48 protein-coding genes (1 of these 48 running past the window's edge) are annotated in these 57671 nt (G+C 71.7%); 31 read left to right on the top strand and 17 right to left on the bottom strand.

Going from position 1 to position 57671, the window contains the following annotated elements:
• Both IG90_RS0130850 and IG90_RS0130845 read left to right on the top strand, forming a co-directional pair.
• A protein-coding gene (locus IG90_RS0130850; protein WP_030591828.1) for a cytochrome P450 crosses the window boundary here: on the top strand, positions 1–1485 show its 3' portion. 81 nt of this gene lie to the left of the window's left edge; the window shows 1485 of its 1566 coding nt (coding positions 82–1566); its start codon lies off the left edge, out of view; it ends in the stop codon at positions 1483–1485.
• A gap of 200 nt (positions 1486–1685) precedes the next feature.
• Positions 1686–3032: a 6-phospho-beta-glucosidase gene (locus tag IG90_RS0130845; protein ID WP_030591825.1), complete on the top strand. Its 1347-nt coding sequence runs from the start codon at positions 1686–1688 to the stop codon at positions 3030–3032.
• 12 nt (positions 3033–3044) lie between these two features.
• Here IG90_RS0130845 and IG90_RS0130840 read toward each other — a convergent pair whose 3' ends face one another.
• Complete coding sequence (locus tag IG90_RS0130840) at positions 3045–3482, bottom strand: hypothetical protein (protein ID WP_030591823.1); 438 nt, start codon at positions 3480–3482, stop codon at positions 3045–3047.
• Positions 3476–3952 carry an ATP-binding protein gene (locus IG90_RS0130835; RefSeq protein WP_030591820.1) on the bottom strand — a complete coding sequence of 159 codons (477 nt, stop codon included), beginning with the start codon at positions 3950–3952 and terminating at the stop codon, positions 3476–3478. The genes IG90_RS0130840 and IG90_RS0130835 overlap by 7 nt, the downstream gene beginning before the upstream one ends.
• 207 nt (positions 3953–4159) lie before the next feature.
• On the opposite strand from IG90_RS0130835, the gene IG90_RS0130830 reads away from it, so the two are divergent.
• The 3 genes from IG90_RS0130830 (at position 4160) to IG90_RS0130820 (ending at position 6205) form a co-directional block, all read left to right on the top strand.
• Positions 4160–5020, top strand: coding sequence for a helix-turn-helix domain-containing protein (locus IG90_RS0130830; RefSeq protein WP_030591817.1), 861 nt, complete (start codon positions 4160–4162; stop codon positions 5018–5020).
• Positions 5020–5256 (top strand): DUF397 domain-containing protein, encoded by a 237-nt coding sequence (locus IG90_RS0130825; protein WP_030573999.1) that lies wholly within the window; start codon positions 5020–5022, stop codon positions 5254–5256. Before IG90_RS0130830 ends, IG90_RS0130825 begins: the two co-directional genes overlap by 1 nt.
• Before the next feature lie 139 nt (positions 5257–5395).
• A complete protein-coding gene (locus tag IG90_RS0130820) occupies positions 5396–6205 on the top strand; it encodes an SAM-dependent methyltransferase (RefSeq protein WP_030591814.1) in 810 nt (269 codons plus the stop codon).
• Between the two features lie 66 nt (positions 6206–6271).
• On the opposite strand, the gene IG90_RS0130815 is transcribed toward IG90_RS0130820, so the two are convergent.
• A complete protein-coding gene (locus tag IG90_RS0130815; protein WP_030591811.1) occupies positions 6272–6697 on the bottom strand; it encodes a cupin domain-containing protein in 426 nt (141 codons plus the stop codon).
• Between the two features lie 53 nt (positions 6698–6750).
• Between IG90_RS0130815 and IG90_RS0130810 the strand changes: the two genes are divergently transcribed.
• A complete protein-coding gene (locus IG90_RS0130810) occupies positions 6751–7716 on the top strand; it encodes a GlxA family transcriptional regulator (protein ID WP_030591808.1) in 966 nt (321 codons plus the stop codon).
• A 28-nt stretch (positions 7717–7744) separates the two neighbouring features.
• A complete protein-coding gene (locus IG90_RS0130805) occupies positions 7745–8179 on the top strand; it encodes a YchJ family protein (RefSeq protein WP_030591804.1) in 435 nt (144 codons plus the stop codon).
• Between the two features lie 207 nt (positions 8180–8386).
• On the opposite strand, the gene IG90_RS0130800 is transcribed toward IG90_RS0130805, so the two are convergent.
• The 5 genes from IG90_RS0130800 to IG90_RS0130780 all read right to left on the bottom strand — a co-directional run bounded on the left by IG90_RS0130800 (position 8387) and on the right by IG90_RS0130780 (position 13828).
• On the bottom strand, positions 8387–10480 hold the full coding sequence (locus IG90_RS0130800) for an MDR family MFS transporter (protein WP_030591801.1): 2094 nt from the start codon (positions 10478–10480) through the stop codon (positions 8387–8389).
• Positions 10477–11382, bottom strand: a complete 906-nt coding sequence (locus IG90_RS0130795; RefSeq protein WP_051860321.1) for an ATP-grasp domain-containing protein — start codon at positions 11380–11382, stop codon at positions 10477–10479. The genes IG90_RS0130800 and IG90_RS0130795 overlap by 4 nt, the downstream gene beginning before the upstream one ends.
• A gap of 131 nt (positions 11383–11513) precedes the next feature.
• A complete protein-coding gene (locus tag IG90_RS44450) occupies positions 11514–11690 on the bottom strand; it encodes a hypothetical protein (protein ID WP_157846367.1) in 177 nt (58 codons plus the stop codon).
• Positions 11691–12149: 459 nt separating this feature from the next.
• Positions 12150–12413: a hypothetical protein gene (locus IG90_RS0130785; RefSeq protein WP_030591792.1), complete on the bottom strand. Its 264-nt coding sequence runs from the start codon at positions 12411–12413 to the stop codon at positions 12150–12152.
• A gap of 200 nt (positions 12414–12613) precedes the next feature.
• Entirely contained in the window at positions 12614–13828 is a 1215-nt protein-coding gene (locus IG90_RS0130780; protein ID WP_030591789.1) for a PucR-like N-terminal domain-containing protein, read from the bottom strand.
• An 812-nt stretch (positions 13829–14640) separates the two neighbouring features.
• Here IG90_RS0130780 and IG90_RS0130775 point away from each other — a divergent pair.
• From IG90_RS0130775 to IG90_RS0130695, 17 genes are all read left to right on the top strand, one after another.
• Complete coding sequence (locus tag IG90_RS0130775) at positions 14641–15576, top strand: hypothetical protein (protein WP_030591786.1); 936 nt, start codon at positions 14641–14643, stop codon at positions 15574–15576.
• A 163-nt stretch (positions 15577–15739) separates the two neighbouring features.
• Positions 15740–16396 carry a hypothetical protein gene (locus IG90_RS0130770; protein WP_030591783.1) on the top strand — a complete coding sequence of 219 codons (657 nt, stop codon included), beginning with the start codon at positions 15740–15742 and terminating at the stop codon, positions 16394–16396.
• Between the two features lie 373 nt (positions 16397–16769).
• Positions 16770–18260: a DUF6801 domain-containing protein gene (locus IG90_RS0130765; RefSeq protein ID WP_030591780.1), complete on the top strand. Its 1491-nt coding sequence runs from the start codon at positions 16770–16772 to the stop codon at positions 18258–18260.
• A gap of 541 nt (positions 18261–18801) precedes the next feature.
• Entirely contained in the window at positions 18802–19788 is a 987-nt protein-coding gene (locus IG90_RS0130760) for an ABC transporter ATP-binding protein (protein ID WP_030591777.1), read from the top strand.
• Complete coding sequence (locus IG90_RS0130755) at positions 19785–20651, top strand: MlaE family ABC transporter permease (RefSeq protein ID WP_030591774.1); 867 nt, start codon at positions 19785–19787, stop codon at positions 20649–20651. Before IG90_RS0130760 ends, IG90_RS0130755 begins: the two co-directional genes overlap by 4 nt.
• 3 nt (positions 20652–20654) lie before the next feature.
• Positions 20655–21458 (top strand): MlaE family ABC transporter permease, encoded by an 804-nt coding sequence (locus IG90_RS0130750; RefSeq protein ID WP_106973001.1) that lies wholly within the window; start codon positions 20655–20657, stop codon positions 21456–21458.
• Positions 21458–22756, top strand: a complete 1299-nt coding sequence (locus IG90_RS0130745) for an MCE family protein (protein WP_030591768.1) — start codon at positions 21458–21460, stop codon at positions 22754–22756. The genes IG90_RS0130750 and IG90_RS0130745 overlap by 1 nt, the downstream gene beginning before the upstream one ends.
• Positions 22753–23784 carry an MCE family protein gene (locus tag IG90_RS0130740; RefSeq protein ID WP_030591765.1) on the top strand — a complete coding sequence of 344 codons (1032 nt, stop codon included), beginning with the start codon at positions 22753–22755 and terminating at the stop codon, positions 23782–23784. Before IG90_RS0130745 ends, IG90_RS0130740 begins: the two co-directional genes overlap by 4 nt.
• Positions 23781–24800 (top strand): MCE family protein, encoded by a 1020-nt coding sequence (locus tag IG90_RS0130735; protein WP_030591763.1) that lies wholly within the window; start codon positions 23781–23783, stop codon positions 24798–24800. Before IG90_RS0130740 ends, IG90_RS0130735 begins: the two co-directional genes overlap by 4 nt.
• A 1-nt stretch (position 24801) precedes the next feature.
• The gene (locus tag IG90_RS0130730) at positions 24802–25932 is read left to right on the top strand and encodes an MCE family protein (protein WP_030591760.1); all 1131 of its coding nucleotides are present in this window, start codon (positions 24802–24804) and stop codon (positions 25930–25932) included.
• The gene (locus tag IG90_RS0130725) at positions 25929–27182 is read left to right on the top strand and encodes an MCE family protein (protein WP_030591757.1); all 1254 of its coding nucleotides are present in this window, start codon (positions 25929–25931) and stop codon (positions 27180–27182) included. Before IG90_RS0130730 ends, IG90_RS0130725 begins: the two co-directional genes overlap by 4 nt.
• Positions 27179–28414: an MCE family protein gene (locus IG90_RS0130720; protein WP_030591754.1), complete on the top strand. Its 1236-nt coding sequence runs from the start codon at positions 27179–27181 to the stop codon at positions 28412–28414. The genes IG90_RS0130725 and IG90_RS0130720 overlap by 4 nt, the downstream gene beginning before the upstream one ends.
• Positions 28411–28932 (top strand): hypothetical protein, encoded by a 522-nt coding sequence (locus IG90_RS0130715; protein WP_030591751.1) that lies wholly within the window; start codon positions 28411–28413, stop codon positions 28930–28932. Before IG90_RS0130720 ends, IG90_RS0130715 begins: the two co-directional genes overlap by 4 nt.
• A complete protein-coding gene (locus tag IG90_RS0130710; protein WP_106973000.1) occupies positions 28929–29555 on the top strand; it encodes a hypothetical protein in 627 nt (208 codons plus the stop codon). The genes IG90_RS0130715 and IG90_RS0130710 overlap by 4 nt, the downstream gene beginning before the upstream one ends.
• Positions 29556–29719: 164 nt before the next feature.
• The gene (locus tag IG90_RS0130705) at positions 29720–30217 is read left to right on the top strand and encodes a nuclear transport factor 2 family protein (RefSeq protein WP_030591745.1); all 498 of its coding nucleotides are present in this window, start codon (positions 29720–29722) and stop codon (positions 30215–30217) included.
• Positions 30218–30278: 61 nt separating this feature from the next.
• Positions 30279–31025 (top strand): hypothetical protein, encoded by a 747-nt coding sequence (locus IG90_RS0130700; protein ID WP_030591743.1) that lies wholly within the window; start codon positions 30279–30281, stop codon positions 31023–31025.
• Between the two features lie 22 nt (positions 31026–31047).
• Positions 31048–32337, top strand: coding sequence for a lytic transglycosylase domain-containing protein (locus IG90_RS0130695; protein ID WP_030591740.1), 1290 nt, complete (start codon positions 31048–31050; stop codon positions 32335–32337).
• A 257-nt stretch (positions 32338–32594) separates the two neighbouring features.
• Here IG90_RS0130695 and ppk2 read toward each other — a convergent pair whose 3' ends face one another.
• The gene (ppk2, locus tag IG90_RS0130690; RefSeq protein ID WP_030591737.1) at positions 32595–33560 is read right to left on the bottom strand and encodes a polyphosphate kinase 2; all 966 of its coding nucleotides are present in this window, start codon (positions 33558–33560) and stop codon (positions 32595–32597) included.
• 129 nt (positions 33561–33689) lie between these two features.
• Positions 33690–34751, bottom strand: a complete 1062-nt coding sequence (locus IG90_RS0130685; protein WP_030591735.1) for an ATP-dependent DNA ligase — start codon at positions 34749–34751, stop codon at positions 33690–33692.
• Between the two features lie 76 nt (positions 34752–34827).
• Between IG90_RS0130685 and ligD the strand changes: the two genes are divergently transcribed.
• Both ligD and IG90_RS0130675 read left to right on the top strand, forming a co-directional pair.
• Positions 34828–35853, top strand: coding sequence for a non-homologous end-joining DNA ligase (ligD, locus tag IG90_RS0130680; RefSeq protein WP_233436128.1), 1026 nt, complete (start codon positions 34828–34830; stop codon positions 35851–35853).
• Positions 35850–36917 carry an ABC-2 transporter permease gene (locus tag IG90_RS0130675; protein ID WP_030591729.1) on the top strand — a complete coding sequence of 356 codons (1068 nt, stop codon included), beginning with the start codon at positions 35850–35852 and terminating at the stop codon, positions 36915–36917. The genes ligD and IG90_RS0130675 overlap by 4 nt, the downstream gene beginning before the upstream one ends.
• A 24-nt stretch (positions 36918–36941) precedes the next feature.
• On the opposite strand, the gene IG90_RS0130670 is transcribed toward IG90_RS0130675, so the two are convergent.
• Positions 36942–39179: an OmpL47-type beta-barrel domain-containing protein gene (locus IG90_RS0130670; RefSeq protein WP_030591726.1), complete on the bottom strand. Its 2238-nt coding sequence runs from the start codon at positions 39177–39179 to the stop codon at positions 36942–36944.
• Positions 39176–41680: a ThuA domain-containing protein gene (locus IG90_RS0130665; RefSeq protein WP_233436127.1), complete on the bottom strand. Its 2505-nt coding sequence runs from the start codon at positions 41678–41680 to the stop codon at positions 39176–39178. Before IG90_RS0130665 ends, IG90_RS0130670 begins: the two co-directional genes overlap by 4 nt.
• Positions 41681–41963: 283 nt before the next feature.
• On the opposite strand from IG90_RS0130665, the gene IG90_RS0130660 reads away from it, so the two are divergent.
• Positions 41964–42989, top strand: a complete 1026-nt coding sequence (locus tag IG90_RS0130660; RefSeq protein ID WP_030591720.1) for a multicopper oxidase domain-containing protein — start codon at positions 41964–41966, stop codon at positions 42987–42989.
• 38 nt (positions 42990–43027) lie between these two features.
• Here IG90_RS0130660 and IG90_RS0130655 read toward each other — a convergent pair whose 3' ends face one another.
• Positions 43028–45247, bottom strand: a complete 2220-nt coding sequence (locus tag IG90_RS0130655; protein ID WP_030591717.1) for a DEAD/DEAH box helicase — start codon at positions 45245–45247, stop codon at positions 43028–43030.
• A gap of 391 nt (positions 45248–45638) precedes the next feature.
• Between IG90_RS0130655 and IG90_RS0130650 the strand changes: the two genes are divergently transcribed.
• The 3 genes from IG90_RS0130650 to IG90_RS0130640 all read left to right on the top strand — a co-directional run bounded on the left by IG90_RS0130650 (position 45639) and on the right by IG90_RS0130640 (position 50209).
• Positions 45639–46433 (top strand): VOC family protein, encoded by a 795-nt coding sequence (locus tag IG90_RS0130650; RefSeq protein ID WP_030591714.1) that lies wholly within the window; start codon positions 45639–45641, stop codon positions 46431–46433.
• A gap of 68 nt (positions 46434–46501) precedes the next feature.
• Positions 46502–46756 carry a WhiB family transcriptional regulator gene (locus tag IG90_RS0130645; protein ID WP_030591711.1) on the top strand — a complete coding sequence of 85 codons (255 nt, stop codon included), beginning with the start codon at positions 46502–46504 and terminating at the stop codon, positions 46754–46756.
• A gap of 69 nt (positions 46757–46825) precedes the next feature.
• On the top strand, positions 46826–50209 hold the full coding sequence (locus tag IG90_RS0130640) for a hypothetical protein (protein WP_030591708.1): 3384 nt from the start codon (positions 46826–46828) through the stop codon (positions 50207–50209).
• A 40-nt stretch (positions 50210–50249) separates the two neighbouring features.
• Here the strand turns inward: IG90_RS0130640 and IG90_RS0130635 are convergent, their stop codons facing one another.
• From IG90_RS0130635 to ssgD, 4 genes are all read right to left on the bottom strand, one after another.
• Positions 50250–51224 carry an acyl-ACP desaturase gene (locus IG90_RS0130635; protein ID WP_030591705.1) on the bottom strand — a complete coding sequence of 325 codons (975 nt, stop codon included), beginning with the start codon at positions 51222–51224 and terminating at the stop codon, positions 50250–50252.
• A 179-nt stretch (positions 51225–51403) separates the two neighbouring features.
• Positions 51404–53728, bottom strand: coding sequence for an ATP-binding cassette domain-containing protein (locus IG90_RS0130630; RefSeq protein WP_030591702.1), 2325 nt, complete (start codon positions 53726–53728; stop codon positions 51404–51406).
• 212 nt (positions 53729–53940) lie between these two features.
• The gene (locus IG90_RS0130625) at positions 53941–55596 is read right to left on the bottom strand and encodes an ABC-F family ATP-binding cassette domain-containing protein (RefSeq protein WP_030591699.1); all 1656 of its coding nucleotides are present in this window, start codon (positions 55594–55596) and stop codon (positions 53941–53943) included.
• A 210-nt stretch (positions 55597–55806) separates the two neighbouring features.
• Positions 55807–56223, bottom strand: coding sequence for a spore wall synthesis regulator SsgD (gene ssgD, locus IG90_RS0130620; protein ID WP_030591696.1), 417 nt, complete (start codon positions 56221–56223; stop codon positions 55807–55809).
• A gap of 207 nt (positions 56224–56430) precedes the next feature.
• On the opposite strand from ssgD, the gene IG90_RS0130615 reads away from it, so the two are divergent.
• A complete protein-coding gene (locus tag IG90_RS0130615) occupies positions 56431–57576 on the top strand; it encodes a WD40/YVTN/BNR-like repeat-containing protein (protein WP_051860320.1) in 1146 nt (381 codons plus the stop codon).
• Positions 57577–57671: the final 95 nt, after the last annotated feature.

The following is a 57671-nucleotide window of genomic DNA, read 5'->3' as shown; positions in this document are numbered from 1 at the left end:
GGACTGCGCCGGCTCTACGGCCCCGAGGCGGAGAACAACCCCGCAGGCCTCTACGACAAGCTCCGCGCCGAACACGGCACGGTCGCCCCGGTCCTGCTCCACGGCGACGTGCCCGCCTGGCTGGTGCTCGGCCACAGCGAGAACCTCCACGTCACCCGTACGCCGTCCCAGTTCTCCCGGGACTCACGGCGCTGGCGCGCCCTCCAGGACGGCAGCGTCGCCCCGGACCACCCGCTCGCCCCGATCTTCACCTGGCAGCCCGTCTGCGTGTTCGCCGACGGCGCCAAGCACGAACGCCAGCGCGGCGCGGTCACCGACAGCATGGAGCGCATCGACACCCGCGGCGTCCGCCGCCACATCAACCGCTTCAGTAACCGCCTCGTCAACGATTTCTGCGAGAAGGGCACGGCGGACCTGGTCAGCCAGTTCGCGGAGCATCTGCCGATGATGGTGGTGTGCGCGATCTTCGGCATGCCCGAGGAGTACGACGAGCGCCTCGTCCAGGCGGCCCGGGACATGACCCGCGGCACCGAGACCGCCGTGGCCAGCAACGCCCACATCGTGTCCGTGCTGACGCGCCTGGTCGAGCGGCGCCGCGCCGAATCCGCGCCGGACCTGGCCTCCTGGCTCGTCGAGCACCCCGCGACGATGACCGACACCGAGGTCGTCGAGCATCTGCGCCTCATCATGATCGCCGCCTACGAGTCCACGGCCAACCTCATCGCCAACGTGCTGCGCATGGTCCTGACCGACCCGCGCTTCCGCGCCCGGCTCAGCGGCGGGCACATGACCGTGCCCGAGGCGGTGGAGCAGACCCTCTGGGACGAGCCGCCGTTCACCGCGGTCTTCGGCCGCTGGGCGGTCGGCGACACCGAGCTGGGCGGCCAGCAGATCAAGGCGGGCGACGCCCTGCTCGTCGGGATCGCCCCGGCCAACACCGACCCCACCGTCCGCCCGGACCTGGGCGCCGACATGGGCGGCAACCGCGCCCACCTCGCCTTCAGCGGCGGCCCCCACGAGTGCCCGGGACAGGATATCGGCCGCGCCATCGCCGACGTCGGCGTCGACGCCCTGCTGATGCGCCTGCCCGGCATGGAACTCGGCGTCGGCGAGAGCGAGCTGCGCCGGGTGGGCAACATCATCTCCCGCCACCTGGTCGAGCTGCCGGTGAAGTTCGCCCCCAGTCCGCAGCAGGAGCTGGACGCCGACCCGCTCTCGGTGATGGCCCGTACCGCCCGCCCGGCCGACGCCTGGGAGATCTCCTCCCCGGCCAGGTCCGTCCCCGAGCCCCGGCACGAGGCGGCCGGGGCGCAGCCCGTCCACGCCCAGGGCGCGGCCCCCCGGCCCGCCCCGGCCGCACCCCCCGCCTCCGAACCGGCCCCCGCCTCCGAACCCGCTCCGGTGGCGACGATCCCGCAGCCGCGCCGCCCGGCCGCCCCCGCAAGGCTCTGGCAGGCGGTCGCCCGCTGGTGGAGCGGCTACTGACACGTCGTCGACCGTCCGGCCGCGGCGGCCCCGGATCACGCCCACGGGCCCGGGGCCGCCGCGTCCCCGCGCCCGGACCGGGCGCGGGCACCACAGGGAGCCGGAGCCCGGACCTGTCGGTGCGGGCACCCGCCGGAGCCCGGACGTGCCCGCGTGGGCAGCAGCCGGGGAGCCCGGACGTGCCCGTACCATCGAGCAGCGTGAAGCTGACAATTCTTGGCGGTGGCGGATTCCGGGTGCCTCTCGTGTACGGGGCCCTCCTCGGCGATCACGCCGAGGGCCGCGTCTCCCGGGTCACGTTGTACGACACCGACGCCGACCGGCTCACCGCCGTCGCCCGCGTCCTGGAGGAACAGGGGCGGGGCATCGCGGACGCCCCCGCCGTCGTCGTCACCACCGACCTCGACGAGGCACTGCGCGGCGCCGACTTCGTCTTCTCCGCCATCCGCGTCGGCGGTCTGGCCGGACGCGCCGCCGACGAACGGGTGGCCCTCGACGAAGGCGTGCTCGGCCAGGAGACCGTCGGCGCCGGAGGCATCGCGTACGGGCTGCGCACCGTCCCCGTCGCCATCGACCTCGCCCGGCGCATCGCCCGGCTCGCCCCGCACGCCTGGGTCATCAACTTCACCAACCCTGCGGGCCTCGTCACCGAGGCCATGTCGCGCCACCTGGGCGACCGGGTCATCGGGATCTGCGACTCGCCGGTCGGGCTGGGGCGGCGCATCGCCCGCGTCCTGGGAGCCGACCCGGACCGGGCCTGGATCGACTACGCCGGGCTCAACCACCTCGGGTGGGTGCGAGGGCTGTACGTGGACGGGCGGGACGAACTGCCCCGGCTGCTCGCCGACCCGAAGCTGCTCGAATCCTTCGAGCAGGGCCGCCTCTTCGGCGCCGAGCTGCTCCGGTCGCTGGGTGCGATCCCCAACGAATACCTGCACTACTACTACTTCAACCGGGAAACCGTCCGCGCCTACCGGAACGCCGAACAGACCCGGGGCGCCTTCCTCCGGGACCACCAGGAAGGCTTCTACGCCCGCATGCGGGAGCCCGGCACCCCCGCCCTGGACACCTGGAACCGCAGCCGCGCCGAACGCGAGGCGACGTACATGGCGGAGAGCCGCGAGGTCGCCGGGGCGGGGGAGCGCCAGGAGAGCGACCTGGAGTCCGGCGGCTACGAACAGGTCGCGCTCGCCCTGATGCGGGCCGTCGCCCGCAACGAACGCACCTGCCTGATCCTCAACGTCCGCAACCGCACGGCCCTCGCGGCCCTGGACGCGGACGCCGTCGTCGAGGTGCCCTGCCTCGTCGACGCCAACGGAGCCCACCCGGTGGCCGTCTCGCCCCTCCCGTACCACGCGGTCGGCCTCGTCACCGCCGTGAAGGCCGTCGAGCGGGCGGTGCTGGAGGCGGCGGAGAGCGGGTCCCGCGCGGCGGCCGTCCGGGCCTTCTCGCTGCACCCGCTGGTCGACTCCGTGACCGTGGCCCGGCGGCTGGCCGACCGGTACACCGAGGTCCACCCGGGGCTCGCCTACCTCGACCGGCCCTGAGCCGCCGCCTTCCTACGGCGCGGACACGACGCTCGGCGTACCGGCGGCGGCCCAGCTCGGCGCCACCCCCGTCACCTGGCAGACCATCAGGAAGAGCGGAATGGGCGGGGTGTACGGAGTGAGGCCCTCCGGCGCGTGGATCAACCGGGGCCGCCCGCCGGGCACGTCCGCGTCCCGCGCGTACGTCACCTGCTCGGGCCAGTCGAGATCCAGGTCGGAGCCGGCCGGGACGATCCACCACCAGCGGTCCGCGTCGGCGAACACGCATCCGGTGCGCGGCAGATGGGACATCAGGCGGAAACCGTGCCGGGCGGGCACTCCGACCGCGTCGCAGCCCAGGCTGGCGGTCATCGAGGCCGGCAGGGCCAGCCGCACCCGGCCGCCGGTCGCCTGCTCGGGTGTCCGGCCCCGATGCGCCGCGCGCAGCCGGGACAGCGCGTTCCTCAGCACGGCCGCTCCGTGCCGGACGGTCGCCCGGCATCGTGCGGCAGTTCCGCCCAGACGATGCGCCCCGAGGCGTCACCGGCGTCGTGCGAACCCCAGGCGCTGCTCATCGCGTCGACGAGGAGCAGACCACGGCCGTGCTCGTCGTCGGACGAGCGGCGCAGCCGAGGGCCGCCGGGCTGGTGCCCCTGGTCCTGCACGGCTATCCGCAGGCGTCTGCCGAGGTGGCTCAGCTCGCACACCACCCGGGTGCTCGCGGTGTGCACGACCGCGTTGGTCACCAGCTCGGAGACGATGAGGACGGCCGCGTCACAGGCGTCGCTGCCCAGCTTCCAGGCGTCCAGCCGGGCCCGCGTCAGCTCGCGCGCGCCGGCCACCGACTCGGGTTGCGCCGGCAGCGCGAAGCAGTAACGGAGCGCCTCCGTCCCGGGACTGAGGTCCATGAGCCGGGGGATGAGCGCACTGCCAGGTGCCACGACCGATTCCTCACAGTGGGGGCTGCGTCACGCTTCGCTCCCCGGGTGATCGGGGACGGACGTGACTGAGCGAACTGGTTCGGGAGTCAACTCTCCCCCTGACGATGACACTTGGCAAGGGGCACTCTGAAATTTCCAGAGTGACTGTGTCGTTGGGGGCGCACGCATGGCACACTGCTCGCAAAACAGCGCATGGGGAGGTCTGAAGTGAGCGAACCGCGGTCCGCCCCTACCGTGGGCCAGGTCGTTCTCGGCAAGCGCCTGCAGGATCTGCGTGAGCGTGTCGGCCTGACCCGTGACCAGGCGGCGAAAGTGCTCAGGGTCGCTCCGGCGACGATACGCAGAATGGAGACGGCCGAGGTCGGGCTGAAGATCCCCTACGTCCAGTCGCTGCTGAAGGCGTACGGCGTCGCCGAACAGGAGGCCGACGCCTTCGTCGAGCTGGCGGAGGAGGCGAACAAGCCGGGCTGGTGGCAGCGTTTCCACGACGTCCTGCCCGACTGGTTCAGCATGTACGTCAGCCTGGAGGGTGCGGCGAGCCTGCTGCGCATGTACGAGCCGCACTTCGTGCCCGGACTGCTCCAGACCGAGGACTACGCCCGCTCCGTGATGCGGACCGGAGCGATCGGCCAGACCCGCCCCGAGGACATCGAGCGCCATGTGGCGCTGCGTATGGAGCGTCAGTCCCTGCTGGCCAAGGACGACGCCCCCAGACTGTGGGCGATCATGGACGAGACCGTCCTGCGGCGGCCCGTCGGCAGCCCGCAGGTGATGCGCGGGCAGATCGACAAGCTGCTCGAAGCCACGGAACTTCCCCACGTCACGCTGCAGATCGCGGAGTTCGCCACCGGCCACCACCCGGGAACCTACGGTCCGTTCGTCCTCTTCCGCTTCGCCGTTCCCGAACTCCCCGACATGGTCTACAGCGAGTACCTGACCGGAGCCGTCTACTTCGACGCCCGACCCGAGGTGGCCTCCTACCTCGAAGTCATGGACCGCATGGCGGCTCAGGCCGCGACTGCACAACGCACGAAGGAAGCCCTCCGGGACTTCCGCGAGGAGCTGTGATGAACCACATATACAACGGCATGCCCGCCGCTGACCTCGGCTCCGAAGGCTGGTACAAGCCGTGGAGCGGCGGGAACGGCGGCAACTGCATCGAGGCCATGAAACTCGCCGACGGGCGGGTCGCCGTACGCCAGTCGGCCGACCCGGACGGCCCCGCTCTCATCTACTCCAACGGCGAGATCGCCGCGTTCATCCAGGGCGCCAAGGCCGGCCAGGCGGACTTCCTTCTCACCTGAGACCGCCCGCCGTACTCTGTCCGGGCACCGGAGGGCCCGCCGAAGGGGCAGGCCCGGCAGAGCACTTGGGCACCACCCCGCACCTTCCCTCGTCCGATTCCCGTCGCCGACGTACGGACCACTGACCACGGAGCGAGCCATGACCGGGCAAGAACCCCACTCCATCGAGATCGACACCAGCAAGCCGCATCCGGCGCGGATGTACGACTGGTTCCTCGGCGGCAAGGACAATTACCCGGTCGACGAACAGATGGCGCGTCAGCTGCTCACCCTGGACGCGCGGGGCCGTGACATGGCGCGGGTCAACCGGGCGTTCATGCACCGGGCCACCCGCTGGCTCGCCGAGAACGGGGTGCGCCAGTTCCTGGACATCGGCACCGGCATACCCACCGAGCCGAACCTCCACCAGATCGCCCAGCGGGCCGCGCCCGACGCGCGCGTCGTCTACTGCGACAACGACCCGATCGTTCTCGCCCACGCGGCGGCCCTGCTCCGCTCCACACCCGAGGGCGCCACCGAGTACATCCAGGCCGACGCCCGCAAGCCCGAGACCATCCTGGAGCAGGCCGGCAAGGTCCTGGACTTCGACCGGCCGATCGCCCTGTCGCTGCTGGCGCTGCTGCACTTCATCGACGACGAGGACGGCGCGGGCGAACTGGTCGACAAGCTGGTCGAGCAGCTTCCCTCCGGCAGCTATCTGGTGCTCTCGCACACCACCGGCGACTTCAACCCGGAGGGCGCCGCACAGGCACGGGCGATGTACAAGGCGCGCGGCATGACGCTGCGGCCCCGCAGCCATGCCGAACTCACGGCGTTCTTCGACGGCCTCGAACTGGTCGAGCCGGGCGTCACGCTCTCCGCCGCGTGGCATCCGGAACTCGGCGAGGTCATCGACGTCCCGGGCGACGAGCCGATCCCCGGATACGCGGGCGTCGCGCGCAAGCTCTGACCCGTACGTGCTCAGAGCCTGTCGGGTGACCTCTGACCGGGCGGACGCAGGCCACCCGACAGGCTCTCAGGCGCCGAGCGCGTGTCCCGTCGTGGCGTCCACATGCCCGGGCACCTCGTCGTGCGCATCGCCCACCGTCGACGTACCCGACGGTTCGAAGAGGAGGATCGAGGCGCCGCGACCGGAACGGGGCAGGTGCCAGACACCGCGCGGGACGACGAAGACCGCGCCCTGCTCCAGGGTCACGGACCGCTCACCGCCCCCCTGGTCACCGCGGAGAGCGATGTCCAGCGTTCCGTCCAGCACGAGGAAGAACTCGTCAGTGTCCTCGTGCACATGCCACACGTGCTCGCCGGACACCTTGGCCACACGTACGTCGTAGTCGTTGACCCGGGTCACGATGCGCGGACTCCACAGCGCCTCGAAGGAGGCCAGGGCCGCGCTCAGCTCAATCGGCTCGGTGGCGGGCCGCCCCGCGTTCTCGTTGCTCATGAGCTCCATCCTGGGTGCTGGACCCCGCCGCCCGTGAGTGCTACGAATCGCATATGGCGAAAGAAACCTCGCACCGGGTGGTGATGATCGTCTCGGCCGGTTCCAACCCGTTCGAGATGGGTGTGGCGACCGAGCTCTTCGGCCTGCGCCGGCCCGAGCTGCCCGTCGACTGGTACGACTTCACCCTCTGCTCGCCCACTCCCACGATCCGTATGCACGCCTGCTTCTTCCAGCTCTCCGGCGTCCCCGGGCTGACGGCCGTCGACCGGGCGGACACCGTCATCGTGCCCAACCGGCCCGACCCGCTGGAGGAGCCCGACCCGGACGTCCTCGCGGCGATCCGGCGCGCCGACGCCCGCGGCGCGCGTCTCGTCAGCTTCTGCACCGGCACCTTCACCCTCGCCGCCGCCGGGGTGCTGGACGGCAGACGGGCCACCACGCACTGGCGATGGGCGGACGCCTTCAGCGCTCGCTACCCGCGGGTCGATCTCGACCCGGACGTCCTCTTCGTCGACGACGGGCAGGTGATCACGGCGGCCGGCAGCGCCGCCGCCCTGGACGCCGCCCTCCATCTCGTCCGCGCCGACCACGGGGCCGAGACCGCGGCGGCCGTCAGCAGACGGCTCGTCCACCCGGCCCACCGGGACGGCGGTCAGCGCCAGTTCGTCGAGCATCCCGTCCCCGGGACCTCCGACGCCTCGCTCGGGCCGCTCCTGGAGTGGGCCGGCGAGCACCTGGCCGACGGCCTGGACGTGGCGGCGCTCGCCGCCCGCGCCGCCGTCAGCCCCGCCACCCTCCACCGCCGCTTCCGCGCCCAGCTCGGCACCACCCCGCTGGCCTGGCTCACCGAGCAGCGCGTGACCCTCGCCCGCCGCCTCATGGAGCGCGGCGAGGAACGCCTCGACGTGATCGCCCGCGCCAGCGGACTCGGCACGGCGACCAGCCTGCGCACCCAGCTCCGCCGCCGTACCGGGCTGACGCCCACCGAATACCGCCGCCGCTTCGCCCCGGCCCGCTGAGCCCGCCGCCCCGCGTCACAATGGACCCATGTCACGACGCACCTCCCGGCCCCGGGGGCCCGCCGCCCCGCGGATCACCTCCGCCTCCCCGTGCCCCTGCGGCCTGCCCGCCGCCTACGGGGACTGCTGCGGCCGCTTCCACTCCGGCGGCGCCGCCGCGCCGGCCTGTGAGGCCCTGATGCGCTCGCGCTACGCGGCCTTCGTCGTCCGGGACGCCGCTTATCTGCTGCGCACCTGGCACCCCGGGACCCGGCCGCCCGGCGTCGACTTCGACCCGGCGATGCGCTGGGTACGCCTGGAGATCCTGGACACCACCGAGGGCAGCGCCTTCCACTCCACCGGAACGGTCACCTTCCGCGCCCACTACACCGACGACGGCCGCCCCGACTCCCTCCACGAGAAGAGCCGCTTCGTCCGGCACGAGGGCGCCTGGGTCTACTCGACCGCCGTCTTCGTCGACTGAACGGCGCCCCGGACACCCGAAATCCGTTTCCCGGCCGACCGTACGATCCGCGCATGGACGAGGACGGGGCAGTGGCGCCGTACGCCGCGCGGGAACGCGGTCCTCGGCCTGCTCCGCGCGCAGTGGGAGGCGCCGGAGCGCCCCGGTCCTGGGAGCACTGACCCGCCCGCACGGGAGTGGCGACCGGGAGCGGGCCGAGCAGCCGACTCAGACCGGGGCCCCCACCCGCGTCGAGCCGCCGGGGCCGGCCGCGGGGGACAGCTCCTGGGCCAGGTCCTCCGCCAGCAGCCGCTTGGCGATCACGTCCACGGTGGCCCGGAGCTGACGGTCGTCCGGGCGGGCGCCGTCCTCGGCCAGCCGGTCGTTGAGCCAGCGGCCCCAGGCGTCGGAGATCACCGCCGCCTCGCGCCGGCCCGCCGCCGTGTGCGAGAAGAGCCGGCCGTCGCCCGTCAGATAGCCCTCCTCGATCATCCGGTCGAAGACGGGCACCAGCACCTCCGGCGGGATACGGTGCCGGGCGGCGATCAGCCCGAGGCCCGCATGGCCGACCATCCGGGTGAACAGGTCCACCTGCATCACCGCCCAGGCGCCCGCCATGTCCAGGCGGGTGTCCGACCCGGCGGTGATCCGCCGGGCGGTGTCCGGGCCCGCGCCGTGCAGGATCGTGGCCACCGAGTACTCGAGGAGCTTCGCCGAGTCCCCGCTGCCCGGCTGGGCGAAGCCCTCGCCCATGTCCGTCGACCCGAGCCGTGCCGAGTCCCGCAGCTTCACCTCCTTCAGGAACAGCGCCACGACGAAGCCGATCAGCGCGATGGGCACCGTCCACAGGAACACGGTGTGCAGCGTGTCCGCGTAGGCCAGCGCCAGCGGTTCCGACTGGGCGGCGGGCAGCGCGTGCAGGGCCTGCGGGCTCTGCGAGGCGCCGGACAGGACCGCGGGATCGCCGCCGGCGGCGACCGCCCGCGCGACGCCGTCGGTGAGGTTCGGCTTGAGCGCGTTGGCGTAGATGGTGCCGAACACCGCCGTGCCGAAGGCGCTGCCCAGCGTACGGAAGAACGTCACGCCCGAGGTGGCCGTGCCCAGGTCCTCGTAGTCGACGGTGTTCTGCACGGCGATCGTCAGCACCTGCATGGCCAGGCCGATGCCGAGCCCCAGCACCACCATGTACAGGGACTCCAGCCGGACGCCGGTCTCCGGCCCCATCCGGGACAGCAGGAACAGCCCCGCCGCCATGACCAGCGTCCCCACGATCGGGAACACCCGGTAGCGGCCCGTCTTGCTCACCACGTTGCCGCTGAAGATCGAGGCGGCCAGCAGACCGGCGACCAGGGGCAGCGTCCGCACCCCCGAGAGCGTCGCCGAGTCCCCGTCCACGTACTGGAGGTAGGTCGGCACGAAGATGATCGAGCCCAGCATCGCGAATCCCACGATGAAGCTGAGGATCGAGCAGACGGTGAACACCGGGTTCCGGAACAGCCGCATGGGCAGCATCGGCTCCTTCGCCCGCGTCTCCACCAGACAGAACAGCGTCAGGGCGATCAGCCCGGCGACGAACAGTCCGATGATCACGGGCGAGCCCCAGGCGTACTCGTTCCCGCCCCAGCTCGTCGCCAGGATCAGCGCGCTCGCCCCGACGGTGACCAGTGCGATTCCGGCATAGTCGATGACCGGCCGGCCGGCCGCCTTCACCGACGGGATGTTCCGGGCGGCGGCGATCACCACCACGATGGCGATCGGCACATTGACGTAGAACGCCCAGCGCCAGGTGAGGTGGTCGGTGAACAGCCCGCCGAGCAGTGGCCCGATCACGGTCGAGATGCCGAAGACCGCCCCGATCGCGCCCTGGTACTTGCCCCGTTCGCGCAGCGGGATCACATCCGCGATCAGCGCCATCGACGTCACCATGAGGCCGCCGGCGCCGATGCCCTGCATACCGCGCCAGATGATCAGCAGCAGCATGTCCGACGCGAGGCCGCACAGGAACGACCCCGTGATGAAGATGACCGCCGAGACCTGGAAGACCAGTTTTCGCCCGAACAGGTCGCCGAACTTGCCGACCAGGACGGTCGCCACCGTCTCGGCCAGCAGATAGGCGGTGACCACCCACGACATGTGCGCGGCGCCGCCCAGGTCCGAGACGATCGTCGGCAGGGCCGTGCCCACGATCGTCTGGTCCAGCGCGGCGAGCAGCATGCCGAGCACGATCGTGGCGAAGACGATGTTGCGCCGCCGCCGGTCGAGGACGGGCGGCTGCCCGGCGGCACGCTGCGCGGCGGGGGCATGCTCGCTGGCAGTGGTCACCTCTGCACCCTCACACCGGCCCCACGCCCCCGCATGCGGGAGCGGGCCGGACGGGGCAGCGCGGCGATCGACGCCTTCAGCCTGGTCACGAACGCCTCCCGGACGTCCTCGCCGACCCGGTCGAGCGACAGATACGGATTGAGGTCCTCCAGCTCCACGAGCAGCAGCGCGCCGTCCGGCGCCCGGCAGGCGTCGACCCGCTGGATCCCGTGCGTGAGGGAGTTCCAGGCGATGAAGCGCCGGGCGAACTCCAGGTCCTGCGCGCTCGCCGCGTACGGCTCCAGCACCCAGCGCCGCTCCGGATCCGGGGCGTACAGCGCGTACTGGAAGTCGTGGTCGACGAAGTAGAAGGACACCTCGTGGCGGAAGCCGATCCGCGGCTGTACGAGCAGGGAGCCCTCGGCCGCCCGCTCCAGCTCGGCCCGGGCCTCCGCCGCCGTGACGAACCGCAGCCCGACCGAGTCCGCCCCCAGCTTCGGCTTCACCACGTACTGCGGGACGTCGGGCAGCTCCGGCAGATCCGCCGCCCGGTCCACCGTGGGGATGACCGGGAGGCCGGCCCGGCTCATCTCGACGAGATACTCCTTGCCCGCCATGTCGCCGCGCCCGCCCAGCGGGTTGTAGACCGGCGTCCGCAGCTCCCGCGCCCGCGCGCGGAACGCGTCGTACGCCTCCCGGTAGTGCAGCACGGGTCCGCTGTTGCGGATCAGCACGATGTCGAAGCCCTCCAGCAGCGCGGCCGCGTCCCGGGGATGGCACAGCGCGACGTCGAACTCCTCGCGCAGCCGGGAGCCGAGGTAGATGTCCTCGTCGCAGTAGCGGCGGCCGCGCGCCTCGTACGCGAGATCGGTGACGAACAGGAGGGACGGGCGGCGGGCGCCGGCGGATGACGCGGCGGTCATGGGGTTCTCCCGAGGTGAGGACGCGGACGGACGATCACTATCGCCGACATCCCGGCCGGGCCTCGCGGAGGGGGTGGCTCCCGTTGCGCCGGAGCCTTCACGGCTCCCGGCCGGCACCCGCCGCCGTACGGTCAGACGGCTTCCGCGGATCCGCCCCGGACGGCCGCGACCCACTCGACGAGAAGCCGCTCGTACTCCCGGCGGCCCTCCGGCGACACCACACCACCGTCGGCGACCAGAGCGCGGATCTCCGCGTTCAGCTCAACCATCGGGCGGGCAGGCGTCGGCTCGGTCGAAGTGGAGGTCATGTGAAGAGGCTAGTGGTACGGGAGCGGGCCGGGCGCCGGTCATCCGTGTGGGGCCCACCACGTGCGCCGTTCGTTCCCGGCCTCGAAGCGGCACCGGCACCGGTGCCGCGAACCCCTCCACGCCGTCCCCACGGGTCGTCACGACCGGGCGATCCGGTCCCGGTTGCCGCACGTCGGCGGCGTTTGCCGGGGTGCCGAGCGGCTGTTGGGCGCACGCCCCGACGCGCTCGGTGACGGCCCCCGGCCGTCCCGCCCGGACGACGGACACCACGGCTCCGTTCCGCGTTCTCGTACGCGTTCGGCGCGACGAGGATCACATGTGCCGACCGTCACCGACCGGAGGGAAGCGCCCGATTCGCCTCGTCGTCGCCGTCCTTCTCAGCGGATGTGCCGCCCCGAGATCGCCCGCGCGATCACCAGCCGCTGGATCTCGCTCGTCCCCTCGAAGAGGGGAGCGGTTCAGAAGGGCGAGCCGGGCAGCACCGCCAGCCGCGGATGGTGCGCGGCCAGCACCTTGTTGGCGCGGGCCAGGTCGGACAGGGCCTGCTCGCGGTCGGCCTGGTCCTCGACGCCGAGCCGGGGGCCACGGAACCTGCGGACCTCCCGGGCCGCGCAGTCGGCGTCGAACTCCGCCTGGAGGATGTGCGGCGGAACGCACGAACCGATCAGCGCGGCGACCCGGTCCGGAATCGGCACGGGGACGAGGAGGTGCGAGGCGGTCATGGGGCGTTCCCTCTCGGATGGTCGGCCAGGAGGCGCTGCACGGGCCCGCCGCCTGACGAGCGGCAGGTTCCTCCCTGTGTACGGGACGCGGTTCCGGGTTTCTCGCCGGATACGTCTCCGTGTCGCAACCGTTTGGGACTGACCGTCTATTTCGCCTTACGCGCCGGTAAGTTGACCCGCCGCGCCGAACGTGATCCGGATCAGGGGGATGTGCCGGTGGAACGGGAGCGCAGGCGCAGCGCGCGCAGGACGGCCTCGGTGGCGAATCGGCGCTCGGGATCGACGAGTTGGTCACCGAAGATGGTCTCCAGGCTCCGCATGCGGTAGCGCACGGTCTGCGGGTGGACATCCAGCAGAGCCCCCATCTGCGCCGCGGTGCCCCGGGTGTCGAGCCAGATCCGCAGCGTCTCGACCAGCCGTTCGCGGCGGGTGGCGCTGATCCCCGCGACGGCGGCCAGTTCCCGCTGGGCGAGCTGGTCCAGCAGGGCGGGGTCGGACAGCAGCCACAGGGTGGTGAGGTGGTCCTCGCAGCGGATCAGCGGAGCGTCGTCGATCACGCCGGAGTCGACGAGCTCCAGCACCCGGCGGGCCCAGCGGATCGACTCGCAGGCCAGCGCCGTGGGGACGGTCAGTCCGATCGCCGCACGGCCCGCCGGCAGGGCCTGTTCGAGCATGGATCTCCGTGCGTCGTCCAGTGCTCCCGGGATCAGCAGGTGGGGCTGTGGGGCGCTGAGGTCGACGAGCAGGTCACGGTCCGCGCTGAGCCGGTCCAGCTCCGCCGGGGCCCGGACGGCGATCAAGGTGACCTCCTGCGGCAGCGGCCACCCGGCCTGCTCGCACAGATCGGCGATGGCGCCGCCCGGGGCCGGGCGCCCGGCGAGGATGAGGTGGAGCAGGCGGCGGCGCAGCGCCTCGCTGTGCTCGCCCGACTGGGACTGCACCTCCAGGAACCCTTCCCGGGAAAGCGATTCCAGTTCGTCGACGTACGCGAAGAGCGCGTCGGCGAAGCTCAGCATCAAGGTGGGGGACAGGTGATAGCTCTGCCCGACCTTCTTCGCCCGCCGCAGCGCCACCCGTGCGCCGAGCCGGTAGGCCCCCTGGAGGGTGTCCATGCTCCGGCCCTCGTACGCCTCGAACCGCCCGAACCGCCGGCACATGTCGTCCCGGAGCGTGGTGGGGGAGGAGGGCTCGGCCACCAGATCGACGAAGGAGGCGAGGCTCAGCTCCACGCCCACCCGGATGGCCTGCCCGTTCGGGCCGTCGAGCAGTCGGGCGTACTCCGGATAGGCCCGGGTGACCTCGACGCCGATTTCCTTGATGAGGCTGGGCAGTTCGGGCCGCATGATCGCCGCGAATTCCTGGGGGAGGGGCCCCAGTGGGTCTTCGGTATCCAGCGGCTGTATGAGATGTGCCATGACATGTCCCCTTGCTCTCGGCGCCCGGTGGTGGGGTGAGGCGGTGGGGGGAAAGCGCTCCCACGAACCGACAGGTGCGTACCAAGTCCGCGACGAAGATAGACCAAGGAACAGGCACTGCACACCACTTGGACAAGATCGAAGTGCAGGGGGCACGCATCCTGGCCGCACTGTGCGACTTCCGTGCAGGTCGGGCGGTACTACGCGCTTTCGGACAATGAATTTCGGCCGCCTGCTCCGGCGATGACAACAAAGCCGTTCCACGGCGACCGAGTTGTTCCCGGCATGGTGCGCACCGCGTCGGCCGGCCTTTGTGGCGGCCGGGCGCACGGGCGGCTCACCACGGAGAACGCGGGTGAAAGCCCCTTCCTCGACAGGCATTTCCGGCCGCGTGGCCGATTCTGCGTGCGGTCGGCGAGTGGGCGGAGGCAGGGCTTCCGTGGCCCGTCGCTCCGGCGGCGCCACGTGCGCACGACGCGCGGGGTTCCGGCCGCCGCTGCGTAATTCCATGCCGCCGGGTGCGCATTCCTTGATAAGGAGACCGTGCTCCCATGCTCATTTCCGGATCAAAAATAGTGCGGCGCAAAGAATCTTAGACGGACGGATTGTGTCGCCCGGTTTCCCGCGAGTAACATCACGCCTCGATCAATTCGGTCAAGAAATCTGCCCGAAATTTGATGCTCCGATCCTCCGCCTTTGGGCCCACCCGAGGCTCCATCACCGTCGACGGTCGTCGCGGTGCGGGCATGCATTGCAGAACCGGTCAACTTCGTGCACGAGGCCGCACCACGGCGGCCGACAGAGGGGACGACATGAGATCCGTTTCCAATCGAACCCGCGTAGGTCTGCTCGCGGCATTCACGGCGTTCAGCGCTCTGCTCTCCACCGGATCGGCCACCGCCGCCACCCAGCTCAACGGCGACTGGGCGCCCTTCGACCGCTGCCCGGTCGACGCGCCCGCCATGCTGGCCGCCGACGGGATCAACACCATCGCGACCTGCATAGCGTCGAGCTCGGCCACCGGGTCCATCACGCTGGGCAAGACGCAGGTCACCACGGGCCGTACCGATCTGCAGCTCGGCGTCATCCAGCGCGCCGACGGCACCGCCTCGCTGGTGGCTCCGCCCGAGGGGGCGCTGACCGCGGACCCGGCGGAGATCCCGGGCGGGCTGATCGGGCTGATGTGCCCCAGCGGAATTCCGCTCGTATCAGGAATCTGCCGCCAGCTGACGGACAACAATCTCAACCGTGTGACCGCCACCATCGAACCGGCCGGAGCGCCGCGCGACTTCAATATGAGCGCCGCTTTCTCCACCGGTGAGCCCATTCTCACCATCCCGGTCCGCATCCACCTCAAGAATCCGTTCCTGGGTGACAAGTGCTACATCGGGACCACCGCGAATCCGGTGCTCCTGAAGCCGCAGAACGTGACGGCGCCGACCCTGTCGCTCCAGCGGTTCGCGGCCGACGGCACCCCGAACGACGACGAGGGTGAGATGGGGCGCTACACCTTCGAAGGCGCCGACCAGGGCGATGCGGCCTTCGCCGTTCCGGGGGCCAGCGGCTGCGGGGCCGGGCTCCTGGACTGGGCGGTGAACCTCAAGACCGGCCTCCCGTCCGCCGCCGGGAAGAACAGCGTGACGCTGGACGCCACCTCGACGTACTTCGGCAGCCCCTACGACCCCGCCGGCCTCGCACCCGACGAGGGCAGGAAGCTGTCGGAATTCTGGCACTCCGCGAAGCGGTAGGCCTTCCCCCCCGGTACGAGGAGGTGACGCGAAAGCCGCCCTCACGTCCACCCTCATGGAACCGCCGAGTGCCGCACCGTCCGGCACGGCGAACAACAGCGCACGAACCTCTCCAGTCACGTTCGACCGAATCCCCAACGGGACGAGAAAAGGGAGTACCCCCATGTTCAAGCGAACCGGTGTCCTGACCGCGATCGGTGCCGCCGCGGCATCCGTCGTCCTGGCCGCCCCCTCGGCCGTCGCCGCGCCGACCAGCTGGACGATCAGCCCGACCGGTGCCTTCAAGGGCAGCGCCGGAGTGACCGTCCTGACCGACAACAACGGCAACAAGATCCAGTGTGCCTCCTCCGCAGCCTCGGGCTCGGCGCCGACCTCCCCGGTCGCCGGGAGCCCGGCCAAGCTCGCGTCCATCTCGGCGATCTCGTTCAACTCGCCGTGCACCGGGCCGTTCAGCTCCACGTGGACGGTGACCACCACGCCGCCGTGGGAGATCTGGGGCCTGGACTACACGGCGGGCGCCGGCACCAACTCCACGGGCCAGACGACCGGTGAGATCAGAGCGATCAAGGCGAAGGTGTCCGGGAGCAGCATCCTCGGACCCTGCACCTTCGACGTGACCGGCAAGGTCGCGGCCAAGTACAACAACCCGAGCGCGGGCGGCAGCAACGGCACCCTGAGCACCGCGGGCGGCGGGCTCACCCTGGCCATCGCCAACAAGGTCGGCGGCGGCTGCGGCATCGTCGGCACCACCGCCAGTTTCCAGGGTCTGTACACCATCGTGAACACGGCATCGGGCAAGTCCCCGGTCATCAGCGGCTGACCCACCGCCGATGACGTCCTGTACGTGAGCGTCGTGCCCGGCCGAGCGCACCCGACGGCCGGGCACGTCCTCATTTTCCGCGCACCCGCCGACAAGGGCGCGACGGTGGATTGTCACCGTCTGCCAAAGTCCGCGGGCCGGAGACCCGATCGGGAACCCGGCCCTTCCCAGGCGTCGTCGGCGTGCGTACCGTACCCGTCGGTAGGGCGATCCGAAGCCCGGCCGAGCCCGGTCGACGTACGGCCGAACCCCGCTCGACGTCCGTTCGCGGTCCGCTCGGCCTCCGCCCGCAGGGGCCGTCGCCGCGAAGCGGACCCGCAGTCCGCAGCCACCCCCTCCTCTGGGCCCACGCGCGCCGGAAGGACACATCCGTATGACCGTCGATGCACGCGCCGCAGCGAGAGCACCGATCCACTGGGCCGTGGGCGGAGCGCTCGTCGTCGCCACCGCGCTCGTCCCCAGCGCCGAATCGGCCGCCGCGGAACAGAAGTCGGAGGTCACCCTCCGCTACGCCTGTCCCTTTCCCTCCGGGCCCGAGGAGGTGGACGTCGTCGTCTCGGCGGTCCTCCCCACCTCGGTCCGCACGGGCGAGGAGATCCGCCCCGGCCAGGTCTCGGTGGACGTGAACCTGCCGCCCACGGCGCTCGCCCGGTTCCGTGACCTCGACGCCGAAACCCTGTCGGCCGTCGCGCGGCTCACCGTCCGCAACACCGTCGGCGACCGGTCCGCCGACGCCTCCTGGCAGGACCTGACCGCCCCGCCCGTCGCCCTGCCGGACGAGGGCGAACTGGCCCTGACCGCGACCGGGGACGTGCCGACGGTCTCCTTCGGCAGCCCCGGGCGGGCGACGCTGGCGCCCGCCGCGCTCGCCCTCTCGCTGGCCTCCCGCACGGAGGCCGGCGAGCCGACCGCACCCCCGGGCCTCGACGTCGCCTGCGAGCCGGTCCCGGGTCAGGAGCCCGAACTGACCGCGATCACGGTCCGCGGCGACACCGACCCCACGGCCCCCGCCCCCCGGCCCGGGGAGAGCGACCCCGCACCGGAACCCACGCCCGGCCGCCCGGACGAGGGCCTGCCGCCCACCGCACGGGAGAAGATCGACGCCCTCACCGACGAACGGCTCGAAGCGCTCGCCGACGAGGACCCGGGCAGCTGCCCGATCGAGATCCCGCCCGAGTGGGTGATGACGACCGCGGAGACCTACGCGGCCGGCTACGCCAACGCCGCCAAGCTGGACGGCGCGGCGGCCCTGGGGCCGGCGTTCATGAAGGTGGTGCTGAACAAGCGCTACATCAACGACTCCTGCGCCTCGACCGTCGACGTCACGTCGGAGGTGAACTTCGACTACGAGGGACGCCGTCAACTCCCGCCGACGAAGGCCACGTTCCTCAGTTACGGATTCATGCCGACGACCGCGACCATGACACTGGAACAGGTCGGCCCCCCGGCCGCGATCCACACCCACACGGTCACCAACACGCCGACCTACCCGGAGGAGACGACGGTCACGGCCCAGCTCGTCATGCGGCTCTCCGACGTGAAGGTGAACGGGGTGCCCCTGGACGTGGGCCCCGACTGCCGCACGGAACGGCCCTTCGAACAGGTGCTGAGGGGGTACGGCCAGAGCTATCCACCGGCCGGCTACCTCGTGGCGTTCGGCGGCACCCTGACCGGCTACGCCCATATCCCACCGTTCGAGGGGTGCGGGGTGGGCGAGGACCTCGACCCGATCTTCACCTCGGCCATCTCCAGTCCGGGCAAGAAGGCCGACAACTACACCAAGATGACCCAGGCCCCCCTGTGTGTGGCCACCAACCCGGAAGGGCCCGACTGCCCGCCGAGGGTGCCCGACCCCGAACGGTGAGCTGAACACCCTCCGAGCCCCTCCGGCCCCAGGACCGGAGGGGCTCCTCCGTGCCCGCAGGGCAGGCCCGCCGGCCCTGTGATTCCTCATCATCCGACAGGTTTGGCAACCGGATTGCTCACCCGTGAACAATCCTCAGCGGCTCATGAATTCTTGCCGAGGAAAATCTGTACCCAGTATTGCGAAGTCAGGTTACCGGCCCGTAGCGTCCCAGGCGTGCCGATCGAATACCCCTGCCAACCAGCTCGGCCCACACACTCGGGCCCGGTTTGCTCCGCTCCGGTCCGGGAACACCCCGGGTCGAACGTCCGGGTACTTGCGCAGATTTCGACAAGGACGGGAACCGGCCTTGTCACCGAATGACAAGTGATCCATTCTCAGCACCGTGTTCGTCGATCTCCGCTGTTCAACGGCTTGCCCTGGCGGTTTCGGCGGACATAACGTGCGCCCCCTGGTGCATGTGTGACGAGCCGCCATCGCTTTTCTCAGAGCCGGAGCGCTAAACGATGAACACGTTCACCGCCACATCGAGGGAGGGCCGATGGGAATCGAAGTAGTCGTCGAAGGCCTGACGAAGTCCTTCGGCAAGCAGAACATCTGGCAGGACGTCAGCCTCACCCTGCCCGCCGGTGAAGTGAGCGTCATGCTCGGTCCTTCCGGAACCGGGAAGACGGTTTTCCTGAAATCCATCATCGGACTCCTGAAGCCCGAACAGGGACGCGTCCTCATCAACGGCGTCGACATGGTGAACAGCTCCGAGCGCGACATCATGGAGACCCGCAAGCTCTTCGGCCTCATGTTCCAGGACGGGGCCCTTTTCGGCTCGATGTCGCTCTTCGACAACATCGCCTTCCCGCTGCGCGAGCACACCCGCAAGAAGGAATCCGAGATCCGCCGCATCGTCATGGAGCGCATCGACGTCGTCGGGCTCCTCGGCGCCGAGGGAAAGCTGCCGGGCGAGATATCCGGCGGCATGCGCAAACGGGCGGGCCTCGCCCGCGCCCTCGTCCTGGACCCGCAGATCATCCTCTGCGACGAGCCGGACTCCGGCCTCGACCCGGTCCGCACCGCCTATCTGTCGCAACTCCTCATCGACCTCAACGCGCAGATCGACGCGACGATGCTCATCGTCACCCACAACCTCGACATCGCGGCCACCGTCCCCGACAACATGGGCATGCTGTTCTGCCGCAACCTCGTCACCTTCGGCCCACGCGAGGTGCTGCTCACCAGTGACACCCCGGTCGTCTCCCAGTTCCTCGCCGGACGCCGCGAAGGACCCATCGGCATGTCCGAGGAGAAGGACGCCGCCACCCTCGCCGCCGAGCAGCTGGTCGACACCGCCCCGCTGCACACCGGGCCCCGCACCGTCGTCCCGCAGCTGGAGCCCTCGCCCGGCATGCCCGTACGCCAGGGAGCGCTGCGCCGCCGCGAGCGGGTCATGTCGATGATGGGCCAGCTGCCGGAGGCCGCCCGTACGGCGATCCTCGACAGCTACACCCCGGCCGCGGGAGGTGCGCGCGCGTGACCGCCCCGATGCCGGTGCGGCCGCCCGAGCCGCCCGAGAAGCCCCCGCCGGTCACCGGCCCCGCCGCCGGGCCCGCGCCCGAGCAGCGGCGGCCGTCCCGGCTGCTCGCCCCGCTCCACGAGACCGGGAAGCTGTTCGCGCTCGCCGTCGCGGTGGCCCGGGCCATCTTCCGCAGACCGTTCCAGGTGCGGGAGTTCATCGAGCAGTTCTGGTTCGTCGCCAGCGTCACGATCCTGCCCGCCGCCCTCGTCTCCATCCCGTTCGGCGCGGTCATCGCCCTCCAGGTCGGCTCCCTCACCCAGCAGCTCGGCGCCCAGTCCTTCACCGGCGGCGCCAGCGTCCTCGCCGTGATCCAGCAGGCCAGCCCGATCATCGTGGCGCTGCTGATCTCCGGCGCCGCCGGATCCGCGATCTGCGCCGACCTCGGCTCGCGGAAGATCCGCGAGGAACTCGACGCGATGGAGGTCATGGGCGTATCACCCATCCAGCGCCTCGTCGTCCCCCGGGTGCTGGCCACCATGCTCGTCGCCGTGCTGCTCAACGGGCTGATCTCGGTGGTCGGCACGCTCGGCGGCTACTTCTTCAACGTGATCATGCAGGACGGCACCCCGGGCGCGTACCTCGCGAGCTTCTCCGCCCTCGCCCAGCTGCCCGACCTCTACATCAGCGAGCTCAAGGCCCTGATCTTCGGCTTCATCGCGGGCATCGTGGCCGCATACCGGGGCCTGAACCCGCGCGGCGGCCCCAAGGGCGTCGGCGACGCGGTCAATCAGTCCGTCGTCATCACCTTCATGCTGCTGTTCTTCGTGAACATGGTCCTCACGGCGATCTACCTCCAGATCGTCCCCGCGAAGGGGAGCTGACCGATGGCGATGCTCAGCCGGCTCGACCGATCGGGCGACCAGCTCACCTTCTACGTCACAGCACTTCTCTGGATCCCGCGCACCCTGCGCCGCTACCTGCGGGAGGTGCAGCGGCTGCTGGCCGAGGTCGCCTTCGGCAGCGGCGGCCTCGGCGTCATCGGCGGCACCATCGGCGTGATGGTCGCCATGACCCTGTTCACCGGCACGGTCGTCGGACTCCAGGGCTACGCGGCCCTCAACCAGATCGGCACCTCGGCGTTCACCGGGTTCATCTCCGCCTACTTCAACACCCGGGAGATCGCCCCCCTGGTCGCCGGACTCGCCCTCTCCGCCACCGTCGGCGCCGGCTTCACCGCCCAGCTCGGCGCGATGCGGATCAACGAGGAGGTCGACGCCCTGGAGGCGATGGGCGTGCGGTCCATGCCCTACCTCGTCACCACCCGCATCATCGCGGGAGTCGTCGCGATCATCCCGCTGTACGCGATCGGGCTGCTCTCCTCGTACGTCGCCTCCCGCTACATCACCATCTTCTTCAACGGCCAGTCGGCGGGCACCTACGACCACTACTTCAATCTCTTCCTCTCCCCGCAGGACGTCCTGCTGTCGGTGCTCAAGGTGCTGATCTTCAGCGTGCTGGTGATCCTCGCCCACTGCTACTACGGCTTCCACGCCACCGGCGGACCGGCCGGTGTGGGCGTGGCGGTCGGCCGGTCGGTGCGCAACGCCATCGTCCTCATCAGCGTCACCGACTTCTTCCTCTCGCTCGCCATCTGGGGCGCCACGACGACGGTGAAGGTGGCCGGCTGATGCGAACATCCAGCACACGCACGGTCCGCCGGCGCCTGGCCGGAGTCACCTTCCTGCTGGTGCCCGCCATCCTGGTGTGGGTATCGGTCTCCGTGTACGAGAAGGACTTCACCGACGACGCGACCGTCACGGTCCGCACCGGCTCGGTCGGCAACGAGATGCACGACAACGCGGACGTGAAGCTGCGCGGCGTCGTCATCGGGCAGGTCCGCTCCATCGCCACCGACGGCGACGGCGCCCGCCTGACCCTGGCCATCGACCGGGACAAGCTCGGACAGGTCCCCGCCGACGTCACCGCCCAGATGCTGCCCACGACCCTCTTCGGCGCACGGTTCGTCGCGCTCGTCCCGCCCCGCATCCCCACGGGCGGAGCCCTGCGGGCCGGGGCCGTCATCCCGCAGGACCGCTCCAGCAACGCCATCGAACTGGAACAGGTCCTGGACAACGTCCTGCCGCTGCTGACCGCCGTGAAGCCCGAGAAGCTCTCCGCCACCCTGGGCGCCGTCTCCCAGGCACTGGAGGGCCGCGGTGAGCGCCTCGGCGAGACGCTGACCACGCTGGACGGTCACCTGAAGAAGTTCAACCCCCAACTCCCCACCCTCAACGCCGACATCAAGGAACTCGTCAAGGTGAGCACGCTGTACGCGGAGGCCGCGCCGGACGTCCTCGACGCGCTGACCGACGCCACGGTCACCAGCTCCACACTCGCCGACCAGGAGGCGCGGCTCGCCGGCCTCCACGGCACCACCACGGCCGCCGCGCAGGACGTCACCTCCTTCCTGCGGGAGAACAAGGACAACCTCATCCGGCTCTCCGCCTCCGGCAGGCCCTCCCTCGAACTCCTCGCCGAATACGCCGATTCGTTCCCCTGCACCCTGCGCACCATGGCCGGCTTCGTGCCCGCCATGGACAAGGCGCTCGGCAAGGGAACCGATCAGCCGGGACTGCACGTGTCGGTCAGGTCCGTCCCCTCCCAGGGCAAGTACGTCCCCGGCAAGGACACCCCGGTCTACAACGCCTCCGGCGGACCGCACTGCTACTCGGTGCCGTACGTCGGCAAGCACGCCCCGACCGCCGACACCCGCCGGGCCGCCGACGTCACCGCGCCGCCGCCGGTCCCGGACGTCGGCGGCGGCGACGCGGACACCGCGCTCGGCCTGCCCAACTCGCCGCAGGAGTCCCGGCTCGTCAACGAACTGGTCGCACCCTCGCTGAAGGTCCGGCCGGGCGACCTGGCCGACTGGAGCAGCGTGCTCATCGGTCCGGCCTTCCGCGGTGCGGAGGTGAAGCTCAGGTGAAACGCCGCTCGCTCGCGGGACCGGTCACCAAGTCCCTCGTCTTCATCGTGGTCACCGTGCTGGCCACCACCGTCCTCGGGCTCTCCATCGCCAACAAGGGCGTCGGGGACACCACCACGTACAAGGCCCGGTTCACCGACGCCACCGGGCTCATCCCCGGCGACAGCGTCCGGATCGCCGGGGTGAAGGTCGGCCAGGTCGAATCCGTGAAGGTCGCCGACCGCCGGGTCGCCGAGGTGTCCTTCGCCGTACGCAAGGGGCGCGCCCTCCCCGCCTCGGTGACGGCGTCCATCAAGTACCTCAACATGGTCGGCCAGCGGTACGTCGACCTCGACCGGGGCGCCGGACCCGTCGGCCGGGCCTTCGCGCCCGGGGACACCATCCCGCTCTCCCGCACCACGCCGGCGCTCGACCTCACCCAGCTCTTCAACGGCTTCCAGCCCCTGTTCGAAGGGCTGTCGCCGCCCGACGTCAACCAGCTCGCCGGCTCCATCGTCCAGGTCCTCCAGGGCGAGGGCGGCACCGTCGACAGCATCCTGCGGCACGTCGGCTCGCTCACCACCACCGTCGCCGCGAAGGACAAGGTGATCGGCGAGGTGATCAAGAACCTCAACACCGTGCTCAAGACGGTCAACGACCGGGAGGCGGGCTTCGACGACCTCGTCGTCACCCTCCAGAAGCTCGTCACCGGCTTCTCCGGCGACCGCGAACCGCTCGGCGAGGCCATCACCGCGATGGGCGCGCTCACCACCGTCACCGCCGATCTCTTCCAGGACGGCAGGAAGCCCCTCAAGGACGACATCCGCCAACTCGGTCGGCTCAGCCGTCAGTTGGACAAGGGCACCCCGCAGATCGAGAACTTCCTCCAGAAGACCCCGGCCAAGATGGCGGCCATCAGCCGACTGACGTCCTACGGATCGTGGCTCAACCTCTACCTCTGCGAAGCGAAGGTCAGCGGCGTCACCCACGACGACGGCAGCACGCCGCCAGGCGGCATCGCGATCACCCAACCGAGGTGCCTGGCATGAGAATCACCCCCATCCGGGAGCGCAACCCGGTCGCCGTCGCCGTCGTCGGGCTCCTCGTCCTGACCCTGCTCGGCCTCGCCGCCTGGCGCGCCGACGCCCTGCCCTTCGTCGAGAGCGGCACCTCCTACAGCGCCGACTTCACCGAATCCGCCGGACTCGCCGACGGCGACGAGGTACGGATCGCCGGAGTGAAGGTCGGCGAGGTCACCGGCGTCTCCCTCGACGGCGCGAAGGTCCGGGTCGACTTCCGGGTGAAGGACGCCTGGATCGGCGACTCCTCCACCGTGGGCATCGCCGTCAAGACCCTGCTCGGCGAGAAGTACCTCGCCGTCGACCCCCTCGGCGACGCCCCCCAGGACCCCGGCTCCCGCATCACCGCGAGCCGCACCACCTCCCCGTACGACGTCACCCAGGCCTTCAACGGGCTGGGGGAGACCATCGGGGAGATCGACACCGAGCAGCTCGCCACGAGCTTCGAGGCGATCTCCGCCACCTTCAAGGACTCCCCGCCCCACGTCCGCAGCGCCGCCGACGGGCTCTCCGCCCTCTCCCGTACGGTCTCCGAACGCGACGCCCAGCTCGCCACCCTGCTCCGCAGCAGCAAGCGGCTCACCAAGACCCTCGCCGGGAAGAAGAGCAGCTTCGAAACGCTCCTGGAGGACGGGAACCTGCTCCTCGGCGAGATCCAGGCCCGCCGCGACTCCATCCATCTGCTGCTCACCGGCACCCGCGACCTCGGCACCCAGCTCACCGGACTGGTCCGGGACAACGACAAGCAACTCGGGCCGACCCTGGAGTCCCTCGGCCGGGTCACCGCCGTCCTGGTGAAGAACCGCAAGAGTCTGGACAAGGTCCTCGCCGCCACCGGCTCGTACAGCCGGCTCGTCGGCAACACCCTCGGCAGCGGACGCTGGTTCGACAACTACGTCTGCGGTGTCGTGCCCAAGAACTACCTTCCCGCCGGCACACCCCCGGCGACCGGATGCATGCCACCCCGGCAGCAAGGGGGCCGCTGACATGAGACGCACCCGCATCATCGGCATCGGCGCCGGACTGGTCCTCGTCGCCGTCGCGGCCGCCACCGGCGTGAGCGCCCTGGAGGAGGACGGGAAGACCACGGTCACCGCCTACTTCGATCAGGCGACCGGCGTCTACGCCGGATCAGACCTGCGCATCCTCGGCGTCAAGGTCGGCACCGTCGACTCCGTCGAGCCGCGCGGCGAGGAGGTGAAGGTCGTCCTGCGCCTCGACCGGGGCGTCGACGTCCCCCAGGACGCCCACGCCGTCGTCGTCGCCCCCAGCCTCGTCGCCGACCGCTACATCCAGCTCGCCCCGGCCTACGACGGCGGCCCCCGCCTCGCCGACGACGCGGTCCTGCCCGCAGCCCGCAACGCCACCCCCGTCGAGGTCGACGAGCTTTACGCCTCCATCACCGAACTCTCCACCGCGCTCGGCCCGAACGGCGCCAACGCCGACGGGGCGCTCGCCCGGCTCCTGGACACCGGGGCGAAGAACCTCGACGGCAACGGCAAGGCCATCGGGAACTCCATCGAGCAGTTCGGCAAGGCCACCAAGACGCTCGACAAAAGCAGCGGCGACCTCTTCGACACCCTCACCCACCTCCAGACCTTCACCACCATGCTCAAGGAGAACGACGGCAACGTCCGCAGCGCCGAGCAGCAGCTGAACACGGTCACCTCCTTCCTCGCCGACGACAAGAAGAACCTCAGCGCGGCCCTCAAGGAACTCGGCACCGCCCTGGGACAGGTCAAGGTCTTCATCGCGAAGAACCGCGGCTCGCTCAAGAAGAACGTCGAGGCCCTGGTGCCCGTCACCCAGGCGCTCGTCGACCAGCGCGCCTCGCTCGCCGAGGCGATGGACACCCTGCCGCTCGCCGCGGGCAACGTGCTGGGCGCCTACGACCCGGCCAACCGCACCCTCAACGGGCGCACCAACCTCAACGAACTGTCCATGGGCGGACCGCTCGTCGACCCCGGGGCCGCAGACGCGGCCGGCCGGCTCACCGGCCTCGCCCCCGTCGACGCGACCCGCCGCAAGGCCCTGCCCGTCCTGCCGCTGCCGGAGGTCGGCACGGTCTACGGCACCCCCGAGAAGCAGCCCGGCAAACAGAAGGGGGCGCGACGATGAACGACGACGCCCGGCGCAGACCCGTCGTGCGGGCCGCCGTCGGAGCCATGGCCCTGCTCGCCACCGGCGCCCTGATCGCCCTGGTCGTGGTCCGCCCCGACGGACCCTCCTTCACCGGCATCGAACAGATCCCGCTGCCCGGGGGCGCGGACCTCGGCGACCGCAGTTACGAGGTCACCGCCGAGTTCGGCGACGTCCTCAGCCTCGCCCCGCAGTCCTCGGTCAAGGTCAACGACGTGTCCGTCGGGCGCGTCACGAAGATCAGCCTCGCCCCGCACGGCTGGCGGGCCCGGGTCACCATGCGGGTCAACGGGAAGATCAAGCTCCCCGCGAACGCCTACGCCCGCCTCGAACAGTCCAGCCTGCTCGGCGAGAAGTTCATCCAGCTCGCCCCGCCCCCCGAGGGCACCGCACGCGGCTCGCTCGCCGCCGGCGGCCGCATCCCGCTCTCCCGCACCAACCGGAACCCGGAGGTCGAAGAGGTCTTCGGAGCCCTGTCCCTGCTCCTCAACGGCGGCGGCGTCAACCAGCTCAAGACCATCACCACCGAGCTGAACAAGGCGCTCGCCGGACAGGAACCGCAGATCCGCTCCATGCTCAAGCGGGTCGACACCCTCGTCACCGACCTGGACGAGAACAAGAGCGACATCACCAAGGCCCTCGACGGCGTCAACCGGCTCTCCGCCACCCTCGCCACCCGCAAGCAGGACGTCGGCACGGTCCTGACCGGGCTCAGCCCCGGACTCAAGGTCCTGGAGAAGCAGCGCGGCTCCCTGCTGACCATGCTGCGCTCCCTCGACACCCTCTCCATCGTGGCCGTCGACACGATCAACCGGAGCAAAGCCGACATGATCGCTGACCTCAAGGCGCTCGCCCCGACCCTCAAGGCGCTCGCCGACTCCGGCCAGGACCTCCCCGACTCCCTCCAGGTGCTGCTGACCTACCCCTTCACGGACGAGGTGCTGCGCGGCGTCAAGGGCGACTACCTCAACGTCTACCTGGACGTGACGGCCCTGCCCGGTACGCAGATCATCCCGCCGCTCACCCCGGACGAGCCCGGGATCCCGCTGCCCCCGGCCGAGGGCGAGGGGGCGGCGGCAGCGGCCCGCAGCGCACTCCCGCTGCCGCTGCCCGCCGTGTCGGGCACGCCGAGGACAGCCGCTTCGGGCACGCCGAGGAGCACCGTTCCGGGCACGCCGCAGGCCGCCGTGCCCGAGGCGCCGAAGACCGAGCAGGAGGCGACACCGTGATCACTCCCGCCATCCGGCTGAAGAACCTAGCCTTCCTCGTCATCGCCGTTCTGGTCCTCGGCTATCTGGGCGTGCGGTACGCCGATCTCGGCCACTACGTCGGACTGCGCAGCTACTACACCGTCACGGTCCAACTCCCGCAGACGGGAGGCCTGTACACGCACTCCAACGTCACCTACCGAGGCGTCTCCGTGGGCCGCGTCGGCCCCATCGAGCTGACCGAGGAGGGCGTCGAGGCCGAGCTGCGGATCGAGAAGGACGCCCCGCCGATCCCCGACAGCCTCACCGCGGTCGTCGCGAACCTCTCGGCGGTCGGCGAGCAGTACGTCGATCTGCGGCCCACCCGCAAGGACGGGCCCTTCCTGGGCGACGGCTCGGTCATCGACGAGGCCGACACCACCATCCCCGCACCTCCCACCGACGTCCTCACCAGCGTCGACGACCTGGCGAGCTCCGTGGACCTGGAGAGCCTGCGGACCGTCGTCGAGGAGTTCGGGGCCGCCTTCGAAGGGCGCGGTGACGACCTCCAGGTCCTGCTGGACACCGGGGGCGACTTCATCGAGGCAGCCGACAAGGCGCTGCCGGTCACCACCCGGCTGATGGCCGACGGTGAGCGCGTCCTGCGGACCCAGGCCGAACAGGGGCAGGCCCTCAGGGGCTTCGCCTCGGGAGCCAAGGAGCTGGCCGCCGAACTCAAGGGCTCCGACGGCGACCTGCGCCGCCTCATCGCGACCACCCCGGACGCCGCCGTCCAGATCAGCGGACTGCTGCGCGACGTGGACCCGGCCTTCGGCGTCGTCGTCGCCAACCTCCTCACCACCTCGGAGGTCGCCGTCACCCGCCAACGCGGCCTGGAGGAACTCCTCGTGAAGCTCCCCGCCGTCGCCGCCGCCGGGGCGAGCGCGGTCGACGACGACGGCGCCCGGTTCGGGATGTCCGTCACCTTCTTCGAACCGCTGCCCTGCACCGCCGGCTACGGCGGCACGGTCTACCGCAACGGCCTCGACACCTCGGCCGGGCCCGCCGTGAACACCGCCGCCCGCTGCACGTCCTCGCCCGGCACCGGCATCAACGTCCGGGGCAGCGCGAATGCCCCCAAGGGCGGCCCGGTCCCGAAACCGGCCGTACCGGGCTCGATGAAGCTGCCCGGAGCCGTGGACGGCGGACCCGCGACCGCGCGGCCGCCGGCCGAGGGCATGGCCGGGCTGCTGGGCCTGGGAGGCGGCTCATGACCCCCCGCAGCCGACGCCGGGCCGGCTGGGCCGTGCTGCTCGCAGCCGCCCTGGTCTGCGGCCTGGGGGCCTGGTCGTACGGGCAGGCGCGCGGCGACCGCACCCTGTCCTACGCGAAGGCCCGCGACACGGCCCTGACCGAGGGCGAGCGGCACCTCGCCACGCTGAACAGCCTGGACGGCGAGAACGCCAAGCGGGTGGACGCCGGCCTGCGGGCCTGGCTGGACTCCTCGACGGGACCGTTGCACGACCAGCTGAAGCGGACCCGGAAAGCCGACGCGAAGTCCCTGACGACAGCGGGCGACACGGCCCGGGGCAAGGTCACATCGGCGGCGCTGACCGCACTGGACGAGCGCACGGGCACGGCGGAACTGATCGCCACCGTGGACGTCGAGGTCACCCCGCGCACCGGCGCGGCCGGCACCCAGCGCAAGCGGTTCGCGGCGACCCTCGCCCGTACGGCCGACGGCTGGAAGGTCAAGGCGCTCACCGCGATCGGAACGGGCGGCGGCCGATGAGAGCACGGGGAGGGACGCCGACGGTGACCAGCACGACGACGGACGCGACGGACGCGTCGGGCCCGACGGACGCCGTGGCAGAGGCGGTCGCGGTGGACGCGACGGACGCCGTGGACGCGTCCCCCCGCCGGTGGCCGCGCGTCCTCGGCGTGCTGCTGACGGTCTCCCTGATCGCCACGGGGGGCGCCCTGTACGCCGAGGGGCGCCAGCTGCGCGACACACCGGCCACCGCGAACCTCGCGCTCACCGACACGGAGGCGACCGCTCGCGTCACCGGCGACGTCAGCAGCGCGCTCGCGAAGATCTTCTCGTACGGTCCCGGGGCCACCGGCGTCACCAGGGCGGCGGCGAAGGAGGTCCTGGCCGACCAGGCGCTCCAGCAGTACGCGGCGCTGTTCGGCCAGGTCGAGCGGCAGTCCACCGACCAGGAGCTGACGCTCACCACCGAGGTCGTCAAGGCCGGGGTGACCCGGCTGACCGGCAGCAGCGCCCACCTCCTGGTCTTCCTCGACCAGGTCTACGAGCGCCGGGGACGCGCCCCCACCACCGCCTCCGCGCAGCTCACGGTGACCGCGGAACTCCGCGGCGGGCGCTGGTGGATCGTCGAGATCGGCTCCATATGAGGGCGGGCCGGAAGCGATGGCGCACCGGTCCGGTTCGGCAGGCAGGGGAGAGGCAGCACATGGCACGTCAGCGGACGGCAGAGCAGGGCACGGCGGAGCAGGACACGGCGGAAGAGGACACGGCACCCGCGGCGGCGGTACGGGCGGGCACCAGGAATCCGCTGGTGATCGCCGCGCTGGCCCTGGCCGTGTGCGCGGCCGGAGCGGCGGGCTGGGGCGGCTGGCTCCGCTACGAGGCCACGCACGACGACGCGGCGTCCTTCGCGCAGGCGCGGGACGACGCGCTGGCGGCGGGCGAACAGGCGGTGCAGAACATGAACACCCTGGACCACCGCTCACTGGAGAAGGGGCTCGACAGCTGGGAGCAGTCCACCACCGGAGATCTGCACCGCCAACTCATCGACGGACGTGACGCGTTCGCGCAGCAGATCGCCGAGGCGAAGACGGTGAGCACGGCCAAGGTCCTCTCCGGCGCGGTGACCGAGCTGGACCAACGGGCGGGCCGCGCAGGGGTGATGGTGGCGATCCGGGTCACCGTGACCGCGCCGAAGGGTGAACCTGCGGTGAAGGAGAGCCGGTTGCTCGGGAGCCTCACCCGGACCGCCGAGGGGTGGAAGCTCAGCGCGCTCGGCCAGGCGCCCGTCGGCAGCACGGCCGGCTGACCTCCGCCCCCGCATCCGCCCGCATTCGCCCGCCCCGCACGCCCGGAGAGGACCCCCGCCCATGTCGACGACCCGTCACCTCGTCAACCGCCGCCGCCGGCTGGCCACGGCACCACCGCGTACGCCGGAGGCGGAGACGGATCCGGCACCCGAGCCGGACACCACCACCCGCGCCGCCTCCGCCACGGCCACCGGCACCTCCGCCACCGAACTCGATCCGCGGGCCGAGCCCAGCACCGAAGCCGATGCCGCTCCTGATGCCCCGGCGAACGCTCCACGCGAGCGGGGCTCCCGTCTCCGGGGCACGCTGCCCGTCGTGCTGTGCGCCCTCACCGTCCTCCTCGGGGCCTTCGCCGCCTGGGCGTTCGCCTCGGCCGACGGCCTCCGCGACGAGCCGGCCCGGCAGAACACCGCGCTCACCGACATCGGCAGGACCAGTGAGGTGAAGGGCCGGATCGGTGAGGCGGTCGGCGCGGTGTTCTCGTACGACTACGCCTCGCCCGCCCGGTCCGACCGTGCGGCGAGCACCTATCTGACCGGCCGGGCCGTGCAGCAGCACAAGGACATGCTCGCCGACGTACGGGAGCAGGCCCCGAAGCAGAAGCTCGTCCTGACCACCACCGTCACCGAGAGCGGGGTCGAGTTCCTCGACGGCGACCGCGCCCGGCTGCTGGTCTTCGCCGACCAGAGCAACACCCGTACCGGCAAGGACGAGGAGACGACGTACGCGGCGGCCATGTTCGCCGTGGACGCCGTTCGCCGCGGGGACACCTGGCTGATCGCCGCCATCGACACGTTCACTCGCTGAGCCCCGGAGAGGGGAAGCCCGCATGAGCTTCAACCGCACCGTGCGCCGCCGGCTGAGCACCACGGCCACCGCCGTCGTCGCGATGACCGCGCTCACCGCGTCCCAGGCCCCCGGGTTCACGCCGCCCGAGCCCCGGCAGGAGAAGGCTGCCTCGTCGGACGATGTCGTGTGGACCGAGGTACCGGGCGACGACGTCTACCACACCGAGTTACCGCCGCTGCGGTCCCCGAAGCCGCCCGCACGCCAGAAGCCCGGGACGGAACCCGATCCCCTCGTGGCCCGTGCCTGGTCCGAGGCGGGCATCCCGGCCACCGTGCTGGCCGCCTACCGCAAGGCCGAGAGCGCGGTGGGCCGCAGCGACCCGGGCTGCGGGCTGCCGTGGCAGCTGCTCGCGGCGATCGGCAAGGTCGAGTCCGGCCAGGCGTCCGGCGGGCGGGTCGACGCGCGCGGGACGACGCTCACCCCGATCCTCGGCCCCGCGCTCGACGGGAGGGGCTTCGCGCTGATCCGGGACACCGACGACGGGGCGTACGACGGCGACCGCGGCTACGACCGGGCCGTCGGACCGATGCAGTTCATCCCGTCCACCTGGGCGGCCTGGGGAGCGGACGGCAACGGCGACGGCCGCCGGGACCCGAACAACATCTACGACGCGGCGCTCGCCGCCGGGCACTACCTCTGTGCCGGGCCCCGCGACCTGACCCGCCGAGCCGACCTGGACCGGGCGATCCTCAGCTACAACCGCTCCGACACCTATCTGCGGACGGTGCTGTCCTGGCTGGAGTTCTACCGCAAGGGCAGCCACCCGGTCGCCGACGGCCAGGGCGTTCTCCCGGCCAGCCCCGGCCCCGGCGGGAAGACCCCGCCCAAGGCCCCGGTCGGCGGGCCCGGTGCGCCGAAGCGTCCCGGCAAGGGCGACGGAGGCGTCGTCGTCGGCCCGCAGCCCACGCGGCCGCCGAGCCCGACCCCCACCCCTCGCCCCACGGACCCCGGATCGCCGAGCCCCAGCCCCGACCCGACCGACCCCGGCCCCACCGACCCCGGCCCGACCGATCCCGGCCCCACCGACCCCGGCCCGAGCCCCAGCCCCGATCCGACCGACCCGGGTCCCACCGATCCGGGCCCGGGCCCCAGCCCCGACCCGACCGGACCCACCACACCGCCCGACCCCGATCCCGGCGAGACCGGCCCGGGCTGCGCCGACGACACCCCGTCACCGTCCCCGTCCGGGCCGCCCCCGACCGAGGAGACACCGGGCGGCCGGGAAGAACCCGGCGATCCCTGCGCACCGGGCGAAGGGGCCGACGCCTGAGAGCCTGTCGGGTGACCTCTGACCGGGCGGCCACGCCCTGGCACGCACGCTTCCGGCGTTGCCGAGATGCCCTGGCAGCTCCGCAACGAGGACCTCTCGGCGCCTGGGAACCGCACGCACCAGGCCGCGTCCGCCTTTTCGATCGAAGACCACCCGACAGGCTCTGAGCCCGGTCCGGTCCGCGCGTTCCGCACCCGCGTCCGGACCGCCACTTGAGCCGAAGCTCAGAAGTCGCCGGATGGCACACCTGCTCACGGTCACGGCTGAGCGGGGTGGTCGCCCGGCCCCTGTGCCCGGCCGGACAGGGGGGTGGGCGAGAGATCCGCTCGCTCCTCCCCGGGCTCCAGCAAGGTGTCCGCGGGACCCAGGATCAGCGGATCCGGCGTTCCGACGGCCTTCTCGTCCTTGCTGTCGTAGGCGAAACGCCACAGAAGGCTGCGCATCGCCTCCAGCCTGCCCCGCTTCTTGTCGTTGTTCTTGACCACGGTCCACGGCGCACACTCGGTGTCCGTGGCCCGGAACATCTCGACCTTCGCGGTGGTGTACTCGTCCCAGAGGTCCAACGAGGCCACGTCGGTCGGTGACAGCTTCCACTGGCGCACCGGGTCGACCTGCCTGATCGCGAACCGTGTCCGCTGCTCACTGCGGGACACCGAGAACCAGAACTTCACCAGCAGGACGCCGTCCTCGACGAGCATCCGCTCGAACTGCGGGGCCTGCTTCAGGAAGTGCTCGTACTGCTCCGGCGTGCAGAAGCCCATCACCCGCTCCACCCCCGCCCGGTTGTACCAGGAGCGGTCGAAGAAGACGATCTCGCCGGCGGTCGGGAGATGGGCCACGTAGCGCTGGAAGTACCACTGCCCGCTCTCGCGCTCGCTGGGCTTCTCCAGGGCGACCACGCGTGCCCCGCGCGGGTTGAGCCGCTCGGTGAACCGCTGGATCGTCCCGCCCTTGCCTGCTGCGTCGCGGCCCTCGCACAGAACCACCAACCGCTGTCCGCTCTCGCGGACCCACCGCTGGAGCTTCAGCAGTTCGATCTGGAGGACCCGCTTCTCCTGCTCGTACGCCCTGCGGCGCATCCGCCATTCGTACGGATAGTTCTCCCGCCATGTCTCGATCGGACGGCCCCGGCCGTCGAGCAGCACGGGCTGCTCAGGACGCCGACCGTCCACGGTCAGGCCCTTCAGCAGCTCCTCCGGGTCGGTCTCAGGACCTCCGGTCATGGTGTCCCCGTTCGTCGCGTGGTCCGGTGAGGCGGGAGAGGGCCCACCCGCCGCGGATGAGCCCTCTCCCGCACGGGAATGTTCCCCGACTTCCGCCAGGCATGTCCGGGCGAGGCCCGGAGACCTCGTTCAGCCGCCTGACAGCACCTCGGACAGGTCGTAGGAGACGACCTCCTCCAACTGCGCGTACGTACAGCCGGCGGGGGACCGGTCGGGACGCCACCGGCGGAACTGCGTGGTGTGCCGGAACCGGTCGCCCTCCATGTGGTCGTAGGCCACCTCGCAGACCCGTTCCGGACGCAGCGGAATCCAGGACTGGTCCTTCTTGCCCGACCAGCGGCTCTGCGTCCCCGGCAGCCGTGACTGCTCGTGCGCCGCCGCGTCCGCCCACGAGCCCCACGGGTGCTCGGCGAACTCGGCGCGCAGCGAGGCGAGTTCCTCGGCGAGCTCGGCACGCCGCTTCATCGGGAAGGCCGCGCAGACCCCGACGTGCTGGAGCACGCCCTCGGCGTCGTACAGGCCGAGCAGCAGCGAGCCGACGACCGGGCCGCTCTTGTGCTCGCGGTAGCCCGCCACCACGACGTCGGCGGTCCGCTCGTGCTTGATCTTGTACATCGCCCGGGTGTCGGGCCGGTAGGGCAGGTCGAGCGGTTTGGCCACGACCCCGTCGAGCCCGGCCCCCTCGTACCGCTCGAACCACCGGCGCGCGATCTCGATGTCCGTGGTGGACGGGGCGAGGAGGACGGGCGCGTCCGCGCCGGAGAGCGCCGCTCGCAGCACCTCCCGCCGGTCCGCCTGGGGAGTGGAGAGGAGGGAGGCGTCGTCGACCGCGAGGATGTCGAAGGCGATCAGGCTCGCCGGGGTCTGCTGCGCCAGCATCCGCACCCGGGAGTCCGCCGGATGGATGCGCTCGCTGAGCCGGTCGAAGTCGAGCCGGCCCTCGTGGGCGATGACGATCTCCCCGTCGATCACACAGCGCGGCGGAAGGTTGTCCCGCACGGCGTCGACCAGGTCGGGGAAGTAACGGGTCAGCGGCTTTCCGGTGCGGCTGCCGATCTCCACCTCGTCGCCGTCCCGGTACACGATCGCCCGGAAGCCGTCCCACTTCGCCTCGTAACTCATGCCCGGCGGGATCTTGGACACCGACTTGGCGAGCATCGGCTTCACAGGTGGCATCACCGGCAGGTCCATAACCTGATTCTGGACCGCGCACCCACCCATGTCTCCCGATATGCAGCATATGTGCGACCGGCCTACGGTGGCCGACATGGGAGCAGCGGTGGAGCTGGACGCGGGCGGACGGTCCGTGAGGCTGTCCAACCCGGACAAGGTGTACTTCCCGGAGAAGGGCTACACCAAGAGGGACGTGGCCGAGTACTTCCTGGCGGTAGGACCCGGGATCACGCGTGCCCTGAGCCACCGGCCGACCACGCTCCAGCGCTTCGTGGACGGGGTCGAGGGCGACTTCTTCTACCAGAAGCGCGCCCCGAAGAACCTCCCCGAGTGGATCCCCACGGCCCGTATCGCCTTCCCCAGCGGCCGACCCGCCGACGAGATCTGCCCCACCGAGCTCGCCGCCGTGATCTGGGCCGCCAACCTCGGCACCCTCACCTTCCACCCGTGGCCGGTCCGCGCCGGGGACACCGACCACCCGGACGAACTGCGCATCGACCTGGACCCGCAGCCCGGCACCGACTACGCCGACGCCGTCACCGCCGCCCACGAGCTGCGCTCCGTCCTGGAGGACCACGGCGTACGCGGCTGGCCCAAGACCTCCGGCGGCCGGGGCATCCACGTCTTCGTGCCCATCGAGCCCGCCTGGACCTTCACCGAGGTGCGGCGCGCCACCATCGCCGCCGGGCGCGAGCTGGAGCGGCGGATGCCCGAGCGGATCACGACCGCCTGGTGGAAGGAGGAGCGCGGCGAGCGGATCTTCGTCGACTTCAACCAGACCGCCCGCGACCGCACCATCGCCTCCGCCTACTCCGTGCGCCCCTTTCCGCACGCCCCGGTCTCCGCGCCGCTGCGCTGGGAGGAGATCGACGACGCCGAACCGCGCGACTTCGACATCGTCACGCTCCCGGTGCGCTACGCCGAACTCGGCGACGTCCACGCCGACATGGACCAGGAGGCGTTCCGGCTCGACGGGCTGCTGGAGCTGGCCGACCGGGACGAGAAGGAGCGCGGGCTCGGCGACATGCCCTATCCGCCGGAGTATCCGAAGATGCCCGGCGAGCCCAAGCGGGTCCAGCCCAGCCGCGCCCGCCATGTTGACGACGGCGAGACGGCGTGAGCGGGAGCGACGACCGGCACGGTGCGCACGGGCGTCCGCTCACCCTCCGCGACCGCTGGGAGGCGTACAAGAACAGCCCGTTCCTCCCCGCGACCGTCCTCGTCCTGATCGTCGCCGCCGCGGCCGGGCTCTTCGCCGGCTCCTACACGTACGCGATGGCCGACCCCACTCCGCACCGGATCCCGGCGGCGCTGGTCACCCGGCCGGAGGTGGAGCGCGGCGAGGAGTTCGTCGCGGGCATGGAGAAGGCGCTCGACGCCTCGCTCGAACCGCGCGACTACCCGGACGCCGCCGACGCCCGCCGGGCCCTGGACGAGCAGAAGGTCTTCGCGATCGTGCGCGCGTCCGACGGGGGAGTGGCGCTCGACGTGGCCGGCGCCTCCGGTGCGTCCGTGGCCGAACTGCTCGCCGAGGCGGGCCTCGAGGTGGGTGACGCCACCGGGGCCGAGGTCACGGTCCGGGACGTGAAGCCGCTCCAGCGCGGCGATCCGCGCGGGCTCGCCCTGTTCTACATCTCGCTGGCCGCCGTGATCATGGGCTTCCTCGGCGCGATCCAGCTCAGCGTGCACGCCCACGGCCTGAACCCGGCCGAGCGGATCGCCTTCACCGCGGCGTACGCCCTGCTCGGCGGCTTCGCCATCGCGGCGGCCGTGGACTGGTGGCTCGGGGCGGTGGACCTGCCGTTCGTCCAGTCCTGGCTGATCCTGGCGTTCACGATGTTCACCTCCGGCATGGTCTTCACCATGTTCAACACCCTGATGGGCCGCTGGGCGATGATCCCGACCTGGGGCGTGATGGTGCTGCTCGGCAACCCCTCCTCCGGCGGGGCGGTGTCCTGGCCGCTGCTGCCCTCGGCGCTCGGGCACATCGGCCGCTGGCTGCCACCGGGCGCCGCCGTCAACGCCCAGCACACCGCCGTGTACTACCAGGGCCACCAGTTCGTCTTCCCGTACCTGGTCCTGGCCGGCTGGGCGCTGGTCTCCTGCACGGTGTTCTGGGTGTGGCGGCACCGACACCCCGGTGGCCGCGCCCGCACGCCGGAGCATGCGGCCGCGGCCACCTGAGGGATCTCCTCGGTGCCGGAGCTTCTACAGCTCCTTGATCCGGATGTCGCGGTACGAGATGACGTCGGTGACGCCGTGCACCTGGAGTCCGATGTGACCGGAGGCGAACCGCCGGCCGTCGGTGCCCGGGTCGTCGCCGCGCGGCGGCTCGAAGAGCTGACCGCCGGTGTTGTCGAACTCGTTGATCAGGACACCGTTGCGGTAGATCTCGTAGTGCTGGTCCACCACCTTGATCTCGTAGTCGTTCCAGGTGCCCTTGGGCGTGACGCCGGCGCCGCCGAGCCCCACCCGGTCGAAGCCGTACACCGAACCGGTCTTGTACATGTCTCCGTCCGGCCGGTCGTTGACCTGGATCTCATGGCCGTACTTGATGGCGACCCACTCCGGACGCGACTCCTCCGGGTGGTCGTGGACCTTCGGGAAGCGGACGAAGACCCCGCCGTTGGCGTTGCCCGAGCCCGGGGCGTCGTCCCGCCACTGGAGCTTCAGCGAGAAGTCACCGTACGCACGGGTCGGGAACCACAGCATGCCCATGCCGTCCACCGCGGTGGAGCTGGTGATCGAGCCCTCCTCCTCGTTCAGCCCGAACGCGCCGCCGCCCACGTGGCTCCACCTGGCGAGCGAGGCCGCCGTGCCGTCGAAGAGCTTGGTGTAGCCCTCGACCTGGCCCGGCTTCCCGATGCCCGACTGCTTGGCGGCCTGGTTGATCGCCCTGCGCTCACGCTGGTCGATGACACCGTCGGTCTTCAGCTTGTCGAGCACCGACGTCACGTGCTTGAGGAACAGCGCGTGGGAGGACCAGTCCTTCTCGTCCTCGATCAGCTCGTTGATCGTGCAGCGGTTACGGGTGATCCTGTTCGGCACGCCCGTGTCGATCGTGCCGACGAAGACGGTGTGCCGCTCGTCGAACTCCGCGCAGTTCGGCGCGGGAACCCCGCCGCCCTGGGCGATGGTGAACGACACCTTCTTCGCCTCGGAGGTGTTGCCGGCCTTGTCCGTCGCCCGGTGGACGATGGAGTGGTGACCGACCCGGTCGACGATCACCGCAGTGGTGTACGCCAGGTAGGGGCCGCCGTCGAGGGAGTACTCCACCTTGTCCACGCCCGAGTCGTCGTCGGTAGCGGAGACGGTGGCCCTGGCGCTGGTGATGAACGCTCCGTCGGAGTTCCTGTCGCCCTCGACCTTCACCGAGGTCTCCGGAGCCGTCCGGTCCTGCGACGGCGGCTCGACCACGGTGAAGTCGACGGACTTCTCGTCGGCGACATTGCCCGACCGGTCGGTGGCCCGGTAGCGGACCTGGTGCTCGCCCACCTCGTGGACCATCACCGGTGCGGTGTACGGCTGCCACGCGCCGGCCGCGCCGAGCGCGTACTCGATGGTGTTGACGCCGGACCCGGTGTCGGACGCGGTCACGGTGACCGTGGCCATCCCCAGGTACGCGCCCGCGTCGTCCTTCTCGCCCGAGACGGTCGCCGAGGTCTCCGGCGGCGTCTCGTCGTCGGTCGGCGGCGCGGCGACCGCGAAGTCGACGGACTTCTCCGCCGCGGCGTTGCCGGCCTTGTCGGTGGCCCGGTAGCGGACCGTGTGGTCGCCGACCTCGTTCACCACGACGGGTGTGGTGTAGGGCTGCCACTCGCCGTCCGTCCCGAGGGCGATCTCGACGGTGTCGACGCCGGAGCCCTCGTCGGTGGCCTCGACACTGACCGTGGCCTGGCCGATGTACGCGCCGTCGCCGTCTCTGTCGCCGTCGACCTTCGCCGAGGTCGCGGGGGCCTCGGTGTCGTCACCGCTGCCCTCGGTGACGGTCAGGATGCCCTGCATCTGGCCGTGGCCGGGGATCGTGCAGTGGTAGAAGTACCGGCCGGGCGACAGCGTGACCTCCACGCTGTGCTTGCCGCCCTCCGCGTCGCCCGGGTTGGCCAGGATGTTCAGCTGGACGTCGTCGTTGAACTCCGGGTCCGACACGCCGAACGTCAGCGTGTGCGGCATGCTCGTCGTGTTCCCGGTGGCCGTGCTGTTCTCGAAGACGATGGTCGCCTTGCCGGCCACCGCCGTCTTCGGCGCGGACAGGTAGTGGTCGATCGGATCGCCCGCGGTCCAGGTCAGCACCTGGTTGGCGGCGGCCGCCGGGGGAGCGTCGTCCCCCTTGCCGTACGCGGCCGTCGAGGTCAGCCCGAGGACCATCAGGAGGGAGGCCAGCAGGGCCACCCAGAAGTCCGGCGGACGATGCCGCCCGCGTGCCAGGAGCGCGTGGTGTCTCACTTCGCCGCCGCCTTTCCGACGAGATCCCTGGCGGCCGGGGTAGCGCCGCCGCCCTTGTACGAAACCCGCCACAGCGCGGACTTGGGGTCGGAGGTGAAGAACCCGCGCCCGTAGTCCAGGACGTACAGCGAACCGTCCGGCGCGAACCTCCAGTCCATCAGATTGCGGATGCCGTCGGCCCCGACCGGGATGATCTTCTTCAACGACTCGGCGTGCGTGGGCAGTCCGCCCCTTCCGGCCGTCTTCGGGTCGGTGAGCACGGCGTGCCGGGGCTGGGTGTCGTCGTAGAAGTCGCCGACGAACCACTTGCCGTCCCAGTAGGCGGGCCACTTGGCGGTGGACTCGCTCTGCGCGTCGTAGCGGTAGACCGGGCCGTTCATCGTGGCCTGCCCGCCGCCCTTGAGCCAGGGCAGCAGCTCCTTGCCCTCCTCCGCCTCGTAGCTCGGTACGCCGTTCTCGTCGCGCGGGTAGTCGACCCCGCCGCCCTGCGGCGAGTACCAGATGGTGTTCGGGGTCACCGGCGGCAGCTTGACCAGGCCGTCGTTGTGCGGCGACTCGTTCTTCGGGGCGTCGCAGTCGTACCAGCCCAGCGGCTTGGCCGGGTCCGGCAGGTTGCGGTCCCGGTAGGGCTGGTTGTTGCCCATGCAGTACGGCCAGCCGTGGTTGCCGGCCTTGGTGATCGCGGCGAACGTGTCGTACTTCGCCGGACCCCAGGTGGTGGAGGGCGAGCCCGCGTCCGGGCCGACCCAGCCCGCGTACAGCGTGTCCGTCGAGGTGTCGACCGAGATCCGGGCCGGGTTGCGCACACCCATCACATAGATCTCGCCGCGGGTCTTGCCGCCGCCCTCGTCCGGCTCGTCACCGGTGAAGAGGTTGCCGGACGGCAGGGTGTACGTCCCGTCGTCCTCAGGGTGGATCCGCAGGATCTTCCCGTTGAGGTTGTTGGTGTTGCCCGCGGTGCGCCGCGCGTCGGCGAAGGAGACGCCCTTGTAGTTCGGCTGCGGGTTGTTGCCGGAGTAACCGTTGCTGAAACCGGAGGAGTTGTTGTCACCGGTCGCGATGTACAGGTTGTCCTTCGAGTCCCACGCCATGCCACCACCCGCGTGGCAGCAGCTGTTGATCTGCACCGGCCAGCCGAGCAGCACCTTCTCCGAGGCCAGGTCCAGCTTGTCGGACGCGGAGTCGAAGGTGAAGCGCGAGACCTGCCGGGTCGCCATGCGCTTGTCGCGGTCGATCTTCGCGTGCGGTGTGTAGTGCAGGTACACCCACCCGTTCGACGCGAAGTCCGGGTCCAGCTCGATGCCGAGCAACCCCTCCTCGACCTTGACCAGTTCGTCGCCGCCGCCCTTGTTGCCGAAGACGTCCACCGCACCGGCCAGGGTGACCTTGCCGGTCTTCGGGTCGTAGACGTGGATCTCGCCCTTGCCCTTGCCGATGTTCGGGTCGCTCCAGTCGATGACGACCGGGACGGAGCTGTCGGCGCCGCCGCGCCCGATGTAGAAGACCCGCCCGTCCGGCGCGGTCACCAGACCGTGCGGTTCGCCGATCTGGTCGTTCCGGCCCGGCTGGTTGGGCTCGGTGACGCGCTCGGCGGTGTAGTTCGAGGTGATCGTCGCCTTGCAGTCGGCCTGCGAGGTCCGGTTCGTCCAGGCGAGGGCGCCGCGCAGGTGCTCGCGGAAGTCGGTCTCCGCGAAGCTGTCCGCCGTACCGCCCATGGCCGTGTAGAAGGACCGTCCGCCGTCGTAGTCACGGCACCAGGAGACCGGGTGGTCCCAGCCGTTGGCGCTCGCACCCGGCTTGTACGTCAACTCCCTCACGCGCGCCACGGTGTGGACGTCACCGGACGGGTTCTTCGTCCAGTTCAGCCACTTGTCGGGCCGCTTCCACTCCAGCGGCAGGCTCCTGGTGGCCGGGTGGACCCGGTCGCCGATCTCGACGGTCGCCCGCTGCACGGACGTCGGACCGTTCGCCGCCGGGCGGGCTCCGACCAGACCGGTGAACCAGTCCGAGTACGGCTCGGTGCGCGCCGCGTCATGGACGCCGAGGAAACCGCCGCCGGCCTCCATGTAGGCCTCCAGGCCCGCTTCCTGCTCCGGGTCGAGGACGTCGCCCCCGCCGGTCAGGAAGACGACGGCGTGGAAGGAACCGAGCCGCTTGCCGTTGGTGAAGACCCCGGGGTCGGCCGTGGCCACGGTGGCGAACCGCCCGGACTCCGGGCCGCTCAGCCCGATCTTCTCGATCGCCGCGATGCCGGCGTCCGTGTACGGCGCCTCGTCGCCCGCCGACGCGTGGAAGACCAGCACCTTGACCCGCTTCGCGGAACCGGGCGGAGACGGCAGCGACAACGTTGTCGCCATTCTCTCGACCAGGGCCCGGTCCGGCGACGGATCCGCGCTGGCCGGGCCGCCGCTGCCCAGCATGGACACGGTCAGTGCGCCGGCCGCCACGGCCGCCGCGAGGCCGCGTCGCGATCTGGACCGGTGATGTGATGCGCGCTGCATGTGGTCACCCACCCCTCTGTGGTCACTGCACCTCTCGGTGACTGTGGCTCGCTCTGCTCTTCGTCAGTTCTTCGTCCGTACCTCTTGATTCACTGCGACAGCGCACGAAGCTAGACCTCTTTTCGTGGTCCGCCAATAGCTATGGCAGCAATCGCACGAACTTTGTCCTGGGTGTGGATAAACGGAAGTGCCCCGGCTACGGTGTGGCCCGTTCCGGGGATCCCGTGAGCGGTGTTCCGATCGGCGATCGCGCCAGGTTCCTTATCGCAGTGGGGAGTTCGACATGGACCGAAGGACCTTCAGCCGGCGGATGCTGGTCGGTGGCGCGGCGGCGGCCGCGACCGGTGTGACATCGTTGTCACTCGGAGTGGTGGAGGCGAGCTCGGCCGAGAACCCGCCGCGTACCGCCCCGGCCGGCGGGGTGGTGCGCCGACTGAAGATGTACGCGGAGAAGCTGGCGGACGGGCAGCTCGGCTACGGCTTCGAGAAGGGCAGGGCCTCGATCCCCGGCCCCCTCATCGAGGTCAACGAGGGCGACACGCTGCACATCGAGTTCGAGAACCTCACCGACGCCGACGCCAGCCTCCATGTCCACGGCGTCGACTACGACATCGCCAACGACGGCACCAGGATGAACAAGAGCCATGTCGAGCCCGGCGGCACGCGGACGTACACCTGGCGCACGCACGCCCCGGGCCGCCGCGAGGACGGCACCTGGGAGCCGGGCAGTGCGGGCTACTGGCACTACCACGACCATGTCGTCGGCACGGACCACGGCACCGGAGGCATCCGCAAGGGGCTCTACGGGCCGGTCATCGTGCGCCGCAAGGGCGACATCCTGCCCGACAAGACGTTCACGATCGTCTTCAACGACATGACGATCAACAACAAGGCGGAGCACAACAGCACCAACTTCGAGGCCACGGTGGGCGATCGGCTCGAAGTCGTGATGATCACGCACGGCGAGTACTACCACACGTTCCACATCCACGGTCACCGCTGGGCCGACAACCGGACGGGCCTGCTGACCGGTCCCGACGACCCCAGCAGGGTCATCGACAACAAGATCTGCGGGCCCGCCGACTCCTTCGGCCTCCAGTTCATCGCGGGCGAACGCGTGGGCGCGGGCGCGTGGATGTACCACTGCCATGTCCAGAGCCACTCCGACATGGGGATGGCGGGGCTCCTGCTGATCAAGAAGGCCGACGGTACGATCCCGGGCTACGAACCCCACCATGCGGCGGGCGGCACGGAGGAGAAGGCCGAGAGGAAGAGCGCCGACAAGGGTGCGGCGGAGCACCGGCACTGACCGAGTCCGTCACGCGCCCGCGGAGGGGGCGGGCCCGGTCAGGGACGGTGGGTGTCGTCCGCCAGCCGCTGCTGCTCCGCCTCGACGATGCGCCGGACCAGCTCCGCGTCGGAGACGTCCACCGCGTCCGGGGTGGTCTCCGCGAGGTCGCTGCGCCGGGCGTACGCGTCGAAGAGCCGGTCCTTGCGGGCCAGCAGCTCCACCATGCGCTGGTCCACGCTGTCCGTGGCCAGCAGCCGGTGCACCTGGACCGTGCGCACCTGACCCATCCGGTGGGCGCGGGCGACGGCCTGGTGCTCAAGGGTGGGCTTGATCTGCGGCTCGCACAGGATGACCACGGAGGCGGCCTGCATGTTCAGCCCGGTACCGCCCGCCTGGATCTGGCTCAGCAGCACCGCGTGCCCGTCCACGGCGGAGAACGCGTCGACCAGCTCCTGCCGCCGGGCCGGCGGGACACCCCCGGACAGTGGACCGTACGCCCCCGGCCCCAGGGCGTCGCCGACCGTCGCGAGGACCTCGCGGAAGTACGAGAAGACGACCACCTTCAGGCCGTTGTCCCGTGCCTCGCCGACCAGTTCGCGCAGCCGCTCCAGTTTGGCGGACGCCTCGGGCACGGCGTACGCGGCCCGGCGCATCCGCATGAACCGCCCGGAGGCGACCGCCTCGCGGTAGGCGCCCCGGTCCTCGGGGCCGAACTCCTCCCACTCGTCCACGTGGACCAGCGCCGGGAGTTCGGCCAGCACGTCCACCTGGTTGCGGCGCAGATAGGCGGGGGCGACGGCCCGGCGGAAGGCCCGCGAACCGGCCGCGCCGTGCGTGCCGCTGACCGACGGCGCGAGCTCGGGGCGCAGTTGGCGCACCAGGCTGCGGAACTCCTCCACCCGGTTCTCCATCGGAGTGCCGGTCAGGAACAGCACCCGCTCCACGCGCTCCGCCCAGCCGGCGACCGCCCGGGACCGGCGGGCCGCGGGGTTCTTCACGAAGTGGGCCTCGTCCACCACGAGCATCCCGGGCCGCACATCGGCCGCCGCACCCTCGGGCAGCAGATGCAGCGCGTCGAAGGTGGTCACCGCCACCCCACCGCTCCCGCGCCAGTCCGCGAACGCCTCGGTCCGCTCCGCGCCGTGCACCGGAACGGCGCGCAGCGTGGAGCGGGCCCGGATCTCCCGGGTCCAGTTGATCAGCACGCTCGCCGGGCACACCACGAGGAAGTGTCTCTCGCCGTGGGCGGCGAGATGGGCGAGGGCGGCGATGGCCTGGACGGTCTTGCCGAGCCCCATCTCGTCCCCGATGACGACCCGCTTCTGCGCCAGCGCGAAGCGCGCCCCGAACGCCTGGTAGCCGCGCAGCGACACCCGCAGATGCGTGTCGTCGAGCCGGAGCGCACGCACCCGGTCCGCGATACCGGCGGGCAGGAACCCCTCGGCGGCGTCCCGGTCCGGACCGCTGCCGGACAACTCGGCCAACAGGCTGTAGTACTCGGCGGACCGCAGCTCGAAGTCCACCCATGCCTCAGCCGGCGACGCCGGTGACCGCAGCAGGTCGGCCGACGCCTGCGCGAGGAGCACCGGCAGGTCCCGCTCCGCGGCGGCCGCCACGGCCGCCCGCACCGAACCGAGCGCCTCCCGCACCCGGGCCCGCACCGCCCGCCCGGTGAACAGCATCCGCAGCCGGCTCCCGGCCGGTGCGGCCGCCGCCACCGCGGGACCGAGCAGTTCGGTCAGCCGACGGGCAGCGTCCACCGCCCGCCGCGCCTCCGCACCGGCCCCGACCAGCCGGTGCAGGGCGATGACCAGGGCGGTGCTCGTGTCGTCAGGGGCGTCCACGTCGAGCCGTACCGAGACGGTGTCGCGCACGGCGTGGGCGATCTGCCCGGCGGCGGCCAGCGCCTGGTCGGCGGTGTGCGCCCCGACCCCGGGGAGCTGCCGGAGCTCGTAGCGGTTCGTGCCGTGGACCTGCCCGACCGTGCCGAACCCGGCCTGCTCCAGGGCCACGAGGCGCAGCCGCCCCTCCGTGACGTCCTTGAGCCGGGCGACGGGGATGTGGGCCAGCTCCCGGTCCACCAGGGAGTCGAGCAGCGGATCGAGGACGGAGCGCACGGCGTCCACGGCGTTCGCCCGGTCCGCCGGCACGGCGCGGGCGCTCTCCAGGAGCCGCTCCGCGCGGGCGAGCAGCGCACGGGCCGCGCCGCCGGTGGACACCGGGCCCTCGGCGACCCCGCGCGCGAGCGTCCCGCCATCCGCCCCGCTCTGCTTCATGTGCGTCCTTCTGTTCCCGAGGGTGTCTCGCAGCCCCGGGCCCCCGCTCTCGTGGCCTCCTCGCCATCGTGCCACGCCCCGCGGACACTCCCGGCCCGTCGGGGCGACCGGCGACCGGCGACGGGTGCGCGGGACGGTGGACGGTGCGCGGGACGGTGGACGTGCGACGCGCCGGTCCGACGCTTCGCCCCGGCGGGCGCGCGATGCCTACTCTGGGCCGCACGGCGGTGGCGATCACCGCCGGTGGACCACACCCCGGTCGGCCCCGCGCGGACTGCGGTCACCAGTGCCCGGTGCAAGACTCGCAACGAGAGGAATCACCCCGGCAGTACCGACGAGCAGGGCCGCGGATCGGACGAGCGGGACCCCCGGACCGACTGAGGAGCACGCCATGACCAGCCCCACCTTCTCCGACGGAGCGCCCAGTTGGGTCGATCTCGGCACCCCCGACCTCGACGGGGCCACCGCCTTCTACCGGGACCTGTTCGGCTGGGACCTGATCCCCGGCGGCCCCGAGGTCGGCGGTTACGGCATGCTCACCCTGGACGGGCGGTACGTCGGCGGGGTGATGACGGTCTCCGAGGACGAGTCGCCGAGCGCCTGGTCGGTCTCCTTCCAGTCACCCGACGTCGCCGCCACCGCGGCGGCGGTGGAGCAGGCGGGCGGCCGCGCCGCGTTCGAGCCGATGAACGTCCTGGACTTCGGCAGCATGGGCGGCTTCACGGACCCGGCCGGAGCGTATTTCGGTGTCTGGCAGCCGAAGGAGCACCCCGGCTTCGGCGTCGTCCAGGAGCCCGGCTCGTTCCTCTGGGCCGAGCTGTACACCCCCGACGTCCCAGCGGCGGCCGCGTTCTACGGAAGCGTCCTCGGCTGGCGGACCGACGAACTCGAGGTGGAGGGCACCGACTACACCTACACCACGGTCCACCCGGCCGGCGCCGGACCGGAGGCGTCGTTCGGCGGCCTGGTCCGGATGGGCGACGTCCCGTCCGAGGCCGCCCGCGGCCCCCACTGGCTGCCGTACTTCGACGTCGCCGACGTCGACGCCACGGTGGCCGAGGCCAAGCGGCTCGGCGGTACGGAGACCCTGGCCGCCATGGAGGTGCCCGGCGTCGGCAAGATGGCCAACGTCGCCGATCCGTACGGGGCGGTCTTCGCGGTCATGAGGCCCGAGCCGAGGCAGTAGCCGCCCCTGCGGCCACTGATTGATGAATCGTTGATCAGTTGTTTATCGCCACCGGGCACCGTGGTCACATGCTGATCAACACCGTGACCGACGACGCACTCGCCTGGCAGGAGACCGCGTTGTGCGCGCAGGCCGGGCCCGAGTTCTTCTTCCCGGCCCCGGGCAGTTCGACCCGCGAGGCCAAGCAACTGTGCAACGCCTGCGAAGGGCGTCTGGCCTGCCTGGAGTACGCACTCGCCAACGACGAGCGGTTCGGCGTCTGGGGCGGGCTGTCCGAGAAGGAGCGCGAGCGGATGCGCAGAGAAGGACGCGGCCGGGGCTGAACGCCCCCGGTAGCACCCACGCACCGTAAACACCTGGGGTGATCGGGCGGCGCCCGGCACAATCGGACCATGACCGACGCCCCGCCGCTCGTCCTCGCCGCCGCCCTCCTCGACGCGCTCGAACCGCTGCCCCATGCCGGTCGCGGATGTGAACTGGCGGTGCGGGCACGCCGACTGGCCGCCGAGGGAACGCTGCGCGCCGTCCTCGACGAACTGGAGGACGGCGACCCGTACGAGCGCCGGATCGCGGCCATCGCCGCCTCGGCCGGCCGGGACGCCGCGTGGATCGCCGCGCACCTCGCCGACGAGGACGCCGTCGTGCGCGGACACGCCCTGCGCACGGCACGGGCGCTGGGCGTGCCGGACACGGCGTACGAAAGCGCACTCGCCGACGCGCCCGCCGCCGTACGCCGACAACTCGTGCGGGCGATCGTCGCCGACCGCCGCACCGCGCTCGCCGACCGTCTGGTCACCGTCCTGCGCGACACCTGGGGCGACCGCGATGCGGCCCGCCTGCTGCCCGGCTGCTCGGCCGCGACGGTCGAGGCTCTGCTGCCGGAGCTGCGGCGCTCGACGGACTGCTGGTCCTCGCTCGGCCACCACCACCCCGGACCGGTCCTGGACTCCGCCGAGGAGGAACTGACCGGCCTCCCCGCATCGGCGCGGGACGCCTGGTGGCAGGGGCACGGCCACCCCCGGGGCATCGCCGTGGCGGCGGCGGCCCTCCCGCACCGGGTGCTCGACCTCCTCGAACACTTCGGCCCCACCCGGCTGCCGGTCGTCCTGCACCGCCGCCTCGGACGACTCGTCGCCGCCGACCCCGCCCGCGTCGCCCGGCTCGCCATCAGGCCCGACGTCTGCGCGCACCTGCACCGCGCACTCAGCGGAACCGAACTGCGCCGCCTCGTCCGGGCGCTCCCCGACACGCTCCTCGTCGAACTGGGCCGCAGCGCACCGGACCCGGCGGGCCCGCTGCCCCGGCTCCTCCGCGCCCTGCCGCCCGGCCGTCGCACCGCGCTTCACGCAGCGGTCACCGACGGCAGGGGCGAGGGCGCGTCGGGGAACACCGTCGACACCCGGCTGCTGGACGCGCTGCCCCGCAACGGGGTCGTGGCCGTCGCCCGGCGGGCGGCGGAACGGGCCCGGGCGCGCCAAGACGCCGCCGCCGTCCTCGACGCCACGTCCTACCTCCCCTTCGACGAGGGACGCGAACCGCTCCTGGCCGCCACCCGGGGCCCCGCCGCCGCCGACCGCGCCACGGCCTGGGCGCTGCTCGTCGGCAGCGCGGGCCGCTCCGGCGACCCGGCCCGCGCCGCCACAGTGCTGGAGGACCTGCTGCGCCTGCGCAACGAACAGGACCCCGTCCGCTCCGCCGCCCTCACCGCCCTGAACGGGGTGAAGCCCGCCCTCTTCACCGACGCGGTGGAACCGTTGCTCGACCGCATCGCCGCCGACGCCGTGGAGGCCCGCGACTCCTCCGCCGCCACCCGCTCCGCCCTCGGCTCCCTGGCCGTCGGTGTGCTGCGTGAGCACGCGGTGACCGGGCAGCGCGACCTGCTCAACTGGGCGCTGCGCACCCTGGTCCGGATCACCGGCAGCAGCGGCAGCGCCGACCTGGGCCGCCTGGACCGGATGCTCCGCAGGGGCCAGGAGCACACCGTCTTCGACGCGCTGCGGCCCTGGCTGGAAGCGGGCGCGGAACGCTCCGACTACGGCCTCGTCCTGGCCCTGGCCCGCGCCGTGGGCCGTCGCGCCGACGCCATGCCCGGCCTCCAGGACCTGCTGTGGCAGGCCGTGGACTACGGCGAGCCCTCCGCCGCCCGGAGCGCCGCCGCCCTCTGGCTCCGGGCCCCGGCCGGCCGGGACGAGCGGACCGAGCGGCTGCTCGCCCGGCACCCGTCCGCCGTCGCACTCCCGGAGGTCCGGCGCGTCGTGACCGGCAGGCGTACGGACCTGCTGGCGCCGTACCTCGACGGGACGCCGCCCCGGGGCCGGTTCCTCGGGCCCGGCACGTCCTGGACGGTCGAGGTCGCCGGATCCGAGCGCTGGACGCCCCGTCAGCAGCGTGCCGCGCTGCGCGCGGTGCAGCGCACGGTGGCGGACGTGAAGCTGCCGCTGTACCTGCGCACCGCCGCCCTGGGGCAGCTCGCCCGCATACCCGGACGGGGCGCCGACGCCGTACGCGCCTGGACGGACGACCCGGAGGTGGTGATCGCCGAGGCCGCGCTCGCCGCCCTCGCGTACACCGACCGGCCCGCCGAGACGCTGCCCGAGCTGCTCGCGCACGCCGGTGACGACCGGGCGCGCGTCGCCGTCCACGCGGCGGGCCGGGCCGCCGCCCGCACCCGGCCCTCCCGGCTGGCCCCGCTGCTCGCCGCCCGTACGGCTCCCGGCACCGGCAAGGTGACGAGCCGCAAGGAGATGGTCCGGCTCGCCGCCGGTCTGCTGCCGCGCGCGGAGGCGGCCGCTCTCCTCGCCGACGCGTACGGGCAGCCCGGCCAGCATCTCGACGTGCGGGCCGCCTGCGTGGCCGCCGGTACGGCGCTGCTCGGCGACGAGCGCGTCTGGGAGGTGACCGAGGACGCGGCGGGCGGCGGACGCGCGCTGCGCGGAGCGGTGCTGCGGGCGCACCCGACGGAGCTGGACCCGGCCCTGCGGCCGCGCTACGCCCGGCTGATCCAGGACGTGTGCCGTACCGACGACGACACGCTGGCCGCCCTCGCCCACACCGCGCTGGTCCCCTGGCTGCCCTGGGCCCCGCACGCGGCGGCGGTCCTGGTCGACGCGGTCACCGATCTGGACCGGCGGGGAAGGTGGCGCTCGGCCGCCGACGCCCTCGTGGACGCGGCCCTGACCACCCCGGCCGCGGTCGGGGCCCTGAACCGCGCCCTGTCCCTGCTGGCCACCGGCGAGACGGCGGACGACGCCGGGGCGGAGCGGGACCGGCCCGCCCGCCGGCGGCTCGGCCGTCTGGCCAGGACGCTGTCGCTGCGGGCCGGGCCGGACAACCGGCCCGCCTCGGCGGTGCTCACCGAGGCGGGCCGGACCCTGGCCGCCCACCGCGACCTCGTGCCGGACGCCGTCGCCCTGCTCGCGCGCTCCCTGGACCTGGCGGCGGACCCGGACCCGCTGCACACCGAACTGGTCGCGCTCGCCGCCCTGCACACCGGTCGCCCGGCGCTCGCCGCCAGGACCGCACAGACGGTCGGCAGGCGGATCGTCGGATTCCGGGGGGCGGAGGCCGGCGACCCGGACACCCTGCTGCTCGTCGTCGCACGGCTGGCGGGGACGGGGGATCCGGCCGAGGGTCTCCTCGCCGCCGAACTGACCGTGGCGTGCGGCCTGCGCACCGGGTGGACCGGGCCGTGGCGCACCCAGCTGCGGATGCTGCGGCAGCACTCCTCGGACGATGTACGCGACGTGGCGTACGCCGAGGCCACCGCCGAGGAGTGAGACCCCGGGCCGGATCAGGGCATCGGCCTGGGGGCTGGGATCAGGCGCGGCCGCGCGCCACCATCCGGGCCTTGCGGGCGGCGAGCTTCTCGTCGAACTTCGACGCCTCGCTGTCCAGTCCGCCCATGTACAGCCCGAGCTCCTCCTGGGCCTTCGCACCCTCCGGGCCGAGCCCGTCGATGTCCATCACCTTCAGGAAGCGCAGCACGGGCTGGATCACGTCGTCGTGGTGGATGCGCATGTTGTAGATCTCGCCGATCGCCATCTGCGCGGCGGCCCGCTCGAAGCCGGGCATGCCGTGTCCGGGCATCCGGAAGTTGACGACGACGTCGCGCACGGCCTGCATGGTCAGGTCCGGGGCCAGCTCGAAGGAGGCGCCCAGGAGATTGCGGTAGAAGACCATGTGGAGGTTCTCGTCGGTCGCGATCCGGGCCAGCATCCGGTCGCAGACCGGGTCGCCGGACTGGTGGCCGGTGTTGCGGTGCGAGACGCGGGTGGCCAGCTCCTGGAAGGCGACGTACGCGACGGAGTGCAGCATCGAGTGCCGGTTGTCCGACTCGAAGCCCTCCGCCATGTGCGTCATGCGGAACTGCTCCAGCTTGTCGGGGTCCACGGCGCGCGAGGTGAGCAGGTAGTCGCGCATCACGATGCCGTGACGGCCCTCCTCGGCGGTCCAGCGGTGCACCCAGGTGCCCCACGCGCCGTCGCGGCCGAACAGCGAGGCGATCTCGTGGTGGTAGCTGGGGAGGTTGTCCTCGGTCAGCAGGTTCACCACGAGGGCGATCTTGCCGATGTCGGTGACCTTGGACTGGTCCGGCGACCAGGCGTCGCCGTCCTCGAAGACGCCCGGGAAGTTACGCCCGTCGGAGAACGGCACGTACTCGTGGGGCATCCAGTCCTTGGCGACCTTGAGATGGCGGTTGAGTTCCTTCTCCACCACCTCTTCCAGCGCGTACAGCAGCTGGGCGTCGGTCCACGCCTTCGAACTGCCGAGGTGGGGAGAGGTGATCGTCACGGGGAGCTCCTGGGGACGGGAGAATTACCTACGGCTTCGTAGGTTACGTGACCGTAGGTTAAAGCGCCGTTAAGGCCGAAGCCAAGCCCGCTCCCGGCAGCGGTCGGCTACGCAGGGCCATATGTCCAGGTGGTGAGGTGCGTGAGAGGCCCCTCCGAGCCCTTCCGGGCGCCGTTTCGCTACGCTGGAATCAGTGATTCCACCCCCGGGTCCCGGCGCAGATACCGCCCGGTGACGGACGTCGGATGTGCGAGCAGACCGGCGGGCGTCCCCTCGAAGACCAGCTCACCGCCGCCCTTGCCGCCGTCCGGACCCAGGTCGATCACCCAGTCCGCCCGCTTGACCACATCCAGGTTGTGCTCCACGCAGATCACCGTGTTCCCCGCGTCGACCAGCCGGTCCAGCAGATCCACCAGTGTGCCCGTGTCCGCCAGGTGCAGTCCGGTCGTCGGCTCGTCCAGCACGTACACGCTGGAGGTGCGGTGCAACTGGGTGGCGAGCTTGATCCGCTGACGCTCACCGCCCGACAGCGAGGAGAGCGGCTGCCCCAGCGTGAGGTAGGTGAGGCCGACCGCGTCGAGGGTGCGCAGCTTCCGCAGCAGCACCGGATCCTCGAACAGCCCGGCCGCCCGCTCCGCCGTCATGTCCAGGACGTCCACGATCGACCGGCCCCCGACCCGGTGCTTCAGCACGTCGTCGTGGAAGCGGCGGCCCTCGCACTCCGGGCAGGTCGTGGTGACCGGATCCATGAACGCCAGATCCGTCGAGATCTCCCCGCGCCCCGAGCAACCCGCGCAGGCCCCGGCGGAGTTGAAGCTGAACAGCCCCGCGTCCACCCCGTTCTCCCGGGCGAACACCTTGCGGATGGCGTCCAGCGCGCCGATGTACGAGGCGGGGGTGGAGCGCGACGAGGCCGTGATCGCGCTCTGGTCGATCACCACCGTCTCCGGGTACGCCGCCGTGAACACCCGCGACACCAGGGTCGACTTCCCGGAACCCGCCACCCCCGTCACCGCGGTCAGCACCCCGGCGGGGAACGACACGTCCAGGCCCTTGAGGTTGTGCAGATCGGCCCCGTACACGGGCAGTCGGCCGGTGGCGGAGCGGACGGTCTCCTTGAGTGGGACGCGGCGGCGCAACGACCGGCCGGTGAGCGTGTCCGCCTCGCGCAGCCGCTCGAAGGACCCCTCGAAGACGACATGACCGCCGTCCGCCCCGGCCCGCGGCCCCATGTCGACGACATGGTCGGCGACGGCCATCACGTCCGGGTCGTGCTCGACGACCAGCACCGTGTTGCCCTTGTCGCGCAGCCGCACCAGCAGATCGCCCAGCCGCCCGACGTCGCGCGGATGCAGGCCGACGCTGGGCTCGTCGAAGACGAACGTCAGTCCGGTGAGCGAACTGCCCAGGTGCCGCACCATCTTGAGCCGCTGGCCCTCGCCTCCCGACAGGGTCGTGGTCTCCCGGTCCAGGCTCAGGTACCCGAGCCCGATGCCGGCCAGCCGCTCCAGCCGTTCCCGGGCGGCGGCGGCGATCGGCCCGCCCACCGGATCGTCGATCCGCTCCAGTACGCGGACGAGTTCGGCGACCTCCATCCGCCCGTAGTCGGCGGGCGAGAGTCCGTCGATCCGGGTGGCGAGCGCCGCCGCGTTCAGCCGCGCCCCGCCGCAGGCCCCGCACACCCGCTCCACGGTGAACCGGGCGGCCGCCTCGCGACGCTTCTCGGACAGCGAGGCGGTGTCGCGCTTGAGGTACAGCCGGTCGAAGCGGGTCACGATCCCCTCGAACTTCATGTCCGCCGAGGCGGTCCGCATGTCGATCCGGACGGTGAACCCCGAACCGTGCAGCAGGAGCCGGCGCTCGTCCTCGCCGAACTCGGCCAGCGGCAGATCGTTGTCGAAGCGCCCCGACCCCCCGTACAGGTTCCACTCCCAACTGCCCACCGACAGACCGGGCAGCAGCAGGGCCCCCTCGTTCAGCGACTTCGACCAGTCGATCGCCCGGTCGAGATCCAGGTGGACCGTGCGCCCCACCCCGTCGCACTCCGGACACATTCCGGCGGGGTCGTTGAACGAGTACGCGGTCGCCCCGCCCGCGCTGGGGGTCCCGCACCGGGAGAACAGCACCCGGATCACCGACCAGATGTCGGTCGCCGTGCCCACCGTGGAGCGGACGTTGCCGCCCAGCGGCTTCTGGTCGATCACGATGGCCACCGACAGGTCCTCGACGGACTCGACATGCGGCCGCTCGTACTTCGGCAGCCGGTTGCGGAGGAAAGAGGTGAACGTCTCGTTCAGCTGCCGCTGCGACTCCACGGCGATCGTGTCGAAGACGACCGACGACTTGCCCGAACCGGACACACCGGTGAAGACGGTGATCCGGCCCTTGGGAATCCGGAGGGAGACGTCGCGCAGATTGTTCTCGCGCGCGCCGGTGATGACGATGTCGCGGTGCGCGGAGCCGGGGGTGTACGGCTCCGCGTCGCGCTCGGGGAAGCGATCCATGAGCGCGACGCTAGGCGGGATACCCGACAGCTTCTGTCGCCTTTTCCGTGCGGTCCTGTCTCCGTGCGGACATGCGCTTGCCCCACCCGCGCTCGTGCCCGTGAGGTCGGCCCGGGCACCGTGAACGCTGCCGCCGAAAACGCGCCCCGACCCGAAGGGCCACCGGACCCGGTTGCTCTCCCCGACGCCCGAAGGCCGCCGGCTCCGGGGTCTCAGCGGCCCTCGGCCCCCGGGTCCCACCCACCCGCGCGCACCGCCTCCGCCGTCGTGTCCCGGAGCTCGCCGTCGAGCCGGAGCCAGCGGGTGATCCCGATCGACTCCAGGAACGGCACGTCGTGGCTCGCCACGATCAGCGCTCCCTCGTACGCCGCCAGCGCCTCGGTCAGCCGCCGTACGCTCGCCAGGTCGAGGCTGTTCGTCGGTTCGTCGAGCAGCAGCAGCCGGGGCGCCGGATCGGCCAGCAGCAGCATCGCCAGCGTCGCCCGGAACCGCTCCCCGCCCGACAGGGTCCCCGCCGGGCGGTCCGCCGCGGCCCCCTTGAACAGGAAGCGGGCCAGCCGCGCCCGGACGGCGTTGTCCGTGCTGCCGGGGGCCGACCGGGCCACGTTCCGCACCACCGACGACGCGTCGTCCAGCACGTCCAGCCGCTGCGGCAGGAACCCCGTCGCGACCAAGGGGCTCGCCTCCCCCGAGAGAGGGGTCAGCTCACCCGCGATCGTCCGGAGCAGCGCCGTCTTGCCCGCCCCGTTGCGCCCGGTCAGCGCGATCCGCTCGGGACCCCGCACCATCAACTCGCCCCGCAGCGGCGGACCGTAGGGCGGCACCGGCTCGCGGAGCAGCAGCACCTCGCTGCCCGGGTGGACCCGGGTCCCCGGCAGTTCGACCCGGATCTCCTCGTCCTCCCGCACCGCCAGCTCCGCCTCGCCCAGGCGTTCCCTGGCCGCCGCCAGCCGCTCGGTGTGCAGGATGCGGTGCTTGCCGGCCGACTCCTGGGCGGAGCGTTTGCGCTGGCCCATCACGACCTTGGGCTCGCGCTTGGTGTCCCACATCTTCTGCCCGTAGCGCCTGCGACGGGCCAACTTGACCTGGGCTTCGGACAGTTCGCGCTTCTGCCGCTGCACGTCCGACTCGGCGGCCCGCACCATGCGCTGTGCCGCCTCCTGCTCGACGGCGAGCGCCTCCTCGTACGCCGACAGATTCCCGCCGTACCAGGTGACCGAGCCCTCGCGCAGATCCGCGATCCGGTCCACCCGCTCCAGCAGCTCCCGGTCGTGGCTGACGACGAGCAGCGCCCCCGTCCAGGCTTCGACCGCGTCGTACAGCCGCCGACGGGCGTACGCGTCCAGGTTGTTCGTCGGTTCGTCCAGCAGCAGCACCCCGGGCCGGTCCAGCAGCAGCGCGGCCAGCCGCAGCAGGACGCACTCGCCGCCGGACATCTCCCCGATGGTGCGGTCGAGCCCGATGTGCCCGAGGCCGAGCCCGTCCAGCGTGGCGAGGGACCGTTCCTCGACGTCCCAGTCGTCACCGATCACCGCGAAGTGCTCCGCCCGCACGTCGCCCGACTCGACCGCGTCGAGCGCCGCGCGCCGGTCCGCGACGCCGAGCACCTCGTCGACCCGCAGCGCGGTGTCCAGGACCAGGGTCTGGGGCAGGTACCCCAGCTCGCCGCGGACTTTGATCACACCTTCCTGCGGGGCGAGTTCACCGGCGATCAAGCGCAACAGGGTCGACTTGCCGCACCCGTTGAGACCGATGAGCCCGGTACGGCCGGGGCCCACGGCGAGATCGAAGCCGGAGAGGACCTCGCTGCCGTCGGGCCAGGAGAAGGCGAGGGAGGTACAGCTGATGTGAGTGTCGGAAGCAGGCATACGGATCTCCCGTGGACGTCGGGGAACGACAAGGACGGCTGCGAGAACTGAGATGGCACACGGGCGCTCCGGCCACGGCAAGGCGCGGCGGGCGCTGCACGGTGTGCACGGGACCTCAGATCAGCAACGTCCTACTCCGATCGACGACGACAGGAACCATCACGAAGGTAGGGCCGGGGTGCGGGCCCGGCAACCGGATTTACCTCGCGGTCAGCGGGGACCGCCGAGCAGGTCGGTCAGGCCCTGGTCCAGGTCCAGATACCGGTGCTCGTCACCCACCGGGACCAGCTCCTGCGCCCGCTGGAGGAATCGCCGCAGCTCCTCGGTGCGCACATGGACCATGGCGATGCCCTCGGGGGCGTGGAACTCCAGCACGGTCCGCTCGTACCCGAACGGCCGTACGCGCACGTCTCCCTGCCCGGTGGGGGAGTCCACCCCGGTGGACAGCAGCTCGCGGGAGAACTCCCAGGACACCTCGGTGCCCTCCAGGGTCGCCGGGGCCGGGAACGCCATGCGTATGGCGAAGGGGTACTGGCGGTCGTAACTCAGAGTCGCAGGCAGGGTCTCCATCCGCGGTGCGGACGCGACCATGCGGGCCTGCACGGACTGCTCGATAACGCTGGACAAGACCTGCTCCCTCTCCCGGCTGGGTGAACGGTTCCCGGCATTGGAGTAGACGACGGAACTCCTCGTTTCGTGCACCGGCGCGCCGCGTGAGCTGCGTCACCGGTTCCGGCCGGTCCCGTACGGATCTCCCCACACCCCTGCACTCCTGCCCGGTCGGCGGCGACGCACCCTGGACGGGCCGGAACCCGTGGGCTAGCTTCCAGCGCCATGAAGGCCATGGGGAACACGAGACGGCTGATGGCACTGGTGACCGGTGGGGCGGCCCTGGCCGCCGCACTGGTCGCACCGGGCGCACACGCGGCGCCGGCAGAGATCCCGGCCGGGGGAGCCGGGTCCAGGGAAGTGAGCGCCCGCGTGTTCCTGCCGGGCTGGCAGCTCACCGACACCGGCACCGACGCCCGCTTCCGGGGGCTCGCCGCGGTCAGCCGCACCACCGCCTGGGTCGCCGGGTCGAAGGGCACGGTCCTGCGTACCGGCGACGGCGGCCGCACCTGGCGGGACGTGTCACCGCCGGGCGCCGCCGGACTGGAACTGCGGGACATCGAGGCGTTCGACGGCCACCGGGCCGTCGCCCTGGCCATCGGTGAGGGCGAGGCCTCCCGGGTGCTGCGCACCGACGACGGGGGAGCGACCTGGATCGAGTCCTTCCGCAACACCGACCCCCGTGCCTTCTTCAACTGCCTGACGTTCTTCGACAGTCGGCACGGTCTCGCGGCGGGCGACCCCGTGGACGGGAAGTTCCGGGTCCTGTCCACGGCGGACGGCGGCCGTTCCTGGCGGGTCCTGCCCGACGCCGGGATGCCCGCCGCGCTGCCCGGCGAGGCGGGCTTCGCCGCGAGCGGTCAGTGCCTGGTCAGCTCCGGCCCCAAGGACGTCTGGCTGACCACCGGGGGAGCGGCTACCGCCCGCGTCCTGCACTCCCGGGACCGGGGCCTGACCTGGACGGCGGCCGCGTCCACCCTCCCGGCGGGCGACCCGGCCCGCGGGGTCTTCGCCGTAGCCTTCCGCGACCGGGGGCACGGCATCGCCGTCGGCGGCGACTACCGCCCCGAGGAGGCCTCCCCGAAGGCCGCCGCCGTCACCGGGGACGGCGGCCGGACCTGGCGGCGGTCCGCCACCCAGCCGCCCGCCTACCGCTCCGGCGTCACCTGGCTGCCGCACAGCCGCTCCGCCGCCCTGGCCGTCGGTCCGACGGGCACCGACCTCACGCTGGACGGCGGGCGCACCTGGCGGACCGTCGACCCCGGTTCGTACGACACCGTCGACTGCACACCCGACCTGGGCTGCTGGGCGGCGGGCGAGAAGGGGCGGGTGGCCCGGCTGGGGCTCCGGGAAGCAGCCGGCAGGCCCTAGGTGTTCTGTCCATGGAGGTTGGTGACGGATCCCACGGCTTAGGGATCTTGAACGAGTGAGGGCCTTCCGGGTTCGGTGTGGATTGCGACATCTAC

It is taken from the genome of Streptomyces anulatus, from assembly GCF_000721175.1.
Lineage (GTDB): Bacteria > Actinomycetota > Actinomycetes > Streptomycetales > Streptomycetaceae > Streptomyces > Streptomyces anulatus_C.
Note: the sequence above shows the minus strand (reverse complement) of the source record. Positions and strands in the feature narration are given on the sequence as shown.

What these genes read in the sequence shown, in the direction of transcription:
- IG90_RS44450 (WP_157846367.1), bottom strand. Translation starts at nt 11,690, where the DNA reads ATGACCTCCACTTCGACCGAGCCGACGCCTGCCCGCCCGATGGTTGAG.
- IG90_RS0130765 (WP_030591780.1), top strand. Translation starts at nt 16,770, where the DNA reads ATGACCGTCGATGCACGCGCCGCAGCGAGAGCACCGATCCACTGGGCC.
- IG90_RS0130615 (WP_051860320.1), top strand. Translation starts at nt 56,431, where the DNA reads ATGAAGGCCATGGGGAACACGAGACGGCTGATGGCACTGGTGACCGGT.
- IG90_RS0130630 (WP_030591702.1), bottom strand. Translation starts at nt 53,728, where the DNA reads ATGGATCGCTTCCCCGAGCGCGACGCGGAGCCGTACACCCCCGGCTCC.
- IG90_RS0130815 (WP_030591811.1), bottom strand. Translation starts at nt 6,697, where the DNA reads ATGAGCAACGAGAACGCGGGGCGGCCCGCCACCGAGCCGATTGAGCTG.
- IG90_RS0130665 (WP_233436127.1), bottom strand. Translation starts at nt 41,680, where the DNA reads ATGCAGCGCGCATCACATCACCGGTCCAGATCGCGACGCGGCCTCGCG.
- IG90_RS0130640 (WP_030591708.1), top strand. Translation starts at nt 46,826, where the DNA reads ATGACCGACGCCCCGCCGCTCGTCCTCGCCGCCGCCCTCCTCGACGCG.
- IG90_RS0130810 (WP_030591808.1), top strand. Translation starts at nt 6,751, where the DNA reads ATGGCGAAAGAAACCTCGCACCGGGTGGTGATGATCGTCTCGGCCGGT.
- IG90_RS0130760 (WP_030591777.1), top strand. Translation starts at nt 18,802, where the DNA reads ATGGGAATCGAAGTAGTCGTCGAAGGCCTGACGAAGTCCTTCGGCAAG.
- IG90_RS0130655 (WP_030591717.1), bottom strand. Translation starts at nt 45,247, where the DNA reads ATGAAGCAGAGCGGGGCGGATGGCGGGACGCTCGCGCGCGGGGTCGCC.
- IG90_RS0130700 (WP_030591743.1), top strand. Translation starts at nt 30,279, where the DNA reads ATGTCGACGACCCGTCACCTCGTCAACCGCCGCCGCCGGCTGGCCACG.
- ligD (WP_233436128.1), top strand. Translation starts at nt 34,828, where the DNA reads ATGGGAGCAGCGGTGGAGCTGGACGCGGGCGGACGGTCCGTGAGGCTG.
- IG90_RS0130795 (WP_051860321.1), bottom strand. Translation starts at nt 11,382, where the DNA reads ATGACCGCCGCGTCATCCGCCGGCGCCCGCCGCCCGTCCCTCCTGTTC.
- IG90_RS0130785 (WP_030591792.1), bottom strand. Translation starts at nt 12,413, where the DNA reads ATGACCGCCTCGCACCTCCTCGTCCCCGTGCCGATTCCGGACCGGGTC.
- IG90_RS0130780 (WP_030591789.1), bottom strand. Translation starts at nt 13,828, where the DNA reads ATGGCACATCTCATACAGCCGCTGGATACCGAAGACCCACTGGGGCCC.
- IG90_RS0130805 (WP_030591804.1), top strand. Translation starts at nt 7,745, where the DNA reads ATGTCACGACGCACCTCCCGGCCCCGGGGGCCCGCCGCCCCGCGGATC.
- IG90_RS0130770 (WP_030591783.1), top strand. Translation starts at nt 15,740, where the DNA reads ATGTTCAAGCGAACCGGTGTCCTGACCGCGATCGGTGCCGCCGCGGCA.
- IG90_RS0130725 (WP_030591757.1), top strand. Translation starts at nt 25,929, where the DNA reads ATGAACGACGACGCCCGGCGCAGACCCGTCGTGCGGGCCGCCGTCGGA.
- IG90_RS0130660 (WP_030591720.1), top strand. Translation starts at nt 41,964, where the DNA reads ATGGACCGAAGGACCTTCAGCCGGCGGATGCTGGTCGGTGGCGCGGCG.
- IG90_RS0130685 (WP_030591735.1), bottom strand. Translation starts at nt 34,751, where the DNA reads ATGGACCTGCCGGTGATGCCACCTGTGAAGCCGATGCTCGCCAAGTCG.
- IG90_RS0130750 (WP_106973001.1), top strand. Translation starts at nt 20,655, where the DNA reads ATGGCGATGCTCAGCCGGCTCGACCGATCGGGCGACCAGCTCACCTTC.
- IG90_RS0130825 (WP_030573999.1), top strand. Translation starts at nt 5,020, where the DNA reads ATGAACCACATATACAACGGCATGCCCGCCGCTGACCTCGGCTCCGAA.
- IG90_RS0130625 (WP_030591699.1), bottom strand. Translation starts at nt 55,596, where the DNA reads ATGCCTGCTTCCGACACTCACATCAGCTGTACCTCCCTCGCCTTCTCC.
- IG90_RS0130695 (WP_030591740.1), top strand. Translation starts at nt 31,048, where the DNA reads ATGAGCTTCAACCGCACCGTGCGCCGCCGGCTGAGCACCACGGCCACC.
- IG90_RS0130650 (WP_030591714.1), top strand. Translation starts at nt 45,639, where the DNA reads ATGACCAGCCCCACCTTCTCCGACGGAGCGCCCAGTTGGGTCGATCTC.
- IG90_RS0130710 (WP_106973000.1), top strand. Translation starts at nt 28,929, where the DNA reads ATGAGAGCACGGGGAGGGACGCCGACGGTGACCAGCACGACGACGGAC.
- IG90_RS0130820 (WP_030591814.1), top strand. Translation starts at nt 5,396, where the DNA reads ATGACCGGGCAAGAACCCCACTCCATCGAGATCGACACCAGCAAGCCG.
- IG90_RS0130715 (WP_030591751.1), top strand. Translation starts at nt 28,411, where the DNA reads ATGACCCCCCGCAGCCGACGCCGGGCCGGCTGGGCCGTGCTGCTCGCA.
- IG90_RS0130775 (WP_030591786.1), top strand. Translation starts at nt 14,641, where the DNA reads ATGAGATCCGTTTCCAATCGAACCCGCGTAGGTCTGCTCGCGGCATTC.
- IG90_RS0130735 (WP_030591763.1), top strand. Translation starts at nt 23,781, where the DNA reads ATGAGAATCACCCCCATCCGGGAGCGCAACCCGGTCGCCGTCGCCGTC.
- IG90_RS0130730 (WP_030591760.1), top strand. Translation starts at nt 24,802, where the DNA reads ATGAGACGCACCCGCATCATCGGCATCGGCGCCGGACTGGTCCTCGTC.
- ppk2 (WP_030591737.1), bottom strand. Translation starts at nt 33,560, where the DNA reads ATGACCGGAGGTCCTGAGACCGACCCGGAGGAGCTGCTGAAGGGCCTG.
- IG90_RS0130745 (WP_030591768.1), top strand. Translation starts at nt 21,458, where the DNA reads ATGCGAACATCCAGCACACGCACGGTCCGCCGGCGCCTGGCCGGAGTC.
- IG90_RS0130645 (WP_030591711.1), top strand. Translation starts at nt 46,502, where the DNA reads ATGCTGATCAACACCGTGACCGACGACGCACTCGCCTGGCAGGAGACC.